The sequence below is a fragment of the Arthrobacter sp. Bi83 genome (assembly GCF_918698095.1).
Taxonomy (GTDB): Bacteria; Actinomycetota; Actinomycetes; order Actinomycetales; family Micrococcaceae; genus Arthrobacter.
Genome location: NZ_CAKKLY010000044.1, coordinates 1 through 40,886, shown reverse-complemented (window position 1 = coordinate 40,886; position 40,886 = coordinate 1). Strand labels below are relative to the sequence as shown.

The 40,886-nt window shown below is 66.3% G+C and carries 43 protein-coding genes; 24 read left to right on the top strand and 19 right to left on the bottom strand.

Annotated elements, in window-relative coordinates; translation table 11 throughout:
• Positions 1–328, bottom strand: a 328-nt coding sequence (locus tag LQ144_RS17840; RefSeq protein ID WP_230120040.1) for a DoxX family protein, incomplete at its 3' end; no start/stop codon positions are given.
• Between the two features lie 85 nt (positions 329–413).
• Between LQ144_RS17840 and LQ144_RS17835 the strand changes: the two genes are divergently transcribed.
• The gene (locus tag LQ144_RS17835; protein WP_230120039.1) at positions 414–884 is read left to right on the top strand and encodes a MarR family winged helix-turn-helix transcriptional regulator; all 471 of its coding nucleotides are present in this window, start codon (positions 414–416) and stop codon (positions 882–884) included.
• Between the two features lie 51 nt (positions 885–935).
• Here the strand turns inward: LQ144_RS17835 and LQ144_RS17830 are convergent, their stop codons facing one another.
• From LQ144_RS17830 to LQ144_RS17805, 6 genes are all read right to left on the bottom strand, one after another.
• Complete coding sequence (locus LQ144_RS17830; protein WP_104174759.1) at positions 936–1,217, bottom strand: hypothetical protein; 282 nt, start codon at positions 1,215–1,217, stop codon at positions 936–938.
• A gap of 175 nt (positions 1,218–1,392) precedes the next feature.
• Positions 1,393–2,085 carry an MFS transporter gene (locus LQ144_RS17825; RefSeq protein WP_230120038.1) on the bottom strand — a complete coding sequence of 231 codons (693 nt, stop codon included), beginning with the start codon at positions 2,083–2,085 and terminating at the stop codon, positions 1,393–1,395.
• A gap of 16 nt (positions 2,086–2,101) precedes the next feature.
• Complete coding sequence (locus tag LQ144_RS17820; RefSeq protein ID WP_230120037.1) at positions 2,102–2,728, bottom strand: MFS transporter; 627 nt, start codon at positions 2,726–2,728, stop codon at positions 2,102–2,104.
• A gap of 83 nt (positions 2,729–2,811) precedes the next feature.
• Entirely contained in the window at positions 2,812–3,660 is an 849-nt protein-coding gene (folD, locus tag LQ144_RS17815; protein ID WP_230120036.1) for a bifunctional methylenetetrahydrofolate dehydrogenase/methenyltetrahydrofolate cyclohydrolase FolD, read from the bottom strand.
• Between the two features lie 2 nt (positions 3,661–3,662).
• Positions 3,663–4,565, bottom strand: coding sequence for a formyltetrahydrofolate deformylase (gene purU / locus LQ144_RS17810; protein WP_104174840.1), 903 nt, complete (start codon positions 4,563–4,565; stop codon positions 3,663–3,665).
• Positions 4,552–5,838, bottom strand: a complete 1,287-nt coding sequence (locus LQ144_RS17805) for a glycine cleavage T C-terminal barrel domain-containing protein (protein ID WP_230120035.1) — start codon at positions 5,836–5,838, stop codon at positions 4,552–4,554. The genes purU and LQ144_RS17805 overlap by 14 nt, the downstream gene beginning before the upstream one ends.
• A gap of 212 nt (positions 5,839–6,050) precedes the next feature.
• On the opposite strand from LQ144_RS17805, the gene LQ144_RS17800 reads away from it, so the two are divergent.
• Positions 6,051–7,019 carry a LysR family transcriptional regulator gene (locus LQ144_RS17800; RefSeq protein WP_230120034.1) on the top strand — a complete coding sequence of 323 codons (969 nt, stop codon included), beginning with the start codon at positions 6,051–6,053 and terminating at the stop codon, positions 7,017–7,019.
• A 497-nt stretch (positions 7,020–7,516) separates the two neighbouring features.
• Here the strand turns inward: LQ144_RS17800 and LQ144_RS17795 are convergent, their stop codons facing one another.
• The 3 genes from LQ144_RS17795 to LQ144_RS17785 form a co-directional block, all read right to left on the bottom strand.
• Complete coding sequence (locus tag LQ144_RS17795) at positions 7,517–7,738, bottom strand: hypothetical protein (protein ID WP_230120033.1); 222 nt, start codon at positions 7,736–7,738, stop codon at positions 7,517–7,519.
• A gap of 211 nt (positions 7,739–7,949) precedes the next feature.
• A complete protein-coding gene (locus LQ144_RS17790; protein ID WP_230120032.1) occupies positions 7,950–8,414 on the bottom strand; it encodes a phage tail protein in 465 nt (154 codons plus the stop codon).
• Between the two features lie 138 nt (positions 8,415–8,552).
• The gene (locus LQ144_RS17785; protein ID WP_230120031.1) at positions 8,553–9,143 is read right to left on the bottom strand and encodes a dihydrofolate reductase family protein; all 591 of its coding nucleotides are present in this window, start codon (positions 9,141–9,143) and stop codon (positions 8,553–8,555) included.
• Positions 9,144–9,204: 61 nt separating this feature from the next.
• On the opposite strand from LQ144_RS17785, the gene LQ144_RS17780 reads away from it, so the two are divergent.
• The 4 genes from LQ144_RS17780 (at position 9,205) to LQ144_RS17765 (ending at position 11,857) form a co-directional block, all read left to right on the top strand.
• On the top strand, positions 9,205–9,669 hold the full coding sequence (locus tag LQ144_RS17780) for a DUF6194 family protein (RefSeq protein ID WP_230120030.1): 465 nt from the start codon (positions 9,205–9,207) through the stop codon (positions 9,667–9,669).
• Between the two features lie 410 nt (positions 9,670–10,079).
• Positions 10,080–10,370, top strand: a complete 291-nt coding sequence (locus LQ144_RS17775) for a hypothetical protein (protein WP_230120029.1) — start codon at positions 10,080–10,082, stop codon at positions 10,368–10,370.
• 59 nt (positions 10,371–10,429) lie between these two features.
• The gene (locus tag LQ144_RS17770; RefSeq protein WP_230120028.1) at positions 10,430–11,560 is read left to right on the top strand and encodes a sialidase family protein; all 1,131 of its coding nucleotides are present in this window, start codon (positions 10,430–10,432) and stop codon (positions 11,558–11,560) included.
• Between the two features lie 9 nt (positions 11,561–11,569).
• Positions 11,570–11,857, top strand: coding sequence for a MoaD/ThiS family protein (locus LQ144_RS17765; protein ID WP_230120027.1), 288 nt, complete (start codon positions 11,570–11,572; stop codon positions 11,855–11,857).
• Positions 11,858–11,862: 5 nt separating this feature from the next.
• On the opposite strand, the gene LQ144_RS17760 is transcribed toward LQ144_RS17765, so the two are convergent.
• Complete coding sequence (locus tag LQ144_RS17760; protein WP_230120026.1) at positions 11,863–12,099, bottom strand: hypothetical protein; 237 nt, start codon at positions 12,097–12,099, stop codon at positions 11,863–11,865.
• A gap of 210 nt (positions 12,100–12,309) precedes the next feature.
• Here LQ144_RS17760 and LQ144_RS17755 point away from each other — a divergent pair, with 210 nt between their 5' ends.
• A complete protein-coding gene (locus tag LQ144_RS17755; protein ID WP_230120025.1) occupies positions 12,310–14,040 on the top strand; it encodes an alpha-glucosidase in 1,731 nt (576 codons plus the stop codon).
• 70 nt (positions 14,041–14,110) lie between these two features.
• Here the strand turns inward: LQ144_RS17755 and LQ144_RS17750 are convergent, their stop codons facing one another.
• Both LQ144_RS17750 and LQ144_RS17745 read right to left on the bottom strand, forming a co-directional pair.
• Positions 14,111–15,805, bottom strand: coding sequence for an alpha-amylase family protein (locus LQ144_RS17750; RefSeq protein WP_230120024.1), 1,695 nt, complete (start codon positions 15,803–15,805; stop codon positions 14,111–14,113).
• Positions 15,802–16,773: a TIGR03885 family FMN-dependent LLM class oxidoreductase gene (locus LQ144_RS17745; RefSeq protein WP_230120023.1), complete on the bottom strand. Its 972-nt coding sequence runs from the start codon at positions 16,771–16,773 to the stop codon at positions 15,802–15,804. Before LQ144_RS17745 ends, LQ144_RS17750 begins: the two co-directional genes overlap by 4 nt.
• A 121-nt stretch (positions 16,774–16,894) precedes the next feature.
• Between LQ144_RS17745 and LQ144_RS17740 the strand changes: the two genes are divergently transcribed.
• The gene (locus tag LQ144_RS17740) at positions 16,895–17,962 is read left to right on the top strand and encodes an ATP-dependent DNA ligase (protein WP_230120022.1); all 1,068 of its coding nucleotides are present in this window, start codon (positions 16,895–16,897) and stop codon (positions 17,960–17,962) included.
• A gap of 150 nt (positions 17,963–18,112) precedes the next feature.
• Here the strand turns inward: LQ144_RS17740 and LQ144_RS17735 are convergent, their stop codons facing one another.
• The gene (locus LQ144_RS17735) at positions 18,113–19,432 is read right to left on the bottom strand and encodes an MFS transporter (RefSeq protein ID WP_230120021.1); all 1,320 of its coding nucleotides are present in this window, start codon (positions 19,430–19,432) and stop codon (positions 18,113–18,115) included.
• A 386-nt stretch (positions 19,433–19,818) separates the two neighbouring features.
• On the opposite strand from LQ144_RS17735, the gene LQ144_RS17730 reads away from it, so the two are divergent.
• The 16 genes from LQ144_RS17730 to LQ144_RS17655 all read left to right on the top strand — a co-directional run bounded on the left by LQ144_RS17730 (position 19,819) and on the right by LQ144_RS17655 (position 35,474).
• Positions 19,819–20,559 carry an IclR family transcriptional regulator gene (locus LQ144_RS17730; RefSeq protein WP_230120042.1) on the top strand — a complete coding sequence of 247 codons (741 nt, stop codon included), beginning with the start codon at positions 19,819–19,821 and terminating at the stop codon, positions 20,557–20,559.
• A 149-nt stretch (positions 20,560–20,708) separates the two neighbouring features.
• Complete coding sequence (locus LQ144_RS17725; protein ID WP_230120020.1) at positions 20,709–21,590, top strand: shikimate dehydrogenase; 882 nt, start codon at positions 20,709–20,711, stop codon at positions 21,588–21,590.
• Complete coding sequence (locus tag LQ144_RS17720) at positions 21,590–23,578, top strand: sugar phosphate isomerase/epimerase and 4-hydroxyphenylpyruvate domain-containing protein (protein ID WP_230120019.1); 1,989 nt, start codon at positions 21,590–21,592, stop codon at positions 23,576–23,578. Before LQ144_RS17725 ends, LQ144_RS17720 begins: the two co-directional genes overlap by 1 nt.
• A 78-nt stretch (positions 23,579–23,656) precedes the next feature.
• Positions 23,657–24,502 carry a protocatechuate 3,4-dioxygenase subunit beta gene (gene pcaH / locus LQ144_RS17715; protein ID WP_230120041.1) on the top strand — a complete coding sequence of 282 codons (846 nt, stop codon included), beginning with the start codon at positions 23,657–23,659 and terminating at the stop codon, positions 24,500–24,502.
• On the top strand, positions 24,495–25,076 hold the full coding sequence (pcaG, locus tag LQ144_RS17710; protein WP_230120018.1) for a protocatechuate 3,4-dioxygenase subunit alpha: 582 nt from the start codon (positions 24,495–24,497) through the stop codon (positions 25,074–25,076). The genes pcaH and pcaG overlap by 8 nt, the downstream gene beginning before the upstream one ends.
• Entirely contained in the window at positions 25,073–26,542 is a 1,470-nt protein-coding gene (locus LQ144_RS17705) for a lyase family protein (RefSeq protein WP_230120017.1), read from the top strand. The genes pcaG and LQ144_RS17705 overlap by 4 nt, the downstream gene beginning before the upstream one ends.
• Positions 26,535–27,353 (top strand): alpha/beta fold hydrolase, encoded by an 819-nt coding sequence (locus LQ144_RS17700; RefSeq protein WP_230120016.1) that lies wholly within the window; start codon positions 26,535–26,537, stop codon positions 27,351–27,353. Before LQ144_RS17705 ends, LQ144_RS17700 begins: the two co-directional genes overlap by 8 nt.
• A complete protein-coding gene (pcaC, locus tag LQ144_RS17695; RefSeq protein ID WP_230120015.1) occupies positions 27,350–27,862 on the top strand; it encodes a 4-carboxymuconolactone decarboxylase in 513 nt (170 codons plus the stop codon). The genes LQ144_RS17700 and pcaC overlap by 4 nt, the downstream gene beginning before the upstream one ends.
• Positions 27,859–29,058, top strand: a complete 1,200-nt coding sequence (locus LQ144_RS17690) for a thiolase family protein (protein ID WP_230120014.1) — start codon at positions 27,859–27,861, stop codon at positions 29,056–29,058. Before pcaC ends, LQ144_RS17690 begins: the two co-directional genes overlap by 4 nt.
• A 2-nt stretch (positions 29,059–29,060) precedes the next feature.
• Positions 29,061–29,750, top strand: a complete 690-nt coding sequence (locus LQ144_RS17685; protein WP_230120013.1) for a 3-oxoacid CoA-transferase subunit A — start codon at positions 29,061–29,063, stop codon at positions 29,748–29,750.
• A gap of 1 nt (position 29,751) precedes the next feature.
• Entirely contained in the window at positions 29,752–30,435 is a 684-nt protein-coding gene (locus tag LQ144_RS17680; protein WP_230120012.1) for a 3-oxoacid CoA-transferase subunit B, read from the top strand.
• Positions 30,436–30,522: 87 nt separating this feature from the next.
• Entirely contained in the window at positions 30,523–31,362 is an 840-nt protein-coding gene (locus LQ144_RS17675; RefSeq protein ID WP_230120011.1) for an IclR family transcriptional regulator C-terminal domain-containing protein, read from the top strand.
• Between the two features lie 195 nt (positions 31,363–31,557).
• Positions 31,558–32,748 carry a Re/Si-specific NAD(P)(+) transhydrogenase subunit alpha gene (locus LQ144_RS17670; RefSeq protein ID WP_230120010.1) on the top strand — a complete coding sequence of 397 codons (1,191 nt, stop codon included), beginning with the start codon at positions 31,558–31,560 and terminating at the stop codon, positions 32,746–32,748.
• The gene (locus LQ144_RS17665; protein WP_230120009.1) at positions 32,748–33,104 is read left to right on the top strand and encodes an NAD(P) transhydrogenase subunit alpha; all 357 of its coding nucleotides are present in this window, start codon (positions 32,748–32,750) and stop codon (positions 33,102–33,104) included. The genes LQ144_RS17670 and LQ144_RS17665 overlap by 1 nt, the downstream gene beginning before the upstream one ends.
• Positions 33,101–34,474 (top strand): NAD(P)(+) transhydrogenase (Re/Si-specific) subunit beta, encoded by a 1,374-nt coding sequence (locus LQ144_RS17660; RefSeq protein WP_230120008.1) that lies wholly within the window; start codon positions 33,101–33,103, stop codon positions 34,472–34,474. Before LQ144_RS17665 ends, LQ144_RS17660 begins: the two co-directional genes overlap by 4 nt.
• An 82-nt stretch (positions 34,475–34,556) precedes the next feature.
• Complete coding sequence (locus tag LQ144_RS17655) at positions 34,557–35,474, top strand: diacylglycerol kinase family protein (protein ID WP_230120007.1); 918 nt, start codon at positions 34,557–34,559, stop codon at positions 35,472–35,474.
• Positions 35,475–35,604: 130 nt separating this feature from the next.
• Here LQ144_RS17655 and LQ144_RS17650 read toward each other — a convergent pair whose 3' ends face one another.
• The 5 genes from LQ144_RS17650 to LQ144_RS17630 form a co-directional block, all read right to left on the bottom strand.
• Positions 35,605–36,333 carry an aspartate/glutamate racemase family protein gene (locus tag LQ144_RS17650; RefSeq protein ID WP_230120006.1) on the bottom strand — a complete coding sequence of 243 codons (729 nt, stop codon included), beginning with the start codon at positions 36,331–36,333 and terminating at the stop codon, positions 35,605–35,607.
• Positions 36,334–36,341: 8 nt separating this feature from the next.
• Positions 36,342–37,778 carry an amidohydrolase family protein gene (locus tag LQ144_RS17645; protein ID WP_230120005.1) on the bottom strand — a complete coding sequence of 479 codons (1,437 nt, stop codon included), beginning with the start codon at positions 37,776–37,778 and terminating at the stop codon, positions 36,342–36,344.
• Between the two features lie 53 nt (positions 37,779–37,831).
• A complete protein-coding gene (locus LQ144_RS17640) occupies positions 37,832–38,623 on the bottom strand; it encodes an aspartate/glutamate racemase family protein (RefSeq protein WP_230120004.1) in 792 nt (263 codons plus the stop codon).
• Complete coding sequence (locus LQ144_RS17635) at positions 38,620–39,303, bottom strand: GntR family transcriptional regulator (protein ID WP_230120003.1); 684 nt, start codon at positions 39,301–39,303, stop codon at positions 38,620–38,622. The genes LQ144_RS17640 and LQ144_RS17635 overlap by 4 nt, the downstream gene beginning before the upstream one ends.
• Positions 39,304–39,386: 83 nt before the next feature.
• Entirely contained in the window at positions 39,387–40,751 is a 1,365-nt protein-coding gene (locus LQ144_RS17630) for an MFS transporter (RefSeq protein ID WP_230120002.1), read from the bottom strand.
• Between the last annotated feature and the right edge of the window lie 135 nt (positions 40,752–40,886).

Genomic DNA, 40,886 nt, shown 5'->3' with positions numbered 1-40,886 from the left:
GGCCCAGGACGGCCGGGGCCATCGCCGGGCCCCGGGTCTTGGGGTTGGCGTAGTCGCCGGCGCGGCGGTGGTAGGCGATCGCTCCGGCGAACACGACGGCCAGGCCGGCAGCGGCCGCGATGCCAAGCGGGTGCCAGAAGATTCCGACCGCCAGTCCGATCGCCGCGGCGGCCTCGGCCAGGCCGATGAACCGGGTGAGGGAGGCGCTGGCGCCCATGTGTTCCTGCAGTTGGCGCGGGATATCGCCCTTGAGCCTGATCTTCGGGATGCCCGCGCCCAGTGCGGCGAGGGCCAGCAGAGCGCTGAGAACGATGGCTGTGATGGTCACGGCAAAACCTCCAGGTAGTTTATGTGTTAACCAAACCATAGGCGTCGAATGGTTAACATGTCAACCATGGGGTAACGTGACAGATATGAGTGATCAACGTTGGCTGGACCACCGGGAGCAGCGTGCCTGGCGCAGCCTGATGACGATGCAGGCCGATCTGTCCCAGTACATCGAGCGGCAGCTGCGCCAGCGCAGCGGTCTGTCGAGCGCCGATTACGAGGTGCTGGCCCACCTGTCGGAGGCGCCGGACGGGCGGCTGCGGGCGTTTGCGCTAGGCGACGTTCTGCGCTGGGAGAAGAGCCGGCTCTCGCAGCATCTGACCCGGATGGAAAAGCGCGGTCTCGTGGGCCGTGAACGCTGCGCGGCGGACCAGCGCGGCGCCGTCGTGGTCATCACACCGCAAGGTCGCGAGGTCATCGAGGCTGCCGCCGCGCCGCACGTGATGGACGTGCGCAAGGTTCTGATCGACCACCTCACCCCGGAGCAGCTCGACTTGATCTGCGGGCTCGGCGACCAGGTGCGGGCGCGACTGGCAGAACTCGAACAGGAATCATGAGCACTGGCTGCCTCCACGCGTAAGCATCCGTTCATGGGTTGGGCGGCCGGCCTAGTCCTGGCCCGTCCACAGCTCGTCACCATCGCTGTGGTGATACATGCGCCGAATGGCTCCGCTCGTAACGATCCAGGCGATGCTTCCATCCGGTGTGACTTCATCGACCCATCCTGCTGTGTGGGGCGGGGTCTGGGTGCGGGTCCACACCTTCTCGCCGGTGACCAGTGTGGTCCAGTCGGTGGCTAGGACCAGCTTCCGTCGTGAGGTTCCGGACTCCGGCCTCGCCAGCAGCAGGGAATGGTCGCCTGCGCTTGCAAGTGTGTGTTTGTGGTGCAAAAGAGGCTCCTTCTGATCCGGCGCGAGCGTGCTGGCGGAAACGCCAGCGGCATGAGCCCGGAATCCCCGCCTCTGGGATTGTTTGTCCAGAGACGGGGACCTGATGGAATCTGTTCCGATCTTTTCCATCCAGTGTCTGTTTGTTGCCGATCGGGGACGCCGGGTTGTTGGGTGGTCAGGGTACGAGGACGGGTTTTTCGCCTTTGGTGGCTGCTGATTTGAATCGGCGCGCTGTAACGATGATGACTGCGGTGACGCCGAGAACTGCGGGAATAGTCAGGAGCACGAAATTCATCTGTAGGGGAAGGCCCGACGCGACCAGAGCGCCTCCGAGAATGGGACCTGCTATGGCGCCGATTCTCCCTGTGCCGGTGGCCCAGCCGACGCCGGTGCTGCGGATGTGGACCGGGTAGAACTCCACTGCGAAGGCATGGATGATGGCCAGGATCCCGATCACTGCGGCTCCAGCAGTGAACAGAAGGACATTCAACATGAACGCGTTGGGTTTTATGGACAGAAGGACTAAGGACACGATGGCCAGGGCGAAGTAGCCAACGAGGGTCTTGCGGTAGGAGGTCCGTCCGGCGATCCAGCCGCCTGCGATTGAGCCGAACAGGCCGCCGGCGTTGAGGATAACGAGCGTCCACATGGCAGGGCCGAGCTCGAAGCCGGCGTTTTGCATCAGCTTGGGTAGCCAGGTGTTCAAGGCGTAGCTGAGGACCATCGTCATGATGAAGAAGACCCCCATGAGTGAGGTCGCCAGGGCGTTCCCGTGAGTGAAGAGCTGCGCGATGCGGGACTTGCCGGAGGCCGGGGTCGGGAGTGCGATTACTGTATTCAGACTCCAGCTGGGTTCGATCTGCTTCATCACCGCGTCCAGGCGTTCACGCTTGGCCGACGTGGGCCAGGTATTCCGGGGATTCAGGAAGGTGCTTGAGCACTACGGGCACCAGCAGGATGGACAAGCCGGCCACGTAAAACACTCCGCGCCAGCCCAGTACCGGCTCGATGTAGATGGCCAGCAGCGCTGCGCCGACTCCTCCAACTGCGTAGAACGCCGAGACGGTGGCTACGAAGAACGCCTTGGACTTGGTGGGAGAGAGTTCTCCCGTGAGCGCCATGAAGTTTGGAACCAACGCGCCCAGGGCCACGCCTACGACGAAGCGCAACGCACCCAGTACCAGCGGGGTGTCGGCGAACGCGCACGCGAACGCAGCGATACTGGCGAGGATCAGCCCGGCGACGATGAGTTTGCGGCGGCCGTACTTGTCAGCCAGTGGTGCGACCACAAGCCCGCCGGCGAACATGCCGGCAAGGGCCGTGGAACCCACGACGCCGAGGGTGATGGGGTCAGTGCCCCAGTCCTTCATTAGGTGGGGGATGACGGAGCCAAAGGATACAAGGTCGTATCCATCGGCGATCATAAGCAGTGCGCAAATGGCGGCTGCCTTGAGGTGGAAACGGGAGATTTTGGCGCTGCCGACGACGGTGGCGACACTGGTTTGGGACATGGGGATTCCTTGGGAGGGGAGGTCCACCGTGCGGGCGCGCGGTGGGGGCCGGCCCAGCCTCAATAGGCCGGCAAATTGCGTGATTAGTTTTGGAGCTGTGCTGCTTTGAGTGTGTTGCGGAGAAGTTCGGCGATCGTCATCGGACCGACACCGCCGGGGACCGGGGTGATCTTTGACGCGATCTTGCTGACGGCGTCGAAGTCGACGTCACCGATGAGCCCTTCACCGGAACGGTGGATGCCGACGTCGATCACGACAGCCCCTGCGGAAATGTGTTCAGCGCCGATCAGGTGGGGAACACCGGCAGCGGCAATGACCACCTCGGCCTGGCGCGTGACGGCCGCCAAGTCCTTCGTCTTCGAGTGCGCGATGGTCACTGTGGCGTTCCTTTGCAGCAGGAGCTGGGCCAGCGGTTTTCCGACTAGGTCCGAGCGCCCGACGACAACGGCGTTGGCGCCCTGCAACTCAACACCCTCGTCTTCGAGCAGGGAGATGACTCCCTGCGGCGTGCACGGCAGCAGCCCTTCCACGCTGCGTGCCAAGCGCCCGGCGCTGGTTGTCGTCAGCCCGTCCACGTCCTTTTCCCAAGGGATCCGGTCGATCAGGGCTTTGGCATCCAGATGCGAAGGGAGGGGAAGCTGGAGCAGGATGCCCGAGACCGCGGGGTCGGCTGCGAGTTCGTCCAGTGCCGCAGCCACCTGTTCCTGGGTGGCATCCATTGGCAGCCGGCGGTGGAGGTCCTCGATGCCGGCCTCCTTGGAGAGCTTGCGTTTGCTGCCTACATAGACCTCTGAGGCCGGGTCATCCCCGACCAGAACGGTCGCCAGACCGATGGGCCCGCCCGTGGAACGTTTGAAGCTTTCCACGTCGGCGCGCAGCTCTTCTCGGATCTTCTTGGCGAGTGCTTTGCCGTCGATGATGTGTGCTGTCATGGTCAGAACACAATCGTTGTGTTGCCGTCGCGCATGACCTTGTCCTGGCAGTGCCACGTGACCGCACGGGAGAGTACGCTTCGTTCGACGTCGGCTCCGAAGCGCATCAGCTCCGGGGTCGATTCACGGTGGGAGACGCGGATGACGTCCTGTTCGATGATCGGTCCCTCATCCAGGTCCTTGGTCACGTAGTGGGCCGTCGCTCCGATGAGCTTGACCCCGCGGTCCTTGGCTTTCTGGTACGGTCCGGCGCCGATAAACGCGGGCAGGAACGAGTGGTGGATGTTGATCACCGGGACCTGGACTTCGTCGAGGAATTCCGCGGAGATGATCTGCATGTAGCGGGCAAGGACTACGAGGTCCACGTTGCCGTTCAGGAGTTCCAGGTGCCTGCGCTCTGCGTCCTTCTTATCCCCGCTAACGGGTACGTAGAAATAGGGGATGTCGAACGGGCGCACCTGGTCGGCCAGATCCGGGTGGTTGGAGATGACCATGACGATGTCCATGGGGATTTCCCCGCGGCGGTGCCGCCACAACAAGTCCAGCAGGCAGTGGTCGGTTTTGGATGCGAAGATCGCGACCCGCTTGCGCTTGGATGTGTCAGTGAGTTTCCACTCCATCTGCAGCGGTTCGGCGAGTTTTGTCTGGATGTCCGCTTCCAAAGTCTCCCGCTTAGCGGCGAACCCGGGAAGGTGGAAGACCGTGCGCTGGTACAGCGTGCCGTTTTCGGGCCCGGTGGTGAACTGGTCGAGGGATACGATGTTCGCCCCGTGGGCACCGAGAAGCTGGGTCAGCTTGGCGACGATTCCGGGCTGATCGGGGCAGCTGACGTTAAGGCAGCCATTATCGGCGGTGCCGCCAGTTGCGGCGGGCTTGGCCGGGAGGGTGGTGCTAGACGGTTGCAAGGAGATCACCTCGTGACTTGTCGGTCTTGTAGGGGGCCGGGCGGACAATGGCCCGGATCGCTTTTTGGGGGTGGCCCGGGGCTCCCCAGATGACGGTTACCTCGGTGCCGGGCTCGGAGTGCTCCACATCGACGGTTGCCAGCGAGAGCATCTTGCGGAAGTAGTAGGAGTATCCGCGTGATGTCGCGACCCCGACGAGCTGACCGTCGATCTCGACCCGGTCTGCCCACATGAAACCTCGCTGGTCACGGGGCATTTCCATGAAGTCGTAGTGGTCCCCTTCCTGGAAGAGGGATGCCTGGACATCGGCGACGTCCTCGCCGTTCCACTCAAGGGTCCGGATGACCCTGTTCGGAAATGCCTTTTCGGCGGTCAATGCAACGCGGCCAAGGAACTCATGTTCGGTGTTGACGACCTTGCCCCATCCCAGTTCCACCGGGCTGCGGTAGTACTCGCTGATGTCCTGACCGTCGTAGCTGCCCGCGATGTAGGCAGGCTGGGCGAAAGCCGGCATCGCGGCACGGAAGTACTCCAGGTACTCGGCCATGTCTTCGTCGAAGATGGCCGGGATGTAATCCGTGGCGATGGTGGGGAAGCAGGCCTCAAGGTGGTTGATCAGGGCGACCCGGCCGCCCAGTTTACGGATGCCGTGGACTTTGCCGGCTTCGAGGACAGCGTTGTAGATCTCCTGGGCAATTTCCTTGGGTCCCTGAAGTTCGAAGCCGACCTCACCTGCCATGCCCTGGCGCAGTGCGTAGATACTGTGCCCGGCCACGGTGATGGGCACGACGTGCATGTACTTTGCTTCCAGGAGGTCCCGGGAGTCGGTGAGCTCGTGCAGAACTTTTACGGCGTTGGGGCCGGAGACCTGGAAAATGAACCAGTCCTCTTTGGTTCCCCGCGCGTCGTAGCCGCCGCGTTCCAAGTTGAATGCGGCCCAGAAACCGCCGCGGCCATGGACGACGAATTCTTCCTCGCCAAAGCGGGTGAGGACGCCTTCATGAATGACTTTGCCGTCCTTGTTCGTGTGGATCGCGTGCTTGGACTGGCCGATGTCGAACTTCTTGTAGCTGTTCACGGTGATGTCGGAAAACAGCCGGAGCGCGTCGGGACCGGTGAACCGGTGCTGCCACAGGAAGGACCAGTCGCCGATGTAGCAGGTCTCCTTCCACGACATGCTCTCGTCAAGCCAGTTCGTGTACTCCGGCTGCCCGAAGCGGCTCCAGGCGTAAGTCTCCGGTGCCGTGCGCATTGAGTCGACGGTGTACTTCATCGTTGCCACCTCTAATAGCTAGGTCGGCCAAAGGATTGTTGTTTGCTCGGAGTGCCGGCTGAACGGATATCAACTTTGACCTGGTCGTTCTGTGGTGTAGATCACCACTGATTCAAGGCTAGATTTCCCACCGATATTTAGCAAATAGAATGTAGGTATGCTGATATAGATATTCTCTATACAGAGAAGGGGGAATCCTCTAGCCTTGCTGTATGGACGAACCGGGCAAGTATGATCTGAATCTTCTGCGGGTTTTCGTGCTTGTATACGAGACACGCAGCGTCACCGAGGCCGCGGAAATCCTGGCCATCAGCCAGCCATCCGTGAGCTATGCGTTGTCGAAGTTGCGCAAACTCTTCGGAGATCCGCTTTTTCACCGCGGACCGAAGGGCCTGGAAGCGACACCGACGGCAAGTGGTCTCTATCCGGAATTGAGTCAGTCACTCCGGATGATCGACTCAGCGGTTCAAGGCGTCTCCGAATTCGATCCTGCCAGCACGTCCCACCGGTTCCGGCTCATGATGACCGACCTCGGTCTCATGGCACTGTTTCCTTACATCGTTTCGGCCGTGCTGGAGGCCGCGCCGAATGTTCGTCTCGACGTCATACCGCTGGACATCTCCCAGCTCCACGATCGACTACGGCGCAACGAAATCGACGCGGCAATCGGGATCCCTGCCATACCCGAGAGTGACGTGCTGGGTGAGCACCTTATGGACATGCCCTACGTGGGCGTCTGTGCCAGGACGCACCCGCGCATCTCCGACAGCCCATCGATGGAGGAAATCGCCGCCGAAAAACATGTTGTCGTGTCGAAGGCGTTGGGGCACGAGCATGTCGTCCACAGGCTGGCCGAACTGGGCGTCCGTGACTCCGTGACCATCACCCTCCCAAGTTTTGCCGTGGTCGCGCAGACCCTTGCCGTGACAGACCACATCAGCGTCGTACCCAAAGCCCTCGCCGACATCATCGAGTCCCACGGATCGGTCCGCCAGTTTGCGCTCCCTTTCAACATCGCACCCGGCCGCGTCACCCTGTATACCTACCGACGCGACATCCCATCTCCTCCCGTGGACTGGCTCCGTGAAATAATCGCCACGTCCCTGACGCAGTACCCCTACCCGAAGTACGTCAGAGGGGCTGCCTTACGTGGCGTGCAGCAAGCAATAGCAGTCGACTAGCCGGCCCGGAAGCCCGCGTGTCCGAGCAGTTGGACCTCTAAGTGGCGGATTGTGGACATGCACCAGCCGTCAGTACACCCAGCAGGGCGCCCATCTCGAGAAACTCCCTGGCCGGTTGTGAGGCCCGGCCATGATCCGCAGCCGAACCATGGCCGACCCTGGCCATACGCTCCAGCCATGAAAACTATGAAGAAGGCATGCCCGCTCTGCCACGGGGCGGCACGTCAGCCCTGTCCAGGCGCGTGGGTCTGGACCACGCATGAACGTGCTTCGACCTTCTCCATCTTGGCGTCAAGGACACCTGTCTGGGCAGTAAAACCGCATTTCAGACGCCCAAAACCCACCCCAGGCTAATGGGAATATATGTTCGATACTTTAGTGTAGCCCCGGGGTCGGACAGTTTGCATACTTCGACCAATTGGCTCCGGGCAGGCTCGAAGCAGTTCGTCCAGTCGCGGGGTGCGCGGGGACAGCCCGCAGTGCCCGGTATGCGATGGCTAGCCGGGCGTTCCGTCGCGCTGGTTTCTTCGGGCGAGCTGCTGGAGTTGCCGTGCGTGCACGCCGCCCACCCAGTCCCAGCCCGGCATAGCCGACGGCCCGACCCGCGGATCGCTGGCAACATGGGTCACGCAGGGCGTGCACGTACGCCCGATCCTGGTCGATCCGTGCGCGTACCTGATCAGCTCCGCCGATGGACCCGTGGCCGGGGACGGGGACATCGACGTCGCCCACCACGCCCTCGAGCAGCCGCAGCGCGGCGAGGCAATCCTCGATCGGGTCAGCGGTGTCGTTCAAGTCGAGCATCGGAATCAAGACATCAGAAAGCATGTGACCGGCGACGAGAACCCCGCGTTCCTCAATCAACAGCGCCGCATGACCCGGAGCATGCGCTTGATGCTCGACAATCCGGACATGAGGGCCATCCCCCGGTCAGTACTCGCCCTTGATCACGAAGTAGGAGCCGCGAATAACGCCAGCCAGCTTCGATTTTTGGCGGGCGAACTTGAAGCGCGGCGCCAACTCCTCCGGAATTTCCATGCCCTCGGCAAGCTTGAACCCGACCGCCCGCTTCCCGCCGTCCTCGATGCTGTACATGACGTTGATCGACAGCCCCGACTCGTAGAAAACGTAGGCCATCCGCAAGCCGTCGACTTCGAAGGCGGTCGCTTCCAGCGGCCGGGATCCAATGACGATGTCGCGCTCGTCCCGGAGGATCCGGCTCACCCGGTCGACCACCTCCGGAACCTCGCTTGCAGGGCTCACGGTGAAGGCATGGTCGTACTTGTTCCGGTAATAGCGGGCCTCGTTGGCGCGCAACCCGGCGAGGGCCTCGGCGACCGGAGACGATTCCAAGCCGACAGTAGAAACGTTCTCGAAGTCAACGGTGTACGGCATGCATCCTCCTGGTCAGACGTGTCGGGACCAATGCTAACGCGACGGCGTGCCGCCCGGACGGCAGAACGCGTACGTGCGTACCGTGCAGAGCCCCGTGACAGGCCGGTCAGCAAGCTACTCCGGAGTTTCGTCGGATTTTCAGCGGATTACCCGGTAGCGCACGTGGGTGACGAGGCGGGTACCGCTCACTTCCGTCGGCTCAAGCTTGAGATTCTCGACGCCGTCCAGCAGCCGCTCGCCCGCTCCCAGGACGATGGGCGCGATGTGGAGCCGCAGCTCGTCGATCAGCCCCGCCGAAAGGAATTGGCGGACGGTCTGCGCTCCTCCGGCAACGGCCACGTCCTTGCCGCCAGCGGCCTTCCGCGCCTGGGCCAGCGCGGATTCGATCCCATCAGTCACGAAGTTGAACGTGGTGCCGCCCTGCATCTCCAGAGGCTCGCGTCGATGATGGCTGAGAACGAACACGGGTGCGTGATAGGGCGGTTCCTCACCCCACCAGCCCCGCCATTCCTCATCCCACGCCCCGCGCCCTGCGAACATGTTCCGTCCCATGATGTAGGCGCCGGCCGCGAGGATGCCGTCGAGCGCGGCTGCGTTGGGCTCGGGTTCTTCGAACTGCCACCGGTGCAGGAGCTCTCCGCCCTCGCCCAGGGGGTCCGTCAGGCTTTGGTTCGGTCCGGCGGCGAATCCGTCGAGGGAGATGGTCAGATCGCACGTGACTTGGCTCATGCGCCCATCATGACACCGCTCGGCTGATCGGGACGACCAAATTAAATGAAATGCTTGAGGCATGACCATCGATGAAATTATTGCTTTGGTGAAAAGCTTCGACGGTGCACTGGCCGTCACGGCCGGCCAAGGAGATGGCTCGCCAGAACTTGCCTGGGGTGACACATTCTTCTACTACGCCCCCGACGGCATCATGCCCCAAGCAACTCAACCCTTTGCGACGATCGTGGCAAAGGACTACCCCGAAGATGAGCAGTCGCGCCTTGACCGGCCAGGATTCTTCCGCGTAAATATTGCCGCCGGAAGGGCCGCCTTCGTTGAGTGGACCGGCCACCAACCAGGGGAGCCGGCCGACGACGTTGATCCAAGCGTCGCTGACAGTGTAATTGCTCATCCTGTCTACGGATCCCTGGGGTGGCTGGCCATAGTCAATCCGGGACCATCGACAGCCCAGACCGCCCGGACGCTGCTCCGCCAGGCCTACGACCTCGCTCGCGCCCGCTTCGAACGCAGAATGAACCGCTAGGCGTGCTCCGCACCGAACTTTGATGCCGAACATTGATGCAGGCGTCCCACGTCCGTGATCCACCTCCTGTGCACGCTCGGTGCATGTCACGTTTTGGGGGAAACCGACAGGGCCGCTGCGGGAAGATAGTTCTGGCGGCCGTGCTGCTGGTTGCTGGCGTCACCGGCTGCGAATACTCGACCGGTTGGGGATGCGGCCCCTCCTTGCCAGGCTCGCACGGCTCCCGTCCGGCAACGTCTCAGGGGCAGTCGCCGGCGTTCGGGTCACGCCAAGGACCCCCTGACGCAGGTCGGCCGGCCCGGCAGGGGTCGGTTTGATCACATCGGCCCGTGGCGCGCGGGAAGTCCGGTCCGGGCGCCGCATACTGGAACGGACAGGCCAATTGTGCGGGGACGGTAGGAGGAGCAGGCATGGGGACCCTGATGAGAATCGTACGGAATGAGTACTTTCCCGCGGCTGCCGTGCTGGTGTTCGTGGTGCTCTTTTGGACTGCCGGCCTCTTTGGCGGGCTGTCGCTCTTGAGCAAGAATCAGCCTCCCCTGGCAACGCTGACATGGCTGCTCTTCGTCTACGCCCTGGCCGTTCTGTCGCCCCTCGCCGGACTTTTGGCCGCCTTCGACCTGGTGCGGCGGTGGTGGCGCAAGCACCGGCGCGGCCAGTTGCGCGCGGCTGCCAGGACGCGGACCGCAACCAAGCGCTGAGGCGCGGTTCCTTCTGATTGCCTGGAAAACCATTGCGGCCTCTCTGCCGGAGTGGTTGCATGGGGTTCATGGCTACCCCAGAGACTTACCTCTTAGTGATCGGGACCAAAAAAGGACTCTGGCTGGCGACCAGCCAGGACCGGAAGCAATGGTCCCTCTCCGGCCCGCACTTCCTGATGAGCGAGATACCGAGCATCGGAATCGACACGCGGGACGGCCGCACCCGCATCATGGTGGGCGTGCGGTCTGAACACTGGGGCCCCACCGTGGCCCACTCGGATGATCTCGGCGCCACCTGGACCGAGCCCGAACAGGGTGCCATCAAGTTCCCCGACGGCACCGACGCCGCCGTCGAACGCATTTGGCAGATCCACCCCGACGCCGAGTCGCGGCCCGGCGTGGTGTGGGCCGGCGCCGAGCCGATTTCGGTCTGGAAGTCCACCGACGGCGGCGAACACTTTGAGCTGAACCGCGGACTGTGGGACCACCCCCACCGCAGCGAATGGGGCGCCGGCTATGGCGGCGCCGCCGCCCACTCGATCGTCGTCAACCCGTCCGGGGACAACGTGCACATCGCCATGAGCACGGGCGGCGTTTACCGCTCGCTCGACGGCGGGACGTCCTGGGAGCCCCGGAACAAGGGAATTTCGGCCTACTTCATGCCGGACCCCAACCCGGAGTTCGGCCAGTGTGTCCACAAGATTGCAGCGGATGCCGCCGTCGAAGGCCGTCTTTACGCGCAAAATCACCACGGCGTGTACCGCAGTGACGACAATGCCGAGAGCTGGCAATCAATCGCGGAGGGGCTGCCCGCCGACTTCGGTTTCGTGATGCTGACGCACCCGCGGAGGGCGGGCACGGCCTGGGTGGTTCCGCTCAAGGCCGACGGCGAAAGGATCCCGCCCGAGGGGAAGCTCGCCGTGCACCGCACCGACGACGCCGGCGACACCTGGAAGCGGCTGGATGCGGGACTGCCGCAGTCCGAATACAACGCCGTGCTCCGTGACGCCGCGGCCGTGGATTCCGCCGAACCTGCCGGGGTGTACTTCGGAACGCGCGGAGGCTCGGTGTACGCCAGCGCAGACGAGGGCGAAACCTTCGCGGAGGTTGCGTCCCACCTGCCGGACGTCCTGTGCGTGCGCGCTGCCGTCGTGGCGGATGCCACGGTTCCCGCGCCGGCCTCCGCATGAGGATCCGTTGTGGGTGAGATCAGCGTGGTGCTTCCCAGCGTCCTTCAGCCGCTCGCCGGCGGGCAGTCCTTGCTGACTGCGCCCGCCGACGGGACGGTGACTGTGGGCCGGGTGCTGGATTCCGTGACCGGGGACTACCCGGTGCTTGCCAGGAGGCTGCGGGACGAAACCGGTGCACTCCGCCGCTACGTGAATATTTACGTGAACGGCGACGAGGTCCGGCGTCTCCAGGGCCTGGATACGGAAGTCGCTGCCGGCCAGGAAGTGCTGATCATTCAGTCCGTGGCCGGGGGATAGCTGGCTCAGGCGACGCGCCAAACGCTGCACTCATCCGTATTGATGGCTCGGCGCATCCCGGTGTGATGGTCCATGATCCACACGACGCCGATCCCGGGCGCCGTCTCCTGGACGCTGCCGCGGCGGATGACGACGTCGTCGTAACTGGGACCCACCGAGAGGCGGGCTTCGATCTCGTCCCCGCGGTGGAGCTGGTCCAAGGCGCGGACGCGGGTTATGTGGGCTTTGGCTTCCTTCAACATGGCGTGGCCTCCCGAGCTGGAGCTGGTGCCTGCTATTGCCGGCACTTCCAGTGTGGCGGGGGAATGTTGCGCCTGCGTTTCCTGCCCGTTAGCACGCGGTTAGTTTCCCGCGCCGCTCCGGTTTCAGCATGCCATTGACCGCCGAAAGCAGAGCCAGCAGACTTTCAGTGGGCTTGCATCCGTCACGCCGCCGACCAGGAGGGACCAGCAATGACGATCCAGGAAACCGAGGCAGAAGCGGCCTTCAGAGCAGGCCGCGAGTGGTTCAAGAGTGCAGTGGTCTATCAGATCTATCCGCGCAGCTTCGCCGATTCTGACGGCGACGGGGTGGGGGACCTCCGTGGCATCATCGGCAGGCTCGACTATCTGCAGACGCTGGGCGTCGACGTCGTCTGGCTTTCCCCCGTGTACCGCTCACCGCAGGACGACAACGGCTACGACATCAGCGACTACCGCGACATCGATCCCATCTTCGGAGACCTGGAAACGCTGGATGAGCTCCTCGAAGGACTGCACGCCCGCGGCATGAAGCTCGTGATGGACCTCGTGGTCAACCACACATCGGACGAACACCCGTGGTTCGTGGAGTCGCGCTCGAGCAAGGACAACCCGAAACGCGACTGGTACTGGTGGCGGCCGCCGCGGTCCGGTGCTGAGCCTGGGGCGGCCTGGGCGGAACCCAACAACTGGGGCTCCGCGTTTTCCGGCCCCGCCTGGGAGTACGACGCCGCCACCGGAGAGTGTTACCTCCACCTGTTCTCCCGGAAGCAGCCGGACCTGAACTGGGAAAACCCGGAAGTGCGGGCCGCCATCTACGACATGATGAACTGGTGGCTGGACCGTGGCGTGGACGGATTCCGGATGGACGTCATCAACTTCATTTCCAAGGAGCAGTCGCTGCCGGACGGACCGATTGCTGAAGGCATGCTGTACGGCGACGGCGGCCCGCACTTTATCTGTGGCCCGCGGATCCACGAGTTCCTGCAGGAAATGCACCAGGAAGTGTTCGCCGGGCGGGACAAGGAACTGCTCACTGTGGGCGAGATGCCCGGAGTGACGGTGGAGGACGCCGCGCTCTTCACTGACCCCAGACGCCAGGAAGTGGACATGGTGTTCCAATTCGAACACGTGGCCCTGGACCAGGAGGGCGGCAATAAGTGGCGTCCCAAGAAGCTCCTGCTCACCGACCTGAAGAAGTCCCTGGGCCGCTGGCAGGAAGGACTCGGGGAGCGCGGCTGGAACAGCCTCTACTGGGGCAACCATGACCAGGCCCGCGCCGTATCCCGCTTCGGTGACGACGGCCAGTACCGGGAGCTCTCCGCCAAGATGCTCGCCGCCATCCTCCATCTGCACCGCGGCACCCCGTATGTGTACCAGGGCGAGGAGCTGGGCATGACGAACATGTCGTTTGGCGCGATCAGCGACTACCGCGACATCGAGGTCCTGAACCACCACCGGGAGGCAACAACCCACCTCGGGCACACCGATGCCGAGGTCCTCGCCGCTCTGGCGCCCCTGAACCGGGACAACGCCCGCACGCCGGTGCAGTGGGATGCCAGCCGGCACGCCGGCTTCACCACCGGTGCCCCGTGGATCGCGGTGAACCCGAACGCCAATTCCATCAACGCCGCTGCCCAGGTGGATGACCCCGAGTCGGTCTTCAGCTTTTACCGGAAGGTCATCGCGCTGCGCCATGCGGACCCCGTGGTGGCCTACGGCGACTTCACTATGCTGCTGCCCGACGACGAGCACGTCTATGCATTCCGGCGCTCGCTGCCGGACGCCGAGATGCTGGTGCTTGGCAACTTCTCCGGAACGGAACAGCGCGCCGACATCGACGGCTCCTGGGAAGATGCCGGACAGGTGCTCGGCAACTACCCGGCCGAGCCCGGCCTTGGGCTGCGTCCCTGGGCAGTGAAGGTGTTCCGCCGGGGGCTGTAGGGGCGCCGAGAGGCCACGACGCGGGGCGGCGCTCCCATGGGGACACGCGCCCGCAGGGGGCCAGGCGGTTTCACGGGGCCAGGCGGTCGCCAGGCCGGTGGACGCGGAACCAGCGGTAGCCGTAGCGTCCCAGCTCCACGGTGAACCCGCCGTCGGGCTCCAATGGAACGTTGCCGCCGTCGAGCAGGTCCAGCAGGACGGCGCCCCTGAAGGCCGCCCGGGGCGCCTCCTTCGGCCCCACTGTGCCGCTGACCTTCACCGTGTCTTGGCCAAAGTTGTGCAGCAGCACCAGCGTTGCTCCCGCCGAGCTGCAAGAGTGGGCAAAGACCGCCGGCTCGGGCTGGTCGATGACGGCGAAGTCGCCCCAGCCCAGCTCCGGGGATTCGCGGTAGCGCTGGATCAGTGTGGCGATGAAGTTCCACAGCGACTCCGGATCCCGCTTGGCCTGCGCCGCGTTGACCTTGTCCGGGCCGAACTCCCCACGCACCAGCGGCGCCACCAGCTGCGATGCCCGGGCTTCGGAGAAGCCGCCGTTCTTTTCGCTGTTCCACTGCATGGGCGTGCGGACGGCGGCCCGGCTCTTCTGCCGCAGGTCCTCGCCCATCCCGATTTCCTCGCCGTAGTACAGCACGGGAGTGCCGGGCAGGGAGAACATCAGCGAATAGACCATTTTGATCCTGCCGGTATCGCCGTCAAGCATCGGCGGCAGCCTGCGCCGGAGGCCCCGGCCGTAGACCTGCATGTTCTTCTCCGGGCCGAACGCGGCAAAAACCTCCTCGCGCTCGCCGTCGCTAAGCTTGTCCAGCGTGAGCTCGTCATGGTTGCGGACGAACATGGCCCAGTGGTTGTCAGGGTGCAATTGCGGGCGGCTCTTCAGCGTCTCCGCGAGCGGTCGGGCGTCCCGCCTGGCCAGCGAGAGATACATGTGCTGCATGGACATGAAGTCGAACTGCATGTTCAGCTCGTTGCCCTCGGCGCCGCCGAAGTACTCCAGCTGCTCCTTGTACGGCAGGTTCACCTCGCCGAGCAGGACCGCGCTGCCGTTGCGGCGGTTGAGGAAACTGCGCAGGGCGCTGAGGTAGTCGTGCGGGTCGATCTTGGCCGCCTCGTCCTTGGGCTCGCCGCGGGTTTCCAGGAAAAACGGCACGGCGTCGAGGCGGAACCCGTCCAGCCCGAGCTGCAGCCACACCCCCATGGCCTTGGCGATCTCGTTCCTGACGTTGGGGTTCGTGACGTTCAGGTCCGGCTGGTGCTCCGCGAACATGTGCAGGTACCACTCGCCGGTGGCGTCGTCCTGGGTCCAGATGGAAGTCTGCTCGCCCGGGAACACCACCTCCGAGGACGTGTCCGGCGGTGTGTCCTTCCGCCACACGTAGTAGTCGCGGTACGGGTTGTCCACGGACTTCCGCGCCTCCTGGAACCACGGATGCTGGTTCGAGGTGTGGTTGACCACGAAATCCGCGATCACCCTGAGCCCGCGGTCCTTGGCCGTACGGATGAACTCCACGAGGTCACCCATGGTGCCCAGCCGGCTGTCCACGCTGAAGAAATCGGTAACGTCGTAGCCGTCGTCGCGGTCAGGCGAGGGATAGAACGGCATGAGCCAGATGCAGCTCACGCCCAGCGCCGCGAGATAGTCCACGCGCTGGGTGAGCCCGGCGAAATCGCCGGTGCCGTCGCCGTCGTCGTCGAAAAATGTCTCGACGTCGAGGCAGTAGATCACGGCGTTCTTCCACCACAGGTCCGAGGTTTCAGCGATTCTCATGCGACCGGTACCGTCCGCAGCTGGGGCAGCACCTTTTCGGCGAAGGCATCGATGAACGGGGCCTGATCCTGCCCAACGAAGTGCAGGTACAGCTCGTCGAAGCCGAGCTCGGCGTACTCACCGAGCCACTGGGCGTGCTGGTCAAGGCTGGTCGAGATATTCACCGACTTCCGGACCTGTTCCTCCCCGACATCTGCGCTGACGCCGTCGAAATGGGAAGCGGTGGGCAGGTCCCAGGGGATGGGCGGGGCGAAAACGTTGGTCCGCCACTGGTCCAGTGCAATGGCCACCGCGTCCTGCTCCCCGGGCGCCCAGGACAGGTGGATCTGCAGGACTGCCTTGCCGCGGCCGCCGTTGTCCCGGTAGGCGGCGAGCATCTCCTTGAGCTTCCCGTGGGGCTGGTTCACGGTCACCAGCCCGTCAGCCCAGGTGGCCGAACGGCGCGCCGTCTCCACGCTGACGGCCGGGGCAATGAGCTGCGGCCTGGGCTCCGGAACGTCCCAGATCCTTGCCTGCTCCACGGTGACCAGCCCGTGGTGCGTGACCTCCCCGCCGTCGTGCAGGCGGCGGATGACGTCCACGCATTCCTCCAGCCGGCGCTGGCGGGTGTCTTTCTGCGGCCACGGGTCACCTGTGATGTGTTCGTTCATGTTCTCCCCGCTGCCCAGCGCCATCCAGAACCGGCCCGGGAACATCGACGCCAGCGTGGCCGAGGCGTGGGCGATGATGGCGGGGTGGTACCGCTGGCCCGGGGCGTTGACCACGCCGAACCGCAGTCCGGTGGTGGCCAGCGCGGCGCCCAGCCAGGACCACGCAAAGCCGGAATGCCCCTGCCGTGCGGACCATGGCTCGATGTGGTCCGAGCACATGGCGGCGTCGAAGCCTGCCTCCTCGGCACGCTGGACGTCCTTCAGAAGCTGTCCCGGGCTGATCTGTTCATGCGACGCGTGAAAACCGATGGCTGCCATCGTTAATGTCTACCGGCGGCCGGTGGCTGTGTCGAGGGCCCGGTGTGGAAAGGTCCGCTGCGGAGGATTGCCGGGCCGCGGGGGCTGGCGCCGGGATGGCCCCCGGGCAAGAATGGGGCGTATGCAGCTGCCGGTCATGCCCCCCATTGCTCCGATGCTCGCGAAGGCGGTGCCCGCCATTCCGGACGGCGCCATGAGCTACGAGCCGAAGTGGGACGGTTTCCGGTCGATCGTTTTCCGCGACGGCGACGACGTGGAGATCGGCAGCCGCAACGAAAAACCCATGACGCGCTACTTTCCCGAACTGGTGGAGGCGCTCAAGGCCAACCTGCCCCCGCGGTGCGTGCTCGACGGCGAAATCGTGCTGGTGGGCGCGTCAGGGGACCGGCTCGATTTCGACGCCCTGCAGCAGCGGATCCATCCTGCGGCCAGCCGCGTCAGGCTCCTTGCAGAACAGACACCGGTGAAGTTTGTGGCGTTCGATCTTCTGGCCCTGGGGGATGAGGACTTCAGCGGCCGGCCGTTCACCGAGCGGCGCGCAGCTTTGGAACAGGTCTTCGCCAGCGCCGCTCCACCGCTCCACCTGACGGCCGCGACGCAGGACCGGGAGATCGCCGGGAAGTGGTTCCACCAGTTTGAAGGCGCAGGCCTGGACGGAATCATCGCCAAGCCCCTCGACGGCGTGTACCAGCCGGACAAGCGGGTCATGTTCAAGATCAAGCACGAGCGCACTGCCGACTGCGTGGTGGCCGGCTACCGGGTGCACAAGAGCGGGCCGGACGCGATCGGTTCGCTGCTCCTGGGCCTGTACAAGCCCGGCGGCGAACTGGCCAGCGTCGGTGTGGTGGGCGCCTTCCCGATGCAGCGGCGCCGGGAGCTCTTCGAGGAACTCCAGCCGCTGGTCACCAGCTTCGATGAACACCCGTGGGCCTGGGCCAAACAGGAGGAAGGCGCGCGCACGCCGCGCAAGGCCGAGGGCAGCCGCTGGAGCGCAGGCAAAGACCTTTCCTTCACGCCGCTGCGTCCCGACCGCGTTGTGGAGGTCAAGTACGACCACATGGAGGGCGAAAGGTTCCGTCATACCGCGCAGTTTGTGCGCTGGCGCCCGGACCGGGACCCGGACACGTGCACCTACGAGCAGCTCGAGGAGCCCGTGAAGTTCGACCTCGCCGAGGTGCTGGCCACATGAGAAAGGCGGCCCGCCCCTCATGAGGGGAGGGCCGCCGTCGTGACCTTCTTTGAAGCCGAACAGGCCGAGTAGGCCGGGGACTCGCCGTGGCGTGAGGCGTTTGGCGGGCAAACGGGGTCACGACGGCGGGACGCGCCCGGGCCGGTCGGGTTACTTGAGGCCGAGCTGCTTGGTGGGAACCTTGAAGGTTTCCTTGGCCGTCAGGGCCGAGACGGCCGCAACGACGCAGATCACGGCCGTGAAGATGCTGATCTGGACCCAGCCGCCGGGCTTGATGCCGCCCATGGCCGCCACGATGGCGGGGGCGAACCCTGCCATGAGGAAGCCGAGCTGGGTGCCGATCGCGAGGCCGGAGAAGCGGACCTTGGTGCTGAACATTTCAGCGTAGAAGGACGGCCAGACGGCGTTCGAGGCTGCATAGCCGCACGAGAAGAAGCCGATGGCGGCCAGGAACATCAGCGGGACGCTGTGGGATTCGAGGCTGAGCAGGAAGACCGGGGTGAGGACAGCGCTGGAGAGTGCGCCGTAGATGAAGACGGGCTTGCGGCCGATCCTGTCTGCGAGCTTGCCGAACAGCGGCTGCGTGCCCAGGGCCACGAGGTTGGCGCCGACCACAAGCCACAGGGTGGTGGTGCCGTCCACGCCGGCAACTGTCTTGGCGTAGCTGATGGCGAGGGTGCCGAACACGGTGGAGACGGCGGCGATGAACGCGCAGCAGATGACGCGGAGTACGTCGCGCCAGTGGCTCTTGAGCAGGTCGGCAACGGGAAGCTTGGCGATCTGGGCGGTCTTCTGGGCTTCCGCGAAGGCCGGCGGCTCGTGCAGGGTGCGGCGGATGAAGAAGGCAACCATGACCACCACGGCGCTGAGCCAGAACGGAATGCGCCAGCCGATACCGTACTTGATCTCGTCAGGCAGGGCGAGGACGGGGATGAAAACGAGGGCCGCGAGGATCTGGCCGCCCTGGGTGCCGGTGAGGGTCCAGGAGGTGAAGAAGGAGCGGCGGTTGTCCGGGGCGTGCTCGAGCGTCATGGAGGAGGCTCCGGCCTGCTCGCCGGCGGCGGAAAGCCCCTGGCAGAGGCGCGCCAGCACCAGGAGGACCGGGGCCCACCAGCCAACGGTCTTGAAGTCCGGCAGGCAGCCGATCACGAAGGTGGAGGCGCCCATGAGGAGCAGGGTGAACATGAGGACCTTGCGGCGGCCCACCCGGTCGCCGAAGTGGCCCAGGATGACGGCACCCACGGGGCGCGCCACGTAGGCAAAGCCGAACGTGGCAAAGGACATGATGGCCGCGTTAGTGTCGGCGTCCGGGAAGAAGACCTTAGGGAAGATTAGGGCAGCTGCCGAGCCAAAGATAAAGAAGTCGTAGTACTCGACGGCGCTGCCGAGGAAGCTGGCAAGGGCTGCCTTCTTCGGGGTCCCGGCCGGGGCAACAGTGCCCGGCGTCATGGACGGGAGTGTCTGGCTCATGGTGTTCCTTCAGTGTGACGACATTGTCGCGGATGTATCAGGAGGGTCGCAGCCGCCGTCCTGGATGGGGAAAGGGCGGCTGGAGGTCCTTGGAAAGACCCGGACTAAGTAGCCACATGGTGAGAGCTACTTGTGCGATACAGCAACTATGGCTGTGAGGGCAGTCACTTGTCAAGAAGATTGTTCACCATCTAGAAATAGCTCTCACATTGTGGCAACATCGAGTTATGAGTGTGAAAGAAGCCACAGGCAATGACGCCGGCATCCAGCCCCCGGAAGAAATCAAGGCCCCGGATGATGCCCGGTTCCCCGACGAAGCATCGGCGGCGGAGGGAGGCCTGAAGGCCAAGTCCGCCAAGCCGGGAAAGGATGACTCCCGCACGGACATGGTGGGCAAGGCCCTGGGCCTCTTGGTCCTGCTGGGGGACGAGCCGCGCGGCGCCAGTGCCTCCGCGCTTTCCCGGCGCGCCGACCTTCCCTTCAGCACCACCTACCGGCTGCTGGGTTCTTTGACGCGGGACGGCTTTGTGGACTACGAGCCGGACGGCCGCCGCTACCACCTCGGCCTGCGGATCTTCCAGCTCGGCCAGCGGGTGTCCAACCACCACGGCTTCGCCGGCACCGCGCTTCCCATTCTGCGGCGCGTCACGGAACAGACGGGCGAGGCCACCATCCTGTCCGTCCGGGATGGCATCCACCACCTCACGGTGAACAAGGTGGACGGCCCGCAGACCTTCCGCGTGACCAGCGATCCGGGCTTCCTCGGCGCCCTCCACACCACGTCGGTGGGCAAGGCGCTTGTGGCCTTCGCCGAGGACGCAGATCGCGAGCGGCTATTGGAGGAGCTGCCGCTGGATCCGCTGACGAATGTCTCCATCACCGACCGTGGTGTCTTCCGTGCCGAGATAGACAAGGTCAGGCGCCAGGGCTTCGCGGTCATGGACGAGGAAAACGAGCTTGGAATGCGCGCCGTGGCAGTGCCGGTTTTCAACTCCCAGGGGGTCGCCTTCGCCTCGCTGGCCACCGCCGTGCCCGTCTTTCGGCTCAGCATGGACGCCCTCGTGGCTCACGTTCCGCTGCTGCAGGAGGCGGCTGCCGAGCTGGCAGCACGCCTGCCTCAGCGGTAATACGCGCTCATTCATCACGTATTTGTTCGTATCAAGAACAAGAGTGCATCATATGAACTTTTGTTGTACTGTAATCCCTATCACCTGGCCAGCGGCAGGCGCCCGAGTGCCCCAGCCGGCCGTGTGCCGCAGTCAAAGGAGCCGCACGCATGAGCAATCGAACTGAGTCCTACCTCGTGGGACTGGTCGGCGATGGCGTGATGCCGTCACTTTCCCCCCACATGCATGAGCGCGAAGGCGATGTCCAAGGGCTCCGCTACCTCTACCGCCCCATAGACCTCCGCGAGCTGGACCTTCCCGCCACGTCCATCGGTGACCTGCTGCAGAGCGCCTACCGGCTGGGCTTCAACGGGCTGAACATCACCCACCCGTGCAAGCAGCTGGTCCTGGAGCACCTGGACGAGATCGCACCCGACGCCGAAAAGCTTGGCGCCGTGAACACCGTGGTGATCCAGGACGGCCGCTTCATCGGCCACAACACCGACTTCTCCGGCTTTGCCGCCGCCCTGGCCTCCGGGCTCCCGGACGCCAAGCTGGACCGCGTAGTTCAGCTGGGAGCGGGCGGTGCCGGGTCCGCCGTCGCCTACGCCCTGCTCACCGCCGGCGTGCAGACGCTGGACCTCGTGGACATGGACCCGGCGCGGAGCGCCGAACGCGCCGCCGAGCTGTCCGGCTTCTTCCCCGACCGCACCATCACGGGACGCACGACGTCGGAGCTGCCGCAGCTCATGCCTTCGGCCGACGGCCTGGTGCACTGCACCCCAGTGGGCATGGCAGCCCACCCCGGCACGCCCCTGGACATGGCCCTCGTGGAACCGCGCCACTGGGTGGCGGACATCGTATACCGCCCCATCGAGACCGAACTGGTCCGCGAGGCCCGTGCCAAGGGCTGCGAAGTGCTCGACGGCGGCCGCATGGCCGTGGGCCAGGCCGCGGACGCCTTCCGGATCTTCACCGGCCTGGAAGCCGACGCCGAGCGCATGCGCGCCCACTTCCTGGAACTCATCGCGGCGGAAGAGGTGGCCGTCTGATGCGCACCGGCATCGCCACCGTGTGCCTCTCCGGCACCCTGAAGGAAAAGATGCAGGCCTGCGCCATTGCGGGCTTCGACGGCATAGAAATCTTCGAACAGGACCTGGTCACCTCACCGCTGAGCCCGGAGGACGTCCGCAAGATGGCCGCGGACCTCGGCCTCACACTGGACCTTTACCAGCCGTTCCGCGATTTCGACAGCGTCACCGAGGACCTGCTTTCCGCTAACCTCCGCCGGGCCGACGCCAAGTTCGGGCTGATGTCCCGGCTGGGCATGGACACCATCCTGGTCTGCTCCAACGTGGCCACAGCCACGATCGACGACGACGGCCTCCGCGCCGGGCAACTGGCCGACCTCGCCGCCCTTGCCGGCGACCACGGCGTCAAGGTGGCCTACGAGGCGCTCGCCTGGGGCAAGTACGTCAATGACTACGAGCACGCGCACCGCCTGGTGGAGATGGTGGACCACCCCAACCTCGGCACATGCCTGGACTCCTTCCATATCCTGTCCCGCGACTGGGACACCGCGCCCATCGAGGACTTCGACCCGGACAAGATCTTCTTCGTCCAGGTGGCGGACGCCCCCAAGCTCTCCTTGGACGTGCTGTCCTGGAGCCGCCACTACCGCGTGTTCCCGGGAGAAGGACAGTTCGAGCTCGCCAAGTTCATGGGCCACGTGGTCCGCGCCGGCTACACCGGACCGGTGTCGCTCGAGGTGTTCAATGACGTGTTCCGCCAGTCTGACGTCGAGCGCACCGCCGTGGACGCCATGCGCTCGCTGATTTGGCTGGAGGAGCAGAGCGCCAAGTGGCTGGATGCCAACGCGGCATCCGCTCTTAACGGGGCCGGAACCGCCAGTGGCGGGGCGGGCGCCAAAGCTGCCGGCCGCCGTCGTTACCCCATGGAACTGGCCACGCTCCCGCAGGTGGCCGAACCGGCCGGCTTCAACTTCGCCGAGGTCAAGGCCGCGGACACCGCCGCACTGGAAACCGTCCTGGGGCAGCTCGGTTTCGAGTTTAACGGCCGCCACCGCACCAAGGACGTCCAGCTGTGGACCATGGGCCACGCCCGGGTGATCATCAACGAACAGGCCCCCGGTGCCGTGGGCTCGGGCGCGCCGGCCATCGCCGCCGTCGGGTTCGACGTCGACTCCCCGGTCATTGCCTCGGCCCGCGCCCAGCAACTCAAGGCGCCCGCAGTGCCGCGCAAGAGCCAGGCCGACGAAGAGGTGTTCCAGGGCTTCGCGGCCCCGGACTCCACCGAGATCTTCCTGTGCCAGGGCAGCCCGGACGGCATCGCCGCCTGGATCAACGAATTTGGCGAGACCCGCGGGTCCGTCGGGGGGCTGGAAGTCCCCTCCGGTGCGCGGAATGCGGTGATCGACCACGTGAACCTCGCGCAGCCATGGCAGCACTTCGACGAGGCCGTCCTCTTCTACACCAGCGCCCTGGCCCTGGAACCGCAGCCGTACGCGGAGGTGGCCAGCCCCAGCGGACTGGTCCGCTCCCAGGTCATGCAGACCTCCGACCGCGCCGTGCGGCTGGTGCTGAATCTGGCACCGGTCATCCAGCAGGATGGGGCCTCCGAAACGGGCGCCGGCGCGTCGGTTACGGGCCAGCGGAAGACCTACCAGGAGCACATCGCGTTCGCCGTGGACGACCTCGTGGCCACCGCCCGGGCGGCGCAGGAGAGGGGATTGGACTTCCTGCAGATCCCGGCGAACTACTACGAGGACCTGGACGCCCGCTTCGGGCTTGATCCGGCGTTCCTGGCCACGCTTCAGGAGCTCAACCTGCTCTACGACCGCGACGCGGACGGCGAGTTCCTGCACTTCTACACCGCCACCGTGGGCAGCGTGTTCTTCGAAATGGTGGAACGCCGCGGCAACTACGACGGCTACGGGGCGCCCAATGCTCCGGTACGCCACGCCGTCCAGTATGACCACCTGCACCAACTGACCAGCCCAACCAACACCATCACCTACTGAAAGGAGGCTGCTGTGCCTGAAGACCTGAACCTTGAGACGTACAACGCCGATGCGCTCACCGAGGACCTGTCCGACGCAGTGCCCGCTGCGCCCCAGACTGCTGCGCCCCAGACTGCCGCCCAGACGCCTGCACCCTTCGTGGAAACCCAGCAGGACCTCAGCGCGGAGATCAAGGCACTCGGAGAGGCCTACGCCGAGGCAGTGAAGGGCGGTGCGAAGAGGGAAACCCAGCCGCGGCTGGACTTCGCCCCGTACCGCAGCAGCATCCTTCGCCACCCCACCAAGAGCCTGCACCACGCAGACCCGGAGACCATCGAGCTGTACTCCCCGGCGTTCGGGCACCAGGACGTGCACGCCCTGGAATCGGATCTCACCATCCAGCATAACGGCGAGCCCCAGGGCGAACGCATCATCGTTGCCGGCCGCGTGCTGGACGGCGACGGCCGTCCCGTGGCCGGCCAGCTTGTGGAGATCTGGCAGGCCAACTCCTCCGGCCGCTACATCCACAAGCGCGACCAGCATCCGGCGCCCCTGGACCCAAACTTCACCGGTGTGGGCCGCTGCATCACCGGCCCGGACGGCTCCTACCGGTTCACCACCATCAAGCCCGGCGCCTACCCGTGGAAGAACCACCTCAATGCCTGGCGGCCCGCGCACATCCACTTCTCCCTGTTCGGCACGGAGTTCACCCAGCGGATCGTCACCCAGATGTACTTCCCGGGGGACCAGCTCTTCCCGCTCGACCCGATCTACCAGTCGATCGTTGACCAGGACGCCCGTGACCGGCTCGTGGCCGACTACGACCACGACCTTACCCAGCCCGAATGGGCCCTGGGCTACAACTGGGACATCGTCCTGACCGGTTCCAAGCGGACCTGGACCGAAAACGAGGCCCTCGGAGCAGACGGAGACGACCATGAGTAAACTCACCGCAACACCCGGCCAGACCGTGGGCCCCTTCTACGGCTACGCGCTGCCCTACGACAAGGACCGCGAGCTGCTGGCTCCCGGCTCGCCGGGGTCCGTCCGCCTCCAGGGCACCGTGTACGACGGCGCCGGGCACGCCATTCCCGACGCCATCCTCGAGATCTGGCAGCCGGATTCCGACGGCAACATTGTCCGCCGCACCGGGTCGCTGGTCCGCGACGGCTACACCTTCACCGGCTTCGGCCGCAGCGCCGTGGGCAACTCCGGCGTGTACACCTTCACCACGGTCAACCCCGGCCCTACGGAGCCCGGCGCAGCCGCCTTCATCTCGGTCGCCATCTTTGCCCGCGGCCTGATGAACCGCCTCTTCACGCGCGTTTACCTGCCGGAGAACGAGGAAGCACTGGCGAAGGACCCGCTGCTGTCCTCACTGGACCCCGAGCGCCGCAAGACGCTGATTGCCCGCCGCGACGCCGACGGCGGACTCACCTGGGACATCCGTCTCCAGGGCGAGGGCGAAACCGTCTTCCTCGACTTCGAGGGAACCGGAACCGAGGGTGCCGCCCAGTGACCACTCCCCAGCCAGCCGGCACCGACGGTGACGTCGGGCTGCTCAGTCCCGTGTCGGCGTCGCCCCTGGTGGCGGCACTGACCGGTGACCGTGCGTTCTTGGCGGCGATCCTCGCCGTCGAGGCCGGCTGGGCCGCCGTGCTGGAGAAGGCCGATCTCGTTCCGGCCGGCTCAGCGGCCGTAGTAGCCCATGCGGCCGACGCGTCCCGCTACGATCTTGCCGATATTTCCCGCCGGGCGCAGGGCGGCGGCAACCCGGTGATCCCGCTGCTGGCGGATTTCCGCGCGCAGGTCATAGCCCTGGATACGAGCAACGTGGGTGCTGCCCGCGCCGTGCACACGTCACTGACCAGCCAGGACGTGCTGGACACCGCCCTCATGTTGCTGGCCCGGAACACCGTTTCGGCCCTGCTCGCAGACGTGAAGGGCACGACGACGGCGCTCGCCCGCCTGGCCCGACAGCACACGGACACGCTGTGCGTCGGCAGGAGCCTGACGCAGCATTCACTGCCGTTCACGTTCGGGCTGAAGGCTGCGCAGTGGTTCCACGGGCTGGCCGCCGCCGCACGCCGGCTCGAGGCACTCGAGCTGCCGGTGCAGACCGGCGGCGCTGCGGGAACGCTGGCCGCCGGCACCGTGCTGACCGTGGGCTCGGCCACGGACCCCTTTGGCCTCGCGGACGACCTGGCCGCGCAGCTGGGTCTCGCCCGAACACCGGCACCGTGGCACACCAACCGGTTCACCGTCACCGCGCTGGGGGATTCCCTGGCCGCGGTGGTGGACGCGCTGGGCAAGATCGCCGCGGACGTCCTGTTCCTGAGCAGGCCCGAGGTGGCTGAACTGGCTGAACCCCGGGCACCCGGCCGTGGCGTCTCCTCGGCCATGCCTCAGAAGCAGAACCCGGTGCTCTCCGTGTTGGTCCGCAGCGCAGCGCTCCAGGCTCCCGGCCTGGCCGCCCAGCTGCACCTGGCCGCCGCCACCTTCAACGACGAACGCCCCGACGGCGCCTGGCACACCGAATGGCCGGCCCTGCGCCGGCTGCTCGCCCTGGCCTTGGGGGCCGCCGGTCACGTCCGCGAACTGGCCGAAGGGCTGCAGGTCTTCCCGGAGGGCATGCGCCGCAACCTGGACCTGTCCGGGCCGTTGCTCCTGAGCGAGGGCGTGTCCGCAGCAGTGGCGCCCCTGCTGGGTGAGGGCGGGGCCGGTGGTGACGGAAAGCAGCAGCTTCAGTCGGTGGTGGACAGAACCCTGGAGGTGCCGGCCGCCGAACAGGGCGCCACGTACCGCCGGCTCCTTCGGGAAGCGGTTCCGGCTGACCGGCTCTCCGACGCAAGGCTGGACGAACTGCTGGACCCCGCGAGCTACCTCGGCCAGGCCGCCGAAATTTCCCGCCGGATCCTGGCCGCCTTCCCCGACTATGCGCCAACCCCAACCGAAACAGACCGAAACGGAGACTCCCGTGGCTAGACCAACAGTGAAGGCAGTGCTGCTTTCGCCCCAGCGCGCTCTGGGCGGGAAACCGCTCCTGGTGGTGGGGCCGTCGCTCGGCACCTCCTCGGTGCTCTGGACCCAGGCCGGCTCCCTGCTGGGCGGCGACTTTGACATCGTGGCCTGGGATCTGCCCGGGCATGGTGTGTCGCCTGCCGCGTCGGAAACGTTCAGCGTCGCGGACCTCGCCGACGCCGTCGTCGGGCTTGTCGACTGGCTCGCCCCCGGCGAGAGATTCCACTACGCAGGCGTCTCCCTCGGCGGAGCCACCGGCCTGCAGCTCGGCATCAAGCACGGCGACCGCCTCAAGAGTCTGTCCGTGCAGTGCTCGGGCGCCAAGCTCGGCACACCGGAGGGCTGGCTGGAACGTGCTGAAACAGTCAGGACGCAGGGAACTCCCGTGATGATCCAGGGTTCGGCCGAGCGCTGGTTCGGCCCGGGGTTCATGGACCGCGAACCGGAGCTCAGCAGCCGCCTCCTGCACGCCCTCCGCGACGCCGACCGGTTCAGCTACGCTTTCTGCTGCGAGGCCCTGGCCCGCTTCGACGTCCGGGACCAGCTCGGCAGCATCACCGTCCCCACCCAGGCCGTCGCGGGCGCCGAGGACGGTGTGGCGACGCCGGCGTTGGCCGAAGAAGTGGCGGCAGGAATTACGGCAGGGGGCGGCACGGCCTCGGCCGTCACCCTTGAAGGCGTGGCGCACCTGGCTCCGGCCGAGGCGCCCGCCCACGTTGCCGAGCTGCTCCGGAGCCTCATCACCTGGAGCGAATCACGGGGGGAAGCCAAGTGACCGCCCCCGAACGCAACGCCCCCGAACGCAACGGGCCAGAACGCAACGGTGTAGTCCAGCCGGACGCCACCAGCCAGGAAATTTACGACGGCGGCATGGTGGTCCGGCGCGAGGTGCTCGGCGCCGCGCACGTGGACCGCGCCAACGCCAACAAGGACTCCTTCACCGAGGACTTCCAGGACATGATCACCCGCATCGCGTGGGGCGGGATCTGGACCCGTCCCGGCCTCCCGCGCCAGATGCGCTCCGCCGTCACCATCACCGCCATGGTGGCGCACGGGCACTGGGAAGAACTGGCCATGCACATCCGCGCCGCCATCACCAACGGCCTGAGCAGGGACGAAATCAAGGAAATCCTGCTTCAGACCGCCATCTACTGCGGAGTCCCCTCCGCCAACACCGCCTTCAAGACCGCCCAGCAGGTCTTCCATGCAATGGACAACGCAGCAATGGACAACGCAGCAATGGACAACGCAGCAATGGACAACACAGAAATGGACAACGCATGAATCAGGCTTTTGTGTACGACGCCGTACGCACCCCTTTCGGTAAGTTCGGCTCCGGCCTTGCCGGGGTCCGTCCGGATGACCTTGCCGCGCATGTGATCAGCGAGTCCGTAAAGCGCGCGCCGCAACTCGACGTGGAGCGGATCGACGAGGTCGTCTTCGGCAACGCCAACGGCGCCGGTGAGGAGAACCGCAACATCGCCAGGATGGGCACGCTGCTGGCCGGTTTACCGGTCTCGATTCCGGGCACCACGGTCAACCGGCTCTGCGGCTCATCCCTGGATGCGGCGATCATCGCCTCCCGCCAGATCAACGCAGGGGACGCCGAGCTGATGCTCATCGGCGGCGCCGAATCCATGTCCCGGGCACCCTGGGTGCTGCCCAAGACCGAAAAACCATACCCGGCCGGCGACATGACCCTGGCGTCCACCACGCTGGGCTGGCGCCTGGTGAACAAGGCGATGCCGAAGGAGTGGACCATTTCCCTGGGCGAGGCCACCGAGCGGCTGGCCGAGAAGTACGGCGTGACCCGCGAGCAGCAGGACGAGTTCGCCGCGAACTCCCACAACCTGTCGGCTGCGGCCTGGGACGAGGGGTTCTATGACAACCTCGTGGCGCCGGTGCCGGGCACGGACCTGGTCCGGGACGAAGGCATCCGTGCCGGGTCCTCGGTGGAGAAGCTCGCCGGGCTCAAGACCGTGTTCCGCGCCGAGAACGGCACCGTCACCGCCGGGAACGCGTCCCCGCTGTCCGACGGCGCGTCTGCGGCCTGGATCGGATCCGAGAACGCCGCCGGGCTGCTGAACATGGAGCCTTTGGCCCGGATCGCGGGCCGCGGCGCGCATGCCAACGATCCGCAGTACTTCGGCTACGCCCCGGTGGAGGCGGCGAATAAGGCCCTCGAGAAGGCGGGCATCGGCTGGGGCCAGGTGGGCGCCGTCGAACTTAACGAAGCGTTCGCCGCGCAGTCCCTGGCGTGCATCAACGCCTGGGGCATCGACCATTCGATGGTGAACCGGCACGGCGGCGCCATTGCGATGGGCCACCCGCTGGGCGCCTCCGGCGCCCGGATCCTCGGCACGCTCGCCCGCAGCCTGCAAGCGTCCGGTGAGCGCTGGGGCGTCGCTGCGATCTGCATCGGCGTCGGGCAGGGCCTCGCCGTGGTGCTTGAGAACGTTACTTCGGGAGTTAAGGGCTGACCATGCTGCATTTCATTGACACCGTCGGCGAGGCCGTTGCCGGCATCAAGGACGGCTCCACGGTGATGATCGGCGGGTTCGGCAACGCCGGCCAGCCGTTTGAACTGATCGACGCGCTGCTGGAGGGCGGCGCGACTGACCTGACCGTGGTGAACAACAACGCCGGCCAGGGCGACCAGGGCCTGGCCCTGCTGATCAAGGAAGGGCGGGTGCGCAAGATGATCTGCTCGTTCCCGCGGCAGTCCGACTCCTGGCACTTCGACGCCAAGTACAAGGCTGGCGAGATTGAGCTGGAGCTGGTGCCGCAGGGCAACCTGGCCGAGCGCATCCGGGCCGCCGGCGCGGGCATCGGCGGTTTCTTTACGCCCACCGGCTACGGCACCATGCTGGCCGAGGGCAAGGAAACCCGGATCATCGACGGCCGCGGCCAGGTCTTCGAGACCCCCATCCACGCCGACGTCGCCCTCATCAAGGCACTCAAGGCCGACGGCGTCGGAAACCTGGTGTACCGCAAGACCGCACGGAACTTCGGCCCGATCATGGCCGCAGCGGCCAAGCACACGATCGTCCAGGTCTCCGAGATCGTCCCCACGGGCGGCCTGGACCCGGAGAACGTCGTGACCCCCGGCATTTACGTCAACAGCATTGTCCGCGTGAACACCGCCGCCGGCAAGACAGAACAGGTGGCCTGAGATGAGCATCCAGACAGCATCCCTTCAGACCAGCGAGACGCCCCTGGGCCGCGACGACCTCGCCCGCCTCGTGGCACGGGACATCAAGCCCGGCTCCTTCGTGAACCTCGGAATCGGCCAGCCCACCCTGGTCTCCAACTACCTTCAGCCGGAGCAGAACATCACGCTCCACACCGAGAACGGCATGCTGGGCATGGGCCCGGTCGCCGAGGGCGACCAGATCGACGGCGACCTCATCAATGCAGGCAAGATCCCCGTCACCGAACAGCCCGGGGCGTCCTACTTCCACCACGCCGACTCGTTCGCGATCATGCGCGGCGGGCACCTGGACATCTGCGTCCTGGGCGCGTTCCAGGTCTCGGCGACCGGTGACCTCGCGAACTGGCATACCGGCGCCCCGGACGCGATTCCTGCCGTGGGCGGAGCGATGGACCTGGCCACCGGCGCCAAGGACGTGTTCGTGATGATGACGCTCCTGACCCGGGACGGCGCATCCAAGATCGTCGAGGCGTGCACCTACCCGCTCACCGGCGTGGGCTGCGTGACCCGGGTGTACACCGACAAGGCGGTGTTCCTCACGGGACCCGACGGCGTCACCGTCCGCGAAACTTTCGGCTGCACCCTCGAGGAACTCCAGGCCCTGGTGCCGGTGCCCCTTACAGCAGCCCCCGCCGTCGCTGGTTGAGCCGGTCGAAACCCGACCCCCTCATCCCCGTTCGCGCCAGGGGGAGGGGGCCGCAAGTGTTCGTTCGCGCCAATAGGATAGATAACCATGACCGACGCAGCAGCAGGGACCGCACCGAAGGCACGCCGCACGCCGAAAGCTGATGCTGCGCCCACGGCCAGCGACCAGTACGTGCAGTCGCTGGCGCGCGGCCTGGCCGTGATCCGCTCGTTCGACACCGACCACGCCGTCATGACCCTCACCGAGGTGGCCGCCCGCACCGACCTGACCCGCGCCACCGCCCGCCGTTTCCTGCACACGCTCGTGGAGCTCGGCTACGTCCGCACCGACGGCAAGACCTTCGCGCTCACGGCCCAGGTGCTGCAGCTCGGGTACGCCTACCTCTCCGGGCTCTCCCTTCCGCAGCTTGCCCAGCCGCACCTCGAAGAGCTGTCCCTCAAGCTGGGGGAATCCACCTCGGCCGCGGTGCTGGACGGCACGGACATCGCGTACATCGCCCGCGTCACCACGCGCCGGATCATGAACATCGGCATCACCGTGGGCACTCGTTTCCCGGCCTACGCCACGTCCATGGGCAGGGTGCTCCTCGCCGCCCTCCCGCCCGAGCAGCTGAAGGAATACCTGTCGACTGCCGAGATCAAGCCGCTCACGCCCCGCGCCATCGGCACCGTGAAGGACCTCCTGGCCGTCCTGGACACCGTGCGCGCCCAGGGCTGGTGCCTGCTGGACCAGGAGCTCGAACTCGGCCTGATGTCGGTGGCCGCACCGGTCTACCACGGCAGCAAAGCCGTGGCCGCGGTCAACGTGTCGCTCCAAGCCCAGTCCGTCGCGGCCCAGCCCGACCCTGAGGCGTTCCTGGACTCCGTGCGCAAGGAAATCGTGGCCACCGCGGAAAAGATTTCCTCGGACTTCTCCACCGGACACTGAACGCCTGACCCGGGCGGGTCCAAGAGTTCACCAGCCGTAACGCCCCCGCTACTGCCGCGCAGCGCCGCTGGGCCATAGACTCTAGCCAACTACGTGCAGCAGCGCCGCTTTGCGAGTTCCGCCCCAAGGCAAGAGCCCCGAGGGGAAGAGCCCACGACGCGGGAGCCGCTGCACCCGTTGGAAGGGGAGTGGCGGGTGAAGCTGGGCATAGCGCGGGAACGCCGGGAGGGCGAGCGGCGGGTTGCCGCCACGCCGGAGACCGTGAAGCAGCTGGCGGGACTGGGCCTCGAGGTGCTGGTTGAGTCCCGGGCGGGGGTCTTCGCCGGGCACGGTGACGACGACTACCGCCAGGCGGGCGCCCAGATTGTGCAGGACCTCGACATCGGGGACCTCGACGTGTACGCCCATGTCCACCCGCTGGAGCCTCCGACGGCGGCGGCCTTGCGCCGGGGGGCCGTCACCGTGGGCCTGGCCTCGCCATCGTCCGAGCTGGCCACCGTCCGGGCGCTGTCCGAAGGTGGCATCACCTCGTTCGCCCTGGAGCTCGTGCCGCGGATCTCCCGTGCCCAGTCCATGGACGCCCTGTCCTCGCAGGCCCTCGTGGCCGGCTACCGCTGCGTGCTCGAGGCGGCCATCCGGTTGCCCCGGTTCTTCCCCCTCTTCATGACCGCGGCCGGAACCGTCCCGCCGGCGCGGGTGCTGGTCCTCGGCGTCGGCGTGGCCGGCCTGCAGGCCATCGGCACGGCCAAGAGGCTCGGCGCGCGCGTCTCGGCCAACGACATCAGACCCTCCTCTGCGGAAGAGGTGACGTCGATGGGCGGCACCTTCATCAAACTGGACCTTGAAACGGCCGAAGCGTCCGGCGGTTACGCGCGGGAGCTCAGCGCGGACCGCGGCGCGCTGCAGCGCCAGCTCCTGGCACCGCATGTCGCCGAAGCGGACGTGCTGATCACGACGGCGGCCATCCCCGGCAGGCGGGCACCGCTCCTGGTGACCAGGGAGATGGTGCAGGGCATGCGCGCGGGATCCGTCGTCGTCGATCTCGCCGCGGAGTCCGGCGGCAACGTGGAGGGCTCCCTGCCGGGCAGGGACGTGCACATTCCGACCGCCGACGGAAGAGGTGCCGTCACCCTCGTAGGGCTGAAGGACGCCCCGTCCGCCATGCCCGCAGACGCTTCGCGGCTCTACGCGAAGAACGTGGCCAACCTCCTGGCACTGATGACCTGCGACGGCACGGTGGCCCCGGATTTCGACGACGACGTGGTGGCCGGTGCCTGCCTGACGCACGACGGCGTGGTGCGGCATGCGCAGACGGCAGAGGCACTCGCGGCGCTCGGCCAGGAAGACGAGGCCGAGAAGGCGTCCGAGAACGAGGGGGTGGTGTGATGGACGGCATCAGCCTGCTGACGATCACCGTGCTGGCGGTCTTCGTGGGCTTCGAGGTGGTTTCCAAGGTTTCCAGCACCCTGCACACGCCGCTGATGTCCGGCGCCAACGCCATCCACGGCATCATCCTCGTGGGCGCCATCATCGTCGCCGGCCAGGCCGCGCATCCCTGGGTGCTGGCCGTGGCCCTGCTCGCAGTGGTTCTCGCGACCGCCAACCTGGTGGGCGGCTTCGTGGTGACGGACCGGATGTTGGAGATGTTCCGGGGCCGCAGGGGCAACGGTGGCAGGCCGGTCCCGCCGGATGGCCACCGGCCGCGGTCGGAAGCGTCCGACAGCAAGGACGGCGCCCGGTGACACTCCTCGACCCCACCCTCACCGGGCTGCTGTACCTTGCCGCGGCCGCGTGCTTCATCCTGGCCCTCAAGGGCCTCAACTCGCCGCGAACCGCACGCCGCGGCAACCTCATCGGCGCATTCGGCGCCCTGATCGCCGTCGTGACTGTCTTCTTCTCCGCCAGGCTGGACAACGTCCCGTGGATCCTGGGTGCCATCGCGGTGGGATCCGGGGTTGCCGCACCGGTGGCCCGGCGCGTCAAGATGACCCAGATGCCGCAGCTCGTGGCGCTCTTCAACGGCGTGGGTGGCGGCGCGGCCGCGCTCGTGGCCTTGCTCGAGCTCCCGGAAGCCGACGATCCCTGGGTGCGCCTGGCCATCGTCTTCACCCTGCTGGTCGGAGCCGTGTCCTTCGCGGGCTCCGGCATCACGTTCGCTAAATTGCAGGAGCTGATGACCACCCGCCCGGTGGTGTTCCCGGGCCTGCCGGTGCTCATGGGCGGCGTGCTGCTCCTGGCGGTGGGCGCCGCCGTCGCGGTGGTTCTTGGCGGTTCCCTGGCGCTCGCGCTGGTGCTCCTGCTGCTGGGGCTGCTGGCCGGCGTGCTGCTGGTGCTGCCCGTGGGCGGGGCGGACGTGCCCATTGTGATCTCGCTGCTGAACGCCTTCACCGGCCTGGCGGTCGCGGCCTCCGGCCTGGTGCTGGGCAACGTGCTGCTGGTGGTGGCGGGCACCCTGGTGGGCGCCTCGGGCACCATCCTCACCCGGGCCATGGCGGCGGCCATGGGCCGCAGCGTCGCCGGCATCCTGTTCGGGGCCTTCCGTGGAGGTTCGACGGCGGGGTCGACGGCGGTGAGCGACCGCCCCGTGCGCTCCTCCAGCGCTGAGGACGTTGCGGTGCTCCTGGGCTACGCGCAGCGGGTGATCATCGTGCCCGGGTACGGCCTCGCCGTGGCTCAGGGGCAGCACACCGCGGCCGAACTGGCGCAGGCCCTGGAGTCCCGCGGCATCAAGGTGGACTTCGCCATCCATCCGGTGGCGGGGCGCATGCCCGGGCACATGAACGTGCTGCTGGCCGAGGCCAATGTGCCGTATGAGTCGCTTAAGGAGATGGGCGAGATCAACTCCGAATTCAAGACAGCCGACGTCGCGCTGGTGGTGGGCGCAAACGACGTCGTCAACCCCGCCGCGAAGACGTCCTCCGGATCGCCGATCTATGGCATGCCCATCCTCGAAGTCGCCGACGCGCGGCAGGTGGTCTTCCTGAAGCGCTCACTGCGGCCAGGATTCGCCGGGATCGAGAACGATCTTATGTACGAGCCGCAGACCACGCTGCTGTTCGGCGACGCGAAGGAATCCCTTACCAAGGTGCTCGGGGCGGTGAAAGCGCTGTAGGCAGCTGCAGCGGATTTCCAGCCAACGCGGTTACGATTTGAGTTCCGCAGCCTAACCGCCCTTACTGAAGTCGAAGGACACCATGACAACCAACAAAGCCTCCTCACCCCAACGGGCAGCCGTGGTTATCAACCCCGTCAAGGCCGTCGGTTCCGACCTCCGCGCCTCGCTGGTCCGCCTCTGTGACACGCAGGGCTGGGCGGAGCCGCTCTGGCTGGAAACCACGGAGGAGGACCCCGGCGTCGGGCAGGCGCGCGAGGCACTGGAGGCGGGCGTCGACGTCGTCATCGCCGCCGGCGGCGACGGAACCGTGCGCTGCGTTGCCGAGGTGCTCGCCGGAACCGGCACTCCGCTGGGGCTCATCCCCCTGGGGACCGGGAATCTGCTGGCCCGCAACATGGGTGTGGACATCAGCGACCCCGTCGCAGCCGCGTACGACGTGCTGAACGGCACCGAACGCACCGTGGACGTGGTCAGGAGCAGCTTCGACCACTCCGAGGACGAGAATGTGTTCCTGGTGATGGCCGGCGTGGGCTATGACGCCGCGATCATGGCGGACACCGTGGATGTCCTCAAGGATCGCATGGGCTGGCTCGCCTACGTTGAGGCGGGAATCCGGAAGCTGCCCGGCAAGCCGGTCAAGGCCACCATTCAGGTGGACGGCAAACACCCGGTCAAGCGCCGCATCCGCAGCGTGATGATCGGCAACTGCGGCCGGATCATGGGCGGAATCGAAATTTTTCCGGAGGCCAAGATCGACGACGGTGTCCTCGATCTGCTCATTCTTGCCCCCCGCGGCAGGCTCGGCTGGCTTGGCGTGGCGGCCGGGATCTTTGGCCGGCGGAAGAACGAGACCGAATCGGCCGAGTACTTCCAGGGGAAGTCCGCAGAGGTGACCCTGGAGCACGAGCAGGAGTTCCAGCTGGACGGTGACCACGTGGGAGCCGGAAAGCACCTGGCCATCAGGCTGGATCCCGGCGCACTCAAGATCCGCATGTAGCCCGCCCGGCGTGGCTGCGGCACGGCAGCGCCGTGCCGCAGCGTTAAATGTCGACGGCGGCGGGCCGCTCCCAGTGGGCGGGCCGCCGCCGTCTGCCTTGTCCGGGCTGCTGTAATCCAGCGGGCTGGGGTCAGTCCGCGAGCAGCCTGCCCCATCTTGGTGCGAGCAAGGGGGACCCGGCAAGTTTGAGGCAGTGCCACAGGGTCACGGCCACCGAGTCCAGCACCGGAACGCCGGTTTCCGCCTCGATCTCCGCCGCGATGTTGGCGCCGTAAAGGTTGGTGCACAGGTAGATAAGGGCGTCCGGTGCGGCTGCCGCCAGGTCCAGCGAGCCCGGCCGCATTTCCTGGTCGGTGACCCGCCCGAAGGACTCGTTGTCGCTCAGGCCCAGGGCCCGGTGGCCGAGGGTCTTGATGCCGTCCCGCTCGTAGGACGCCATGATGGCGTGGTTGACGTCCTCCGTGTACGGCGTGAACAGCCCGATCCGCTCGGTGCCGAAGGACCGGAACGCCTCGAGATAGGCGAGTGTGGACGTCGTGGCCGGAACGCCGGTGGCATCGGCAATTTCCCGAACGAGCTCACGGTCATGGCCGGCTCCCAGCCACGAGCCCGAGGTGCCGTTCCAGGCGATGACGTCCACGTCCGCCGTCGCGAGCAGCCGGGCCGCTTCGCGCATGACGGCCGGATCGAACTGCTTGTCCGAGGAATCGTCGAGGGCGATCCGCGTGACGGGAATACGCGTGAAGTGGATGGTGACGTCATCCCGGTCGCCCAGGATGCGGTAGCTCTGCGGCTCCAGGCAGGTGTTGGAGGACGGCACGATCATGCCGATGCGGGTCTTACGAGTTGTGGACGGCATGGATGCTCCTACTGTGCTGCAGAGAGGGTCGCGGGGGTCGGTTCCGGTGCTGCCGCGGTGTGTTCGCGGAAGCCGTTGCGGGCCACGAAGCGGCCTACGGGTCCCGGATCGTGGAAGCCGTCGCCGTCCACCACCACGCGTCCGGCTGACACCACCACCGCGGGCCAGCCGGTGAGTGCCACGCCGTCGAACGGGGAGAAGTCCGTGCCCATGTGCAGGTTAGCGCCATCGACGGTGCGTTGTTCGGCGGGATCGAAGACCACGAGATCGGCGTCGAAGCCCTCGGCGATGGTCCCCTTGCGGGGGACGGCGTTGATCCGGGCCGGTCCGGCGGAGAAGACCTCAACGAAGTCCTCCACGGTGTTCCCGGCGGATTCCATCATCGCGCTGAACGTGACGGGCATCCGTGTTTCCACGCCGGGCAGGCCGTGCGGCATGGTACGGATGTCGTCCGTGCGCTCGCGCTTCTGGGAGAGGTCGTAGCAGGAATGGTCCGAGGAGACCGTGTGAATGGCGCCAGCGGCAAGCCGTTCCTTCAGGGCGGCAACGGTTTCGGCGCAGCGAATCGGCGGGCAACAGGCGTACCACTCCGGAAACGCCGCCCCGTATACGGAGTCATCGAGGGTGAGGTAGTGCGGGCAGGTCTCCGAGTAGGCCTCCCGGCCGCGGGCGCGGGCCTCGCTGACCAGGTCCACGGCACCGGGCGTGGACTGGTGCACGAAATAAACGGGAGCGCCCGTGTATTCGGCCATGGCCAGCGTTTCCTTGACGGAGATTTCCTCGGCCAGCTCCGGGCGCGTCCGGTGCAGGTGCTCGATGCCGATCCTGCCGTCGTCGGCATGCTGCTGCGTGCAGTCGCTGATGATGGGGTCGTGTTCGGCGTGGATGTAGGTGAGGCCGTCCAGCCGGACCATCTCGCGCATCACTTTCAGGATGGTGTCCCCGTCGGCCATGGTGGTGCCGCGGTTGGTGGTGTACATCTTGACCGAGCGGACGCCCCTGGCGGCGAGCTGTTCGAGCTGCCACGGCACCGTCTCGTCCCAGCTGACCACCGAGCCGTGGAGGGCGACGTCGCAGCGGGAATCCCGCGCCAGCTCCTTCTTGTTGAGCACTGCTGCCAGCGGGGTTTCCTGGGCGTCGCGGGGTATGCCGAAGTCGATGATGGTGGTGGTGCCGCCCCACAGCGCTGCCGTGGAGGTGGTGCGGTAGTCGTCCAGGGTCCGGAAGCGTCCGGTTACCTGGGCCACGTGGCAGTGGCCGTCCACGCCACCGGGGATGACGAGCCGGCCCGTGGCGTCGATGGTGCGGGCAGCGGCGGGGGCGGGCTCGGAGGCATCGACCAGCCGGGAGATCCTGCCGTGCTGGACGACAATGTGGGCGTTCCGGCGGCCAAAGCTGTTGACCACGGTGCCGTTGGCGATGACGAGTTCTGGAGTGCGGGACATCTTTGTCCTCCTTGGGACGAAGCCGGTAGGGGAAGCTGGTGGGGCCGGTTGGACTAGTGGGACGGGGCCGCGGCGGCGTGGGCTGTGCTCTGGGCGGCGTTCTGCGCTGTGGTGAGGGCGGCGTCGAGGTTTTCCGAGAGCCCCCTGCGGGCCTTGACGGGCGGCGGTGCGAAGGCACCGGCGCGGTGGTGTCCGGACTGGAGCCCCACCACGGCCTCCGCCATGCGGATGCCGGCGGAGATGCCGTCCACCACGGGGACGGGGATCTGCCCCCGGAGTTCGCGGGCAAGTCCGGCGAGCGGCGCACCTGCCAGGATGACGACGTCGGCCCCGTCCGCTGCGACGGCCTGCCGGCTGAGTGCCAGCAGCGTTTCCTTGAAGTCCTGCTGCACGGAGCCGATGGCGTTCAGGGATTCATTGATGGAACGGATGGATGCCAGCCGGCCCCCGAGGCCGAAGCGCTCCACGCAGTCCAGATACCACGGCCGGATCCGGTCCGAAATGGCGATGATGGAGAACCGGTGCCCCTGCAGGGCGGCCGCGCAGAGGGCTGCCTCGGTGATGCCGATGACGGGCACGTCGGCGAGTTCCTTCAGAGCCGGCATGCCGGGATCGCCGAACGCGGCCACCACGACGCCGTCGACTTCCCCGGCGTGCTCGGCAATGATCTCGGCGACGGCACAGGCGGCTATCAGGGACTCAAAGCGGGTTTCGATGTACTCCACGCCGCGCCCGGCGGTGCGGACCACCAGCTCGGTATCCGGCGAGGCGGAGCGCAGGGCCTCGGACTCGATGAGGGCGGTGACGTCGTCGCTGATGTTGGGGTTGATGACGAGCAGTTTCATTTTTTCTTCCGATGCAGCGTGGGTTCGGTTTTCTGGAAGTCCTCGGGGAACTGCTCGCGGTACTTGCCGATGTGCGACGCTGACTGGGCAGCCGCCCGGTCCGGGTCGCCGCTGGCGATCGCACCGTAAAGTTCCCGGTGTTCCTGGATCAGTTCCGGCAGGTCGCTGACGTGGCGGAAAAGCCAGTGCATGCGGCCCTGGAGGGGTTCCAGCGCCGATTTGAGGAAGTTGTTGTCGGCGATGCCGGTGATGGCGTCATGGAATTCGCTGTTGGCGCGGTGCGCCTCCATCACGGCACCTTTGGTGAGGCAGCGCTCCGCCTCATCGAGCAGGCCCTTGAGGCGGGCGAGGTCCTCCCCGGTGGCGCGGACGGCTGCCAGCCGGCAGGCCAGCACCTCGAGCGACTCCCGGACGTCGAACAGATCCTCGACGTCCTTGGAGCTGAGGCTGCTGACTTCTGCGCCCCGGGCACCGCGGTCGCTGATGAGGCCTTCCATGCGGAGCATGCGCAGGGCTTCCCGGACGGGGAGCCGTGACACATTGAATTCTGTGGCGAGATCGCGTTCCACCAGCCGCGTGCCGGGAGCGTAGTGCCCTTCAAAAATCCGGGTGCGGAGGGTATCCCGGACGGCCTCGCGGAGGGGGCGTTCCTTGTCCTGGGTCTCTTCTGCGGTAAGCATGGTGCTCCATTCGGATTCTCGGGTGACGTTGCGCTCCCGGCGGCGGGAGGAGGTGCTGCGGTGCCTAGCTTAGGCTGGCTGGCCTAGACAGGAAGCCGCTTGTTGTAGTTCAGGGTGAGGACGGAGACGCCCATGATGATGGCGGATCCGACGAAGTAAAGCAGTGCCCAGGTGTAGGAGCCGGTGGCGCCGACAATCAGTCCCACGGCGATCGGGGTGACGAAGCCGGAGATGTTGCCGCTGAAGTTCATGGCGCCGCCCAGCACGCCGGCGTTGGTCCGGCCGCCCAGGATGGAGGGGATGCTCCAGAAGAGGCCCACCCAGCGGAGGAAGAACATGACCACGGACAGCAGGACAACCGCCGTCGTGGGATCTGCGACCACCGTGACGCCTACCAGTCCGCCGATGACCACGACACTGGAGATGCCCAGGAGTGTGCGCATCACGAGGTTGGCCGAGGCGCCGGTTGCCCGCCATTTGTCCGCGATGGTGCCGCCCAGGATTTCACCCACGAAGCCGGCCCCGAAGATCACGAACGTGGACCAGCCAATGGTCTTCAAGTCAAAGCCCTTGGCCTGGGCGAGGTAGAGCGGGCCCCAGGTCAGCAGGCCGTAGAACACTCCGTTGAAGCCGAGCCAGCCGAAGCACATGGCCCAGAAGGAACGGAACTTCAGGTAAGGCAGCAGGGCGCGCTTGCCCTTGCTGCCGTCGAGCTCGGCTTCGGCATCCTCGGCAGCGTGCGAGGCTTCGATGTACTCGGCTTCGGCGGCATTGACGCCGCGGTGCTGCCGCGGATTGTCGCGGACGTACCACCAGACGGCCAGGCCCATCAGGACCGTTGCGGCACCGGCAATGACGAACGAACTGCGCCAGCTGCCGGTGGAGGCGATCAGGCCGGCGATGAGGATGCCGCCCAAGCCTGCACCCAGCGGGGCACCGGCGTCCAGGATGGTGGCACCGCGGCCGCGCTCCGACTTGTGCATCCAGATGGCGTTGAGCTTGCCGCCGGCCGGCATGACGCCGGCTTCGGTGATGCCGATGCCGAGGCGGGCGATGAACATGCTCAGGAAGCCGCCGGCCATGCCCGAGGCTGCCGTCGCGGCGCCCCAGCCAACGCAGGAGGCGGTCATCACCTTGCGGGGACCGAACTTGTCGATCAGCAGGCCGACCGGGATCTGCATGAGGGCGTAGGTCCAGAAGAATGCGGAGAGCAGCAGGCCCACAAGCTCAGGGGCGAGATTGAACTCCTTTTGGATGATGGGCAGGGCTACCGAGATGGAGCCCCGGTCGATGTAGTTGACGGAAACCAGGACGAGCAGGAGCAGGAACATTTTCCAGCGGACGTTGGTGCGCCGTTGCACGCCGTCCTTGCCGGGCTTGCCGTTGGCTGAGGGGCCGGTGGTGCCTTGAGCCTCTGCGGTCACTGTTTCGGTATTGGGAATGGACACAGCTTCTCCTTCACGGGGAAGTTTACGGACAGGGAATCGAGCTGGATGAATCTGAAATTTGTTGGGGGGTGATGCTGGTGGAGACGTGCGGCCGCGGGGTGGGCGGCGGGAATTCTGGAGGGCAAAGTCTGAGTG

Excerpts from the sequence above, each read along its gene's own strand:
- LQ144_RS17835 (WP_230120039.1), top strand. The coding sequence starts at position 414 with ATGAGTGATCAACGTTGGCTGGACCACCGGGAGCAGCGTGCCTGGCGC.
- LQ144_RS17825 (WP_230120038.1), bottom strand. The coding sequence starts at position 2,085 with ATGAAGCAGATCGAACCCAGCTGGAGTCTGAATACAGTAATCGCACTC.
- LQ144_RS17820 (WP_230120037.1), bottom strand. The coding sequence starts at position 2,728 with ATGTCCCAAACCAGTGTCGCCACCGTCGTCGGCAGCGCCAAAATCTCC.
- folD (WP_230120036.1), bottom strand. The coding sequence starts at position 3,660 with ATGACAGCACACATCATCGACGGCAAAGCACTCGCCAAGAAGATCCGA.
- LQ144_RS17805 (WP_230120035.1), bottom strand. The coding sequence starts at position 5,838 with ATGAAGTACACCGTCGACTCAATGCGCACGGCACCGGAGACTTACGCC.
- LQ144_RS17800 (WP_230120034.1), top strand. The coding sequence starts at position 6,051 with ATGGACGAACCGGGCAAGTATGATCTGAATCTTCTGCGGGTTTTCGTG.
- LQ144_RS17795 (WP_230120033.1), bottom strand. The coding sequence starts at position 7,738 with ATGTCCCCGTCCCCGGCCACGGGTCCATCGGCGGAGCTGATCAGGTAC.
- LQ144_RS17790 (WP_230120032.1), bottom strand. The coding sequence starts at position 8,414 with ATGCCGTACACCGTTGACTTCGAGAACGTTTCTACTGTCGGCTTGGAA.
- LQ144_RS17785 (WP_230120031.1), bottom strand. The coding sequence starts at position 9,143 with ATGAGCCAAGTCACGTGCGATCTGACCATCTCCCTCGACGGATTCGCC.
- LQ144_RS17780 (WP_230120030.1), top strand. The coding sequence starts at position 9,205 with ATGACCATCGATGAAATTATTGCTTTGGTGAAAAGCTTCGACGGTGCA.
- LQ144_RS17775 (WP_230120029.1), top strand. The coding sequence starts at position 10,080 with ATGGGGACCCTGATGAGAATCGTACGGAATGAGTACTTTCCCGCGGCT.
- LQ144_RS17770 (WP_230120028.1), top strand. The coding sequence starts at position 10,430 with ATGGGGTTCATGGCTACCCCAGAGACTTACCTCTTAGTGATCGGGACC.
- LQ144_RS17760 (WP_230120026.1), bottom strand. The coding sequence starts at position 12,099 with ATGTTGAAGGAAGCCAAAGCCCACATAACCCGCGTCCGCGCCTTGGAC.
- LQ144_RS17755 (WP_230120025.1), top strand. The coding sequence starts at position 12,310 with ATGACGATCCAGGAAACCGAGGCAGAAGCGGCCTTCAGAGCAGGCCGC.
- LQ144_RS17750 (WP_230120024.1), bottom strand. The coding sequence starts at position 15,805 with ATGAGAATCGCTGAAACCTCGGACCTGTGGTGGAAGAACGCCGTGATC.
- LQ144_RS17745 (WP_230120023.1), bottom strand. The coding sequence starts at position 16,773 with ATGGCAGCCATCGGTTTTCACGCGTCGCATGAACAGATCAGCCCGGGA.
- LQ144_RS17740 (WP_230120022.1), top strand. The coding sequence starts at position 16,895 with ATGCAGCTGCCGGTCATGCCCCCCATTGCTCCGATGCTCGCGAAGGCG.
- LQ144_RS17735 (WP_230120021.1), bottom strand. The coding sequence starts at position 19,432 with ATGAGCCAGACACTCCCGTCCATGACGCCGGGCACTGTTGCCCCGGCC.
- LQ144_RS17730 (WP_230120042.1), top strand. The coding sequence starts at position 19,819 with ATGGTGGGCAAGGCCCTGGGCCTCTTGGTCCTGCTGGGGGACGAGCCG.
- LQ144_RS17725 (WP_230120020.1), top strand. The coding sequence starts at position 20,709 with ATGAGCAATCGAACTGAGTCCTACCTCGTGGGACTGGTCGGCGATGGC.
- LQ144_RS17720 (WP_230120019.1), top strand. The coding sequence starts at position 21,590 with ATGCGCACCGGCATCGCCACCGTGTGCCTCTCCGGCACCCTGAAGGAA.
- pcaG (WP_230120018.1), top strand. The coding sequence starts at position 24,495 with ATGAGTAAACTCACCGCAACACCCGGCCAGACCGTGGGCCCCTTCTAC.
- LQ144_RS17690 (WP_230120014.1), top strand. The coding sequence starts at position 27,859 with ATGAATCAGGCTTTTGTGTACGACGCCGTACGCACCCCTTTCGGTAAG.
- LQ144_RS17685 (WP_230120013.1), top strand. The coding sequence starts at position 29,061 with ATGCTGCATTTCATTGACACCGTCGGCGAGGCCGTTGCCGGCATCAAG.
- LQ144_RS17680 (WP_230120012.1), top strand. The coding sequence starts at position 29,752 with ATGAGCATCCAGACAGCATCCCTTCAGACCAGCGAGACGCCCCTGGGC.
- LQ144_RS17675 (WP_230120011.1), top strand. The coding sequence starts at position 30,523 with ATGACCGACGCAGCAGCAGGGACCGCACCGAAGGCACGCCGCACGCCG.
- LQ144_RS17665 (WP_230120009.1), top strand. The coding sequence starts at position 32,748 with ATGGACGGCATCAGCCTGCTGACGATCACCGTGCTGGCGGTCTTCGTG.
- LQ144_RS17655 (WP_230120007.1), top strand. The coding sequence starts at position 34,557 with ATGACAACCAACAAAGCCTCCTCACCCCAACGGGCAGCCGTGGTTATC.
- LQ144_RS17650 (WP_230120006.1), bottom strand. The coding sequence starts at position 36,333 with ATGCCGTCCACAACTCGTAAGACCCGCATCGGCATGATCGTGCCGTCC.
- LQ144_RS17645 (WP_230120005.1), bottom strand. The coding sequence starts at position 37,778 with ATGTCCCGCACTCCAGAACTCGTCATCGCCAACGGCACCGTGGTCAAC.
- LQ144_RS17640 (WP_230120004.1), bottom strand. The coding sequence starts at position 38,623 with ATGAAACTGCTCGTCATCAACCCCAACATCAGCGACGACGTCACCGCC.
- LQ144_RS17635 (WP_230120003.1), bottom strand. The coding sequence starts at position 39,303 with ATGCTTACCGCAGAAGAGACCCAGGACAAGGAACGCCCCCTCCGCGAG.